The sequence below is a fragment of the Nocardioides sp. AX2bis genome, from assembly GCF_902506435.1.
In the GTDB taxonomy this organism is placed as follows: Bacteria; Actinomycetota; Actinomycetes; order Propionibacteriales; family Nocardioidaceae; genus Nocardioides.
In genome coordinates, this window is record NZ_LR733215.1 from 2,440,304 (window position 1) to 2,497,819 (window position 57,516).

Annotated in this window: 54 protein-coding genes and 1 riboswitch (1 of these 55 running past the window's edge); of the genes, 18 read left to right on the forward strand and 36 right to left on the reverse strand. The window is 72.6% G+C overall.

Annotation, left to right across the window (positions count from 1 at the left end; translation table 11 throughout):
- The 19 genes from GV155_RS20735 to mraZ all read right to left on the reverse strand — a co-directional run.
- Positions 1-252, reverse strand: a 252-nt coding sequence (locus GV155_RS20735; RefSeq protein WP_236554277.1) for a DivIVA domain-containing protein, incomplete at its 3' end; no start/stop codon positions are given.
- Between the two features lie 129 nt (positions 253-381).
- The gene (locus GV155_RS11670) at positions 382-675 is read right to left on the reverse strand and encodes a YggT family protein (protein ID WP_160008111.1); all 294 of its coding nucleotides are present in this window, start codon (positions 673-675) and stop codon (positions 382-384) included.
- Positions 676-684: 9 nt separating this feature from the next.
- Entirely contained in the window at positions 685-1,206 is a 522-nt protein-coding gene (locus tag GV155_RS11675) for a cell division protein SepF (RefSeq protein WP_160008113.1), read from the reverse strand.
- Between the two features lie 61 nt (positions 1,207-1,267).
- A complete protein-coding gene (locus tag GV155_RS11680) occupies positions 1,268-1,969 on the reverse strand; it encodes a YggS family pyridoxal phosphate-dependent enzyme (RefSeq protein ID WP_160008115.1) in 702 nt (233 codons plus the stop codon).
- Positions 1,966-2,661, reverse strand: a complete 696-nt coding sequence (pgeF, locus tag GV155_RS11685) for a peptidoglycan editing factor PgeF (RefSeq protein WP_160008117.1) — start codon at positions 2,659-2,661, stop codon at positions 1,966-1,968. The genes GV155_RS11680 and pgeF overlap by 4 nt, the downstream gene beginning before the upstream one ends.
- Positions 2,662-2,664: 3 nt before the next feature.
- A complete protein-coding gene (gene ftsZ, locus GV155_RS11690; protein WP_160008119.1) occupies positions 2,665-3,894 on the reverse strand; it encodes a cell division protein FtsZ in 1,230 nt (409 codons plus the stop codon).
- Between the two features lie 232 nt (positions 3,895-4,126).
- Positions 4,127-4,921, reverse strand: a complete 795-nt coding sequence (locus GV155_RS11695; RefSeq protein WP_160008121.1) for a cell division protein FtsQ/DivIB — start codon at positions 4,919-4,921, stop codon at positions 4,127-4,129.
- Complete coding sequence (gene murC / locus GV155_RS11700) at positions 4,918-6,336, reverse strand: UDP-N-acetylmuramate--L-alanine ligase (protein ID WP_160008123.1); 1,419 nt, start codon at positions 6,334-6,336, stop codon at positions 4,918-4,920. The genes GV155_RS11695 and murC overlap by 4 nt, the downstream gene beginning before the upstream one ends.
- Positions 6,333-7,457 carry an undecaprenyldiphospho-muramoylpentapeptide beta-N-acetylglucosaminyltransferase gene (gene murG / locus GV155_RS11705; protein ID WP_160011241.1) on the reverse strand — a complete coding sequence of 375 codons (1,125 nt, stop codon included), beginning with the start codon at positions 7,455-7,457 and terminating at the stop codon, positions 6,333-6,335. Before murG ends, murC begins: the two co-directional genes overlap by 4 nt.
- A gap of 5 nt (positions 7,458-7,462) precedes the next feature.
- Entirely contained in the window at positions 7,463-8,737 is a 1,275-nt protein-coding gene (gene ftsW / locus GV155_RS11710) for a putative lipid II flippase FtsW (RefSeq protein WP_160008125.1), read from the reverse strand.
- A gap of 40 nt (positions 8,738-8,777) precedes the next feature.
- Positions 8,778-10,283: a UDP-N-acetylmuramoyl-L-alanine--D-glutamate ligase gene (murD, locus tag GV155_RS11715; protein ID WP_442938841.1), complete on the reverse strand. Its 1,506-nt coding sequence runs from the start codon at positions 10,281-10,283 to the stop codon at positions 8,778-8,780.
- A complete protein-coding gene (gene mraY / locus GV155_RS11720; RefSeq protein WP_160008127.1) occupies positions 10,265-11,335 on the reverse strand; it encodes a phospho-N-acetylmuramoyl-pentapeptide-transferase in 1,071 nt (356 codons plus the stop codon). The genes murD and mraY overlap by 19 nt, the downstream gene beginning before the upstream one ends.
- Positions 11,332-12,753: a UDP-N-acetylmuramoyl-tripeptide--D-alanyl-D-alanine ligase gene (locus tag GV155_RS11725; RefSeq protein ID WP_160008129.1), complete on the reverse strand. Its 1,422-nt coding sequence runs from the start codon at positions 12,751-12,753 to the stop codon at positions 11,332-11,334. Before GV155_RS11725 ends, mraY begins: the two co-directional genes overlap by 4 nt.
- Complete coding sequence (locus GV155_RS11730; protein WP_328820825.1) at positions 12,750-14,255, reverse strand: UDP-N-acetylmuramoyl-L-alanyl-D-glutamate--2,6-diaminopimelate ligase; 1,506 nt, start codon at positions 14,253-14,255, stop codon at positions 12,750-12,752. The genes GV155_RS11725 and GV155_RS11730 overlap by 4 nt, the downstream gene beginning before the upstream one ends.
- 95 nt (positions 14,256-14,350) lie before the next feature.
- On the reverse strand, positions 14,351-16,183 hold the full coding sequence (locus GV155_RS11735; protein ID WP_236554279.1) for a peptidoglycan D,D-transpeptidase FtsI family protein: 1,833 nt from the start codon (positions 16,181-16,183) through the stop codon (positions 14,351-14,353).
- Between the two features lie 23 nt (positions 16,184-16,206).
- Positions 16,207-16,830 (reverse strand): hypothetical protein, encoded by a 624-nt coding sequence (locus GV155_RS11740; RefSeq protein WP_160008131.1) that lies wholly within the window; start codon positions 16,828-16,830, stop codon positions 16,207-16,209.
- On the reverse strand, positions 16,827-17,843 hold the full coding sequence (gene rsmH, locus GV155_RS11745) for a 16S rRNA (cytosine(1402)-N(4))-methyltransferase RsmH (protein WP_160008133.1): 1,017 nt from the start codon (positions 17,841-17,843) through the stop codon (positions 16,827-16,829). The genes GV155_RS11740 and rsmH overlap by 4 nt, the downstream gene beginning before the upstream one ends.
- Positions 17,844-17,851: 8 nt before the next feature.
- Complete coding sequence (locus tag GV155_RS11750; RefSeq protein WP_160008135.1) at positions 17,852-18,022, reverse strand: hypothetical protein; 171 nt, start codon at positions 18,020-18,022, stop codon at positions 17,852-17,854.
- Between the two features lie 295 nt (positions 18,023-18,317).
- Positions 18,318-18,740, reverse strand: a complete 423-nt coding sequence (gene mraZ / locus GV155_RS11755) for a division/cell wall cluster transcriptional repressor MraZ (RefSeq protein ID WP_160008137.1) — start codon at positions 18,738-18,740, stop codon at positions 18,318-18,320.
- A 120-nt stretch (positions 18,741-18,860) separates the two neighbouring features.
- Between mraZ and GV155_RS11760 the strand changes: the two genes are divergently transcribed.
- Genes GV155_RS11760 through GV155_RS11785 form a run of 6 tightly spaced genes read left to right on the forward strand, consistent with a single transcriptional unit; the run spans position 18,861 to position 26,681 of the window.
- Positions 18,861-20,069, forward strand: a complete 1,209-nt coding sequence (locus tag GV155_RS11760; protein ID WP_160008139.1) for an AAA family ATPase — start codon at positions 18,861-18,863, stop codon at positions 20,067-20,069.
- A gap of 4 nt (positions 20,070-20,073) precedes the next feature.
- Entirely contained in the window at positions 20,074-21,582 is a 1,509-nt protein-coding gene (locus GV155_RS11765) for a CpaF family protein (protein ID WP_236554280.1), read from the forward strand.
- A 1-nt stretch (position 21,583) separates the two neighbouring features.
- Positions 21,584-23,521, forward strand: coding sequence for a type II secretion system F family protein (locus GV155_RS11770; protein ID WP_160008141.1), 1,938 nt, complete (start codon positions 21,584-21,586; stop codon positions 23,519-23,521).
- Position 23,522: 1 nt separating this feature from the next.
- Positions 23,523-24,440, forward strand: coding sequence for a type II secretion system F family protein (locus GV155_RS11775; RefSeq protein ID WP_160008143.1), 918 nt, complete (start codon positions 23,523-23,525; stop codon positions 24,438-24,440).
- A 16-nt stretch (positions 24,441-24,456) separates the two neighbouring features.
- Positions 24,457-26,034 (forward strand): sensor histidine kinase, encoded by a 1,578-nt coding sequence (locus GV155_RS11780; protein WP_160008145.1) that lies wholly within the window; start codon positions 24,457-24,459, stop codon positions 26,032-26,034.
- The gene (locus GV155_RS11785; protein WP_160008147.1) at positions 26,031-26,681 is read left to right on the forward strand and encodes a response regulator transcription factor; all 651 of its coding nucleotides are present in this window, start codon (positions 26,031-26,033) and stop codon (positions 26,679-26,681) included. Before GV155_RS11780 ends, GV155_RS11785 begins: the two co-directional genes overlap by 4 nt.
- Before the next feature lie 227 nt (positions 26,682-26,908).
- Here GV155_RS11785 and GV155_RS11790 read toward each other — a convergent pair whose 3' ends face one another.
- A complete protein-coding gene (locus tag GV155_RS11790) occupies positions 26,909-30,364 on the reverse strand; it encodes an Ig-like domain-containing protein (protein WP_160008149.1) in 3,456 nt (1,151 codons plus the stop codon).
- 800 nt (positions 30,365-31,164) lie between these two features.
- Here GV155_RS11790 and GV155_RS11795 point away from each other — a divergent pair.
- The gene (locus tag GV155_RS11795; protein WP_160008151.1) at positions 31,165-31,374 is read left to right on the forward strand and encodes a Flp family type IVb pilin; all 210 of its coding nucleotides are present in this window, start codon (positions 31,165-31,167) and stop codon (positions 31,372-31,374) included.
- Positions 31,375-31,437: 63 nt separating this feature from the next.
- Here GV155_RS11795 and GV155_RS11800 read toward each other — a convergent pair whose 3' ends face one another.
- The 3 genes from GV155_RS11800 to GV155_RS11810 form a co-directional block, all read right to left on the reverse strand.
- Positions 31,438-32,661 (reverse strand): hypothetical protein, encoded by a 1,224-nt coding sequence (locus GV155_RS11800; RefSeq protein WP_160008153.1) that lies wholly within the window; start codon positions 32,659-32,661, stop codon positions 31,438-31,440.
- Between the two features lie 67 nt (positions 32,662-32,728).
- Positions 32,729-33,712, reverse strand: a complete 984-nt coding sequence (locus GV155_RS11805; protein WP_236554281.1) for a C40 family peptidase — start codon at positions 33,710-33,712, stop codon at positions 32,729-32,731.
- Positions 33,713-33,809: 97 nt separating this feature from the next.
- Positions 33,810-33,947: riboswitch (cyclic di-AMP (ydaO/yuaA leader) on the reverse strand.
- Between the two features lie 117 nt (positions 33,948-34,064).
- On the reverse strand, positions 34,065-34,271 hold the full coding sequence (locus GV155_RS11810; protein WP_160008157.1) for a hypothetical protein: 207 nt from the start codon (positions 34,269-34,271) through the stop codon (positions 34,065-34,067).
- 134 nt (positions 34,272-34,405) lie between these two features.
- Here GV155_RS11810 and GV155_RS11815 point away from each other — a divergent pair, with 134 nt between their 5' ends.
- Both GV155_RS11815 and GV155_RS11820 read left to right on the forward strand, forming a co-directional pair.
- Positions 34,406-36,175, forward strand: a complete 1,770-nt coding sequence (locus tag GV155_RS11815; RefSeq protein WP_160008159.1) for a DEDD exonuclease domain-containing protein — start codon at positions 34,406-34,408, stop codon at positions 36,173-36,175.
- Positions 36,176-36,184: 9 nt separating this feature from the next.
- Entirely contained in the window at positions 36,185-36,463 is a 279-nt protein-coding gene (locus tag GV155_RS11820) for an Lrp/AsnC family transcriptional regulator (protein ID WP_160008161.1), read from the forward strand.
- A gap of 24 nt (positions 36,464-36,487) precedes the next feature.
- On the opposite strand, the gene trpD is transcribed toward GV155_RS11820, so the two are convergent.
- Genes trpD through GV155_RS11835 form a run of 3 tightly spaced genes read right to left on the reverse strand, consistent with a single transcriptional unit; the run spans position 36,488 to position 38,940 of the window.
- Positions 36,488-37,519, reverse strand: a complete 1,032-nt coding sequence (gene trpD, locus GV155_RS11825; protein WP_160008163.1) for an anthranilate phosphoribosyltransferase — start codon at positions 37,517-37,519, stop codon at positions 36,488-36,490.
- 7 nt (positions 37,520-37,526) lie between these two features.
- The gene (locus GV155_RS11830) at positions 37,527-37,937 is read right to left on the reverse strand and encodes an Rv3143 family two-component system response regulator (protein WP_160008165.1); all 411 of its coding nucleotides are present in this window, start codon (positions 37,935-37,937) and stop codon (positions 37,527-37,529) included.
- 10 nt (positions 37,938-37,947) lie between these two features.
- Positions 37,948-38,940, reverse strand: coding sequence for a cytochrome c oxidase assembly protein (locus GV155_RS11835; RefSeq protein WP_236554282.1), 993 nt, complete (start codon positions 38,938-38,940; stop codon positions 37,948-37,950).
- An 85-nt stretch (positions 38,941-39,025) separates the two neighbouring features.
- On the opposite strand from GV155_RS11835, the gene ctaE reads away from it, so the two are divergent.
- The 4 genes from ctaE (at position 39,026) to qcrB (ending at position 43,517) form a co-directional block, all read left to right on the forward strand.
- Positions 39,026-39,664, forward strand: coding sequence for an aa3-type cytochrome oxidase subunit III (ctaE, locus tag GV155_RS11840; protein WP_160008167.1), 639 nt, complete (start codon positions 39,026-39,028; stop codon positions 39,662-39,664).
- 81 nt (positions 39,665-39,745) lie between these two features.
- Entirely contained in the window at positions 39,746-40,618 is an 873-nt protein-coding gene (qcrC, locus tag GV155_RS11845) for a cytochrome bc1 complex diheme cytochrome c subunit (protein ID WP_160008169.1), read from the forward strand.
- Positions 40,619-40,701: 83 nt separating this feature from the next.
- A complete protein-coding gene (qcrA, locus tag GV155_RS11850; RefSeq protein WP_160011253.1) occupies positions 40,702-41,772 on the forward strand; it encodes a cytochrome bc1 complex Rieske iron-sulfur subunit in 1,071 nt (356 codons plus the stop codon).
- A gap of 2 nt (positions 41,773-41,774) precedes the next feature.
- Entirely contained in the window at positions 41,775-43,517 is a 1,743-nt protein-coding gene (gene qcrB / locus GV155_RS11855; RefSeq protein WP_160008171.1) for a cytochrome bc1 complex cytochrome b subunit, read from the forward strand.
- A gap of 450 nt (positions 43,518-43,967) precedes the next feature.
- On the opposite strand, the gene GV155_RS11860 is transcribed toward qcrB, so the two are convergent.
- From GV155_RS11860 to ctaC, 4 genes are all read right to left on the reverse strand, one after another.
- Positions 43,968-45,209 carry a L,D-transpeptidase gene (locus GV155_RS11860; protein ID WP_160008173.1) on the reverse strand — a complete coding sequence of 414 codons (1,242 nt, stop codon included), beginning with the start codon at positions 45,207-45,209 and terminating at the stop codon, positions 43,968-43,970.
- Positions 45,210-45,338: 129 nt separating this feature from the next.
- Positions 45,339-45,755 (reverse strand): cytochrome c oxidase subunit 4, encoded by a 417-nt coding sequence (locus GV155_RS11865; protein WP_160008175.1) that lies wholly within the window; start codon positions 45,753-45,755, stop codon positions 45,339-45,341.
- Positions 45,752-47,524, reverse strand: a complete 1,773-nt coding sequence (ctaD, locus tag GV155_RS11870; protein WP_442938842.1) for a cytochrome c oxidase subunit I — start codon at positions 47,522-47,524, stop codon at positions 45,752-45,754. Before ctaD ends, GV155_RS11865 begins: the two co-directional genes overlap by 4 nt.
- On the reverse strand, positions 47,521-48,399 hold the full coding sequence (gene ctaC / locus GV155_RS11875) for an aa3-type cytochrome oxidase subunit II (RefSeq protein WP_236554283.1): 879 nt from the start codon (positions 48,397-48,399) through the stop codon (positions 47,521-47,523). Before ctaC ends, ctaD begins: the two co-directional genes overlap by 4 nt.
- A 95-nt stretch (positions 48,400-48,494) precedes the next feature.
- On the opposite strand from ctaC, the gene GV155_RS11880 reads away from it, so the two are divergent.
- The gene (locus GV155_RS11880; RefSeq protein ID WP_160008177.1) at positions 48,495-49,607 is read left to right on the forward strand and encodes a cysteine desulfurase family protein; all 1,113 of its coding nucleotides are present in this window, start codon (positions 48,495-48,497) and stop codon (positions 49,605-49,607) included.
- Complete coding sequence (locus GV155_RS11885; RefSeq protein ID WP_160008179.1) at positions 49,604-49,849, forward strand: sulfurtransferase TusA family protein; 246 nt, start codon at positions 49,604-49,606, stop codon at positions 49,847-49,849. The genes GV155_RS11880 and GV155_RS11885 overlap by 4 nt, the downstream gene beginning before the upstream one ends.
- Before the next feature lie 20 nt (positions 49,850-49,869).
- Here the strand turns inward: GV155_RS11885 and GV155_RS11890 are convergent, their stop codons facing one another.
- Entirely contained in the window at positions 49,870-50,802 is a 933-nt protein-coding gene (locus GV155_RS11890) for a carbohydrate kinase family protein (protein ID WP_160011259.1), read from the reverse strand.
- A 147-nt stretch (positions 50,803-50,949) separates the two neighbouring features.
- Between GV155_RS11890 and GV155_RS11895 the strand changes: the two genes are divergently transcribed.
- Entirely contained in the window at positions 50,950-51,129 is a 180-nt protein-coding gene (locus tag GV155_RS11895) for a hypothetical protein (RefSeq protein WP_160008181.1), read from the forward strand.
- 183 nt (positions 51,130-51,312) lie between these two features.
- On the opposite strand, the gene erpA is transcribed toward GV155_RS11895, so the two are convergent.
- On the reverse strand, positions 51,313-51,675 hold the full coding sequence (gene erpA / locus GV155_RS11900; RefSeq protein WP_160008183.1) for an iron-sulfur cluster insertion protein ErpA: 363 nt from the start codon (positions 51,673-51,675) through the stop codon (positions 51,313-51,315).
- A gap of 90 nt (positions 51,676-51,765) precedes the next feature.
- Complete coding sequence (locus tag GV155_RS11905; protein ID WP_160008185.1) at positions 51,766-52,851, reverse strand: glycerate kinase family protein; 1,086 nt, start codon at positions 52,849-52,851, stop codon at positions 51,766-51,768.
- A gap of 49 nt (positions 52,852-52,900) precedes the next feature.
- On the opposite strand from GV155_RS11905, the gene GV155_RS11910 reads away from it, so the two are divergent.
- Together GV155_RS11910 and nadA are read left to right on the forward strand one after the other, a co-directional pair.
- Positions 52,901-53,800 (forward strand): GNAT family N-acetyltransferase, encoded by a 900-nt coding sequence (locus GV155_RS11910; RefSeq protein WP_236554284.1) that lies wholly within the window; start codon positions 52,901-52,903, stop codon positions 53,798-53,800.
- A 35-nt stretch (positions 53,801-53,835) separates the two neighbouring features.
- Entirely contained in the window at positions 53,836-55,032 is a 1,197-nt protein-coding gene (nadA, locus tag GV155_RS11915) for a quinolinate synthase NadA (protein WP_160008190.1), read from the forward strand.
- A gap of 31 nt (positions 55,033-55,063) precedes the next feature.
- On the opposite strand, the gene GV155_RS11920 is transcribed toward nadA, so the two are convergent.
- From GV155_RS11920 to htpX, 3 genes are all read right to left on the reverse strand, one after another.
- Positions 55,064-56,296, reverse strand: a complete 1,233-nt coding sequence (locus tag GV155_RS11920) for a sensor histidine kinase (protein WP_160008192.1) — start codon at positions 56,294-56,296, stop codon at positions 55,064-55,066.
- Positions 56,297-56,412: 116 nt separating this feature from the next.
- Positions 56,413-57,006 (reverse strand): PspA-associated protein PspAB, encoded by a 594-nt coding sequence (gene pspAB / locus GV155_RS11925; RefSeq protein ID WP_160008194.1) that lies wholly within the window; start codon positions 57,004-57,006, stop codon positions 56,413-56,415.
- Positions 57,007-57,016: 10 nt separating this feature from the next.
- Positions 57,017-57,516 carry the 3' portion of a zinc metalloprotease HtpX gene (htpX, locus tag GV155_RS11930; protein ID WP_160008196.1) on the reverse strand. 427 nt of this gene lie beyond the right edge of the window, so the window shows 500 of its 927 coding nt (coding positions 428-927); its start codon lies off the right edge, out of view; its stop codon occupies positions 57,017-57,019.

The window sequence follows — 57,516 nt, forward strand, 5'->3', positions numbered from 1 at the left end:
CGGCTCCGGGGTCGGCTTCGACACGGGGGCTGCAGCCGCAGGCGTGGCCTTCGTCGGCGACTCGTCGGACCCGGAGTCGGCGCCCTGCGCGGAGGCGAGCTTGGCGCGGAGGTCGTCGTTCTCCTTGGTGAGGCGGGCCAGCTCGGCCTCCACCTCGTCCAGGAACTGGTCGACCTCTCCCATGTCGTAGCCCTCACGGAGCCGGACAGGCGTAAAGCGCTTGTTGCTCACGTCCTCAGGCGTCAGCGGCATGACCTCACCCAATTCGTTCTCGAAGCTCACGTTGTCGGGGCCGGTGGCCCTCGGTCGGCGCCGTCCGCAGGTCGCGGCGGACGCCTCGGCAGACAATAGCGCCTGCGTGGGGCCGGTGTGACCAGGGAGTCAGGAGAGCAGCAGCGAGCGGTTCAGCGACTGCAGGATCAGCGCACTGATCAGCACGATGATGAACGACAGGTCCAGGGCCACGCTGCCCAGCCGCAGCGGCGGCACCACCTTGCGCAGGGCCTTGATCGGGGGGTCGGTGACGGAGTAGACGACCTCCAGCGCCACCAGCAGCGGACCGCTGGGCGACCACGAACGCGCGAACACCTGGACCCAGTCCACGACGAACCGGATCCACATGCACGCGATGAACAGCCAGAGGACGGCCTCGATGACCTGTCCGACGATCTGCAAGGAACAGCCTCAGCTCTGGTTGAAGAACCCGCCCTCGGCGATCCGCTGCTTGTCCTCAGCGGCGACCGAGACGTTGGGCGGGGAGAGCAGGAACACCTTGTTGGTGATGCGCTCGATGCTGCCACGCGTGGCAAAGACCAGCCCGGCGGCGAAGTCGACGAGACGCTTGGCGTCCGCGTCGTCCATCTCCGAGAGGTTCATGATCACCGGCGTGCCGTCGCGGAAGTTCTCCCCCACGGTGCGGGCCTCGTTGTAGGTGCTGGGGTGCAGCGTGGTGATCACCGACAGCTCCGCGACGGTGCCGATCGGGGCGCCCGCGGGACCGGGCGTCGCGACGGGGCCACGGCCCCGGCGCTCGGACAGGTCGGCGACGGCGGCCGGACGCGGCTCGCGGGTGCGGGTCTGACGACCGGCACCGACGGCGGCGGGCTGCTGGTCGGTGTGGCTGTCCTCGAGGTCGTGCTCGTCGTACCGACCGGTGTCCTCGAGCAGGCCGAGGTACTCGCCGATCTTGCGCATTCCGCCGCTCATGAGATGAACCTTCCGCTACGTCGGTCGCGCCAGACGGCGGCGCTCCCAGGTGGTGTGGACACTACGCGACCGACGGCCGCGATCCGAGGATGGCGGAACCCACGCGTACGCGTGTCGCTCCGGCCATCACGGCGACCTCGAGGTCGCCGCTCATCCCGGCCGAGAGCTCCTCGGCGCGGGGGTGCTGCTCACGCAGCCGGGCGTGCAGCCCGGCCAGCAGGTCGAAGGCGCGGGCGGGGTCGCCGTCGTTCGGCGCCACCGCCATCAGGCCGCGCAGGTGCAGGCCCTCCGCGGCCTCGACCGCGTCGGCGAGGGCAGGCAGGTCGTCGGGGTCGGCACCGGCGCGCTGGTCGGCGCCGGGCGGGTCCAGGGAGACCTGGACCAGCACGTCGACCTCACGGCCCTCCCGCTCGGCACCCCGGGCCAGCGGGGCCACGAGCTTGACGCGGTCCACGGACTGCACCACGTCGGCCCAGGCCACCAGGGCGGCGGCCTTGTTGCTCTGCAGGCCGCCGACGAAGTGCCAGCGGAGACCGAGGTCGGCCAGCTCCTCGCGCTTGGCCAGGGCCTCCTGGTGCCGGTTCTCGGCCACCTCGGTCACGCCGAGGTCGGCCAGGAGGCGGACGTCGGAAGCGGGGAAGAACTTGGTGACCACGGTCAGCGCGACGTCGCCGGGGTCACGGCCGGCGTCGCGGCAGGCCCCGGCCAGGCGCTCGCGCACCCGGTCCAGGCCTGCGGCCAGCTCGTCGGCACGGGTGCTCACGAGAACCACACCAGGCCGGCCAGGCGTCCGGAGTCCGCGCCGTCGCGCCGGTAGGACGGCAGGGCCGGCTCCTCCCGGGTGCAGCCGCCGACGTCCACGACCTCGACGCCGGCCCGGTCGAGCTGGGTCCGGACACCACGGCCGACGTCGACCGACGGCGTGCCCCAGCTCGTCTCGGCCCAGGCCTCGGGGACGACGGCACAGACCTCGTCGCGCATCGCGGCCGGGACCTCGTAGCAGGAGCCGCAGACGTGCGGCCCCACCCAGGCGTGCAGGTCACCGCGGGTCGCCCCCCGGGCCTCCATGGCCTCGACCGCTCGGGTGGTCACGTCCAGCACCATCCCGCCGCGACCGGCGTGGACGGCCCCGACCACCCCGGCGACCGGGTCGGCGAGGACGACCGGGACGCAGTCCGCGGCACGGACCATCAGCCCGACGCCCGGGGTCGTGGTGACCAGGGCGTCCGCTGTCGGAATGCCGTGGTGGGGCGGAGCGGGAGCGGGCCGGTCGACGACGACCACCTCCTCGCCGTGCACCTGGCTGAGGCAGGCGAAGGCGACCCCGCACTCCTCCTGCAGCCGGCCGAGGTCGTCGGCGAACCCCGGCCGGCGGCCGGCGAGGTCGAGGCTGGCGTCGGTGAAGGCGACGTCCACGCGCACCCCGCCCTCCACCGACCCCCGGAACCAGAACACCGACTACTTCAGGAAGTCCGGGACGTCGAGCTCGTCGTCGTCGAACTGCACCGGCCGCGGGGCCGGGCGCTCGGGCTGACGCTCGGGCTGACGCTCGGGCTGGCGGTCCTGCTGGGCGGGAGCCGGCGGTGCGGTGCGCTGCTGGGCCACGCCGACCGGCTGTGCCTGACGAGGCTGCTCGGTGCGCTGCGGGGCCTGCGTGCGCGCCGGCGCGGGCGCGCGCACCTCGGCCGGCTGCGCCTTCGGCTCGCGACGCAGCACGGTGCCCTCGTCACGACGCTTGGGCTGTCCCCCGTCGAAGCCGGCGGCGATCACCGTCACCCGCACCTCGTCGCCCAGGGCGTCGTCGATGGTCGCGCCGAAGATGATGTTGGCGTCGACGTGGGCGGCCTCGGCGACCAGGGCGGCGGCCTCGTTGATCTCGAAGAGGCCGAGGTCGGAGCCGCCGGCGATGGAGAGGAGCACGCCGTAGGCGCCGTCGATGGAGGCCTCGAGCAGCGGGCTGCTCACGGCCATCTCGGCCGCGGCGACCGAGCGGTCCTCGCCACGCGCCGATCCGATGCCCATCAGGGCGGAGCCGGCGTTGGCCATGACCGACTTGACGTCGGCGAAGTCGAGGTTGATCAGCCCGGGGGTGGTGATCAGGTCGGTGATGCCCGAGACGCCCTGGAGCAGGACCTGGTCGGCCTGCTTGAAGGCGTCGAGCACCGAGACGTTGCGGTCGCTGATCGAGAGCAGCCGGTCGTTGGGGATCACGATGAGGGTGTCGACCTCCTCGCGGAGCCCGGCGATGCCCTCCTCGGCCGAGTTGGCCCGACGACGCCCCTCGAAGGCGAACGGGCGGGTCACGACGCCGATGGTCAGCGCGCCCAGCGAGCGGGCGATGCGCGCCACGACCGGCGCGCCGCCGGTGCCGGTGCCGCCGCCCTCGCCGGCGGTGACGAAGACCATGTCGGCGCCCTTGAGCACCTCCTCGATCTCGTCGGCGTGGTCCTCGGCAGCCTGTCCCCCGACCTCGGGGTTGGCGCCGGCGCCGAGGCCGCGGGTGAGCTCGCGGCCGATGTCGAGCTTGACGTCGGCGTCGCTCATGAGCAGGGCCTGGGCGTCGGTGTTGATCGCGATGAACTCGACGCCCTTGAGCCCGATCTCGATCATGCGGTTGACGGCGTTGACCCCGCCACCGCCGATGCCCACGACCTTGATGATGGCCAGGTAGTTCTGTGCAGCTGCCACGGCGGCTCCACCTCTCGTGGTTGCTTGGTTCCGGGTGCGGACGATGGGGACTGTGCCGACGAGGACCGGGGAAGCCTGCAGCTGACAACTGTGACCCTCTGGTGGAGGGTTATAGTTATGTCAACCTCGTCGTGGTGAAGAACCTAGGCAGCGCGCCGCCGCACCCCGCGCAGACACGCCGCCGTGTCGACATATTTCTTCGCGGCACGCCGGACGGACGCTGCGGCAGGGATCAGCCGCGGGTCGTGGGCAGGCCGGGGACGCTGACGTCGTACTCCGCGGCCCCGCCCTCGCGCAGCAGCGCGGCGAGCACGGCGGCCTTCTGCTCGGACTGGGCGGCGCTCCCCCACCGCACCAGGGCCCCGGCGCGCAGCTCCAGGGTGATCTGGTCGACCGTCTCCACCTCGAGGTGGTCGACGGCCGCGGCGAGGTCGTCGGGCATCGCCCCGACCACGCCGGCGGCCTCGGCCAGCGCCTCCGGCCCGACCTCGCGCGACGTCTCGACCCGCGGCAGCCCGGAGTCCGGGCCGACCGGTGTCAGCACGGTGCCCTCCTCGTCAAGGCCCCGCAGCTCCTGCCCGACCGCGACGGCCGCGACCGGCTCGCGCTCGACGACGTCGATCACGACCGTGCCGGGCCACGACCGGGTCACCTCGACCTCGCGGACCAGGGCCAGGCTGCCCACGCGCAGGCGTACGGACTCGAGGTCGGCGGTCGCCAGCGGGCCTCCCGTCGGCACGGCCGCGGCCTCGGTGACCTGGGCCGCCGACAGGGTCTGCTCACCGCGGACCTCGACCTCGGAGACCGCGAGCCAGCTGGAGAAGTAGACGGCGTGGACCGCACCCGCGACCAGGGCGGTGACCACCAGGAACGCCAGCACCAGCCGCCACACGCGCCAGCGGCGACGCCACTGGCGGCGGGCGAAGCGGCGGCGGCTGCGCTCGACCTGCCGGGCCCGGCGCGCCTGCTCCGGGGAGGGGGTGACGGCCCGGCCGCTGGTCTGCGTCCGGTCGGTGAGGTCGGTCATCGCTCGTCCTCCCCCAGCCGGGCGAGCACGCGCGGCCCGAGCCGGGTCACGTCACCGGCGCCGAGGGTCAGCACCAGGTCGCCCGGGCGGGCGCTGGCCGCGACGGCGTCCACCGCGGCGTCGTGGTCGGGCTCGAAGTGCACGTGGACGGACGGCAGCGGGACGGCGTCGGCCACCAGCGCACCGGTGACGGCGGGGTCGGCGTCCTCGCGGGCGAGGTAGACGTCGAGGACGACCACCTCGTCGGCCGCGCCCAGCGCGTGGCCCATCGCGGCGCCGAGCAGGCGGGTGCGCGAGACCAGGTGGGGCTGGAACACCACGAGCAGCCGACCGGTGCCGGCGACGGCGCGGGCGGCCTCGAGGTCGGCGGCGATCTCGACGGGGTGGTGGGCGTAGGAGTCGTAGACCCGGACGCCGCCGGCCTCCCCCTTGGGCTCCATCCGGCGCTGCGTGCCGGTGAACGAGGCCAGGCCGCGGGCCAGCGCCTCGAACGGGTGGCCCAGGCGCAGGCCCACCGTGAGCGCGGCCAGCGCGTCGACGACGTAGTGCCGCCCGGGGATGGCCAGCACGACCCGGCCCAGCTCGACCCCGCGGTCGACGACGGTGAACGCCGAGGTCGTGCCCTCCAGGACGAGGTCGGTGGCGCGCACCTCCGCGTCGGGGTGCTCGCCGACGGCGACCACGGTGCGGCCCTGGGCGCGCTGGCGCTCGGCGAGCCGGGCGGCCCCGGCGTTGTCGACGCAGGCGACCAGGAAGCCGTCGGGGTCGACGCGGTCGGCGAACTCGTCGAACGCCGCGGCGTACGCCTCCTCGGTCCCCCACTGGTCGAGGTGGTCGGACTCGACGTTGGTGACCAGCGCGGCGTACGGGTGGTAGACGAGGAACGCGCCGTCGCTCTCGTCGGCCTCGGCGACGAAGTCCCCGCCGGAGCCGTGGTCGGCGTTGCGGCCGGTCGCCGAGAGCACGCCGCCGACGGTGTAGGACGGGTCGGCCCCGGCCTCGAGCATCGCGACGGTGAGCAGCGAGGTGGTCGTGGTCTTGCCGTGCGTGCCGGCCACGGCCAGCAGCCTCCGGCCGCGCAGGACGGACTCGAGGCCGGCCGAGCGCGGCAGCAGCAGCAGGCCGCGCCGGCGCGCCTCGAGCACCTCGGGGTTGTCCTCGCGGGCGGCCGTGGTCACGACGACGGTGTCGGCGTCGCCGAGGTGGTCGGCGGCGTAGCCGTGGTGCAGCCCGACGCCGACCTCGCGCAGGGCCGGCAGGAAGGGCGTGTCCTGGTCGTCGCTGCCGGTCACCGGGAGGCCGCGCTGGGCCATCACGCGCGCGATCGCCGACAGCCCGGCACCGCCGGCCCCGACGAAGTGGACCCGGCCGAGCTCCTCGGCGGCGGGCACCTGCTCCGGCACGGGCAGCCTCATGCGCCGCCCCCGCCGCGCCCGCCGCCGGCGGCGACCTCGAGCACGATCCGGGCCAGCCGCTCGTCGGCGTCCGCGGGCACCAGCGTGGACGCGGCCCGGCCCATCACGGCCAGCTTGTCGGGGTCGGCCAGCAGGCCCGGTACGGTCGCGCTGACCCAGCCGGGGTCGAGGTCGGCGTCGTCGACCAGGAGGGCTCCCCCGGCGCTGACGACCGGCTCGGCGTTGCGGCGCTGCTCGCCGTTGCCGATCGGCAGGGGCACGAACACCGCGGGCAGGCCGACCGCGGCCGCCTCGGCCACGCTGTTGGCGCCGGCACGGCAGATCATCAGGTCCCCGGCGGCCAGCAGCAGGTCCATCCGCTCGACGAACCGCTCCACGACGTACGCCGGGCCGTCGCCGCCGTCGCGGCGGGAGGGGCGCGCGACGTCGTCGGGCACCTCGCCCTTGGCGCCGATGACGTGCAGGACCTGCACGCCCGAGAGCCCGAGCAGCTCGGCCGCGCCGGACACGGCCTGGTTGATCCGCCGGGCGCCCTGCGAGCCGCCGGTGACGACCAGGGTCGGCACGTCGGGGTCGAGGCCGAAGAAGGCCCGGGCCTCCTCGCGGACCGCGTCGCGGTCGAGCCCGGAGATCATCCGGCGCAGCGGCAGCCCGACCACCTCGGCGTGGCGGAGGTCGGTGCCGGGGAAGCTGACCGCGACCCGCCGGGCGACGCGCGCACCCACCTTGTTGCCGAGGCCGGGCAGCGCGTTCTGCTCGTGGACCACGACCGGCAGCCGCCGGCGCCGCGCGGCGAGGTAGGCCGGCACCGAGACGTAGCCGCCGTAGCCGACGACGACGTCGGGACGCACCCGGTCGAGCACCTCGCCGGCCGCCTTCGCCGCGGCGCGGACGCGCCCGGGCACCTTGAGCAGGTCGAGGGACAGCGAGCGGGGCAGCGGCACCGGCGGGACGAGCTCGAGGGGGTAGCCGGCGGCCGGGACGACCTGGTTCTCCAGGCCCCGCGGGGTGCCCAGGCAGGTGATCTCGACGGTCGGGTCGAGCCGGGTCAGGGCGTCGGCGGTGGCCAGCAGCGGCGAGGTGTGGCCGGCGGTGCCGCCACCGGCGAGCAGGACGCGCACCACGCTCACCGCCTCGCCATCAGGCCGGAGGAGGCACGGCGGCGGCGTGCGGCCAGCGCCGCGGCGGCCTCGGGCTCGCGCCGGGCGAAGCCGACGAGCAGGCCGAGCGCCGCCAGGGTCGGCACCAGGCCGGAGCCGCCGTAGGAGACCAGGGGCAGCGGGATCCCGATCACGGGGAGCAGAGCGAGCACCATCCCGACGTTGACGATCATCTGGCCGATCAGCCAGACCACGATGCCGAAGGTCGCGTAGCGCACGAACGGGTCCGTCGTGCGGCGCGCGATCCCGAGCGCGGCCCAGGCCAGGGCCAGGAAGAGACCGATCACGAGCAGGGTGCCGACCAGGCCGAGCTCCTCGCCGAGGACCGCGAAGATGAAGTCGGTGTGGGCCGCGGTCAGGGTGCCCCACTTCTGCTGGCTCGCCCCGATCCCCTCGCCGAACCAGCCGCCGCTGGACATCGCGTACAGCCCGTGGGCGGGCTGCCAGCCGGCGTCGTAGTAGTCCTGGAAGGGGTCCAGGAAGTTGGTCAGCCGCTTGAGCCGCTCGGCGTTGGTGGCCGCGAGCACGCCCGCCACCACGCTGACCAGGCTGAGCGAGAGCACGAAGAGGCGGGCCGGCGCCCCGACCACCCAGAGCATGCCGAGCAGGATCGCGAAGAAGACCATGGCGGTGCCGAGGTCGCGGCCGAGCACCACCAGGCCGGTGGCCAGGACCATGCCCGGGACGACCGGCACCAGGACCTCGTGCAGGCTGCCGAGGCGGCGCTCCTTGTTGGCGTAGATGTGCGCGGCCCACAGCACCAGGGAGAACTTCGCGATCTCCGAGGGCTGGATCAGCAGCGGCCCGACGGCCAGCCAGTTGGTGTTGCCGTTGACCTCGACGCCCAGGAAGGCCGTCATCAGCAGGAGCACCAGTGAGAAGGAGAAGGCGGGGTAGGCCAGGTTGCGGACCAGGCGGTGCGGCAGGCGGCTGGCCAGGAACGCGACCGGCAGCCCGACCGCGGCCCACATCAGCTGGCGCCGCACGATCGAGTACGAGTCCCCGGTGTCGGCGAAGGCCTGCACGCTGGAGGCCGAGAGCACCATGATCAGCCCGATCGTCAGCAGCAGCGACGCCGAGCCGATCAGCACGTAGTAGGTCGTCAGCGGGCGGTCGAGGGCGTCGCGCAGGGACCGCACCCACGGCACCCACGGCGCGCGGCGCAGCGGGGCCCGGACCCGGTCGGCCGGGCCGTCCGCGGGGGCGGCGACCGACGGACGCTCCGGCTGCACGGTGGTCATCGTGTGCCTCCTCGTCCTCGGTCGTCTCAGGCTGGTCTGGTCAGCGGTCCTCGGCGGTCCGGGCCCGCACCGCGGCGGCGAACGCGTCGCCCCGCGCGGCGTAGGAGGTGAACTGGTCCATCGAGGCGCATCCCGGTGCCAGCAGCACCGTGTCCCCGGCGACGGCCAGGTCGGCCGCCGCGGCGACGACCCGTCCCATCAGGTCCGCTCCACCGTCGTCTCGCGTGGACCCATCCTCGCGGGCCTCCACCTGTCGGACCGGCACATCGGGAGCGTGTCGCGAAAGCGCCTCGGCGATCAGGGCGCGGTCGCGGCCGATCAGCACGACGCCGCGCAGGCGTCCGCGGACGGCCTGGACGAGGTCGTCGAAGCGGGCGCCCTTGGCCAGACCGCCGGCCACCCAGACCACCGGCTCGTAGGCCATCAGCGAGGACGCCGCGGCGTGCGGGTTCGTGGCCTTCGAGTCGTCGACCCAGACGACGTCGCGGTGGCGGGCGACCTCGGTGATCCGGTGCCCGTCGGGCCGGAAGGCGCGCAGCCCGTCGCGGACCGCGACCTGGCTGACGCCGTGGGCCCGCGCCAGCGCGGCGGCGGCCAGCGCGTTCGAGACGTAGTGCGGGGCGTCGGAGGCGAGGTCGCCGACGGTGCACAGCTCGGCGGCGCTGGTGGCGCGCTCGGGGATGAAGGCCCGGTCGACCAGGATGTCCTCGACCAGGCCGAGCATGCCCACGGCGGGCATCTCGAGGCCGAAGCCGACCGCGCGGGCGCCCTCGACGACGTCGGCGTCGCGGACCAGCTGCTCGGTCAGGGGCTCGGCGGTGTTGTAGACGCAGGCGTCCTGCACGTGCTCGTAGACGCGGGCCTTGTCGGCGGCGTAGTCGGCCATCGAGGAGTACCAGTCCAGGTGGTCCTCGGCGATGTTGAGGACCACCGCGGCCTGCGGGCTCATCGACCGCGTGTAGTGCAGCTGGAAGCTGGAGAGCTCCACGGCGAGGACGTCGTACGGCTCGGGGTCCATCACGGCCTCGACCACCGGCAGCCCGACGTTGCCCACGGCCAGGCTGCGCAGGCCACCGGCGCGCAGGATCGTGTCGAGCATCTGGGTGGTGGTGGTCTTGCCGTTGGTGCCGGTGACGCAGAGCCACGGGGTGGTGTGCTCGGGGTGGCGCAGCCGCCAGGCCAGCTCGACCTCGCCCCAGACCGGGATGCCGCGGGCACGGGCCTGCGCCAGCAGCGGCGCGCTCGGACGCCAGCCCGGCGAGGTGACGACGAGGTCGACGTCGGGCGGCAGCTCGGCGGTCGAGCCGGCGCCGAGGCGGACCTCGGCGCCGAGGATCTCCAGCAGCTCGGCCTTCTCGGCGCGCTCCTGGTCGCCCTCGGACTCGTCGACGGCGAGCACGGAGGAGCCGAGGTGGGTCAGGTTGTCGGCGGCGGCGAAGCCGGAGACACCGAAGCCGGCGACGACGGTGCGCACGCCCTCCCAGGAGTCGAGGCGGCCGAGGGCGTCGGGGTCGCGGGACACGGCGCTCACAGGCGGGCCACCCACTCGGCGTAGAAGATCCCGAGGCCGGTGGCCACGAAGAGGCCGGTGATGATCCAGAACCGGACGACCACCGTCACCTGCTCCCAGCCGAGCATCTCGAAGTGGTGGTGCAGGGGTGCCATCCGGAAGACCCGCCGTCCCTTCGTCGCCTTGAAGAAGCCGACCTGGATCATCACCGACAGGGTCTCCAGCACGAAGATCCCGCCGAGGACGACCGCGAGCAGCTCGGTACGGGTCAGGATCGCCAGGCCGGCCAGCGCGCCGCCCAGCGCGAGCGAGCCGGTGTCGCCCATGAAGATCGCGGCCGGCGAGGTGTTCCACCACAGGAACCCGAAGCAGGCCCCGGTGATGGCCGCGGCGACCACGGCCAGGTCGAGGGGATCGCGGACGTCGTAGCAGAAGGAGCCGGGGTTGGACTCGCACAGCTGGTTGTTCTGCCAGATGTTCACCAGGGTGTAGGCGCCGAAGACCATCACGCTGGCACCGGTGGCCAGGCCGTCGAGGCCGTCGGTGAGGTTGACGGCGTTGGAGAAGCCGGTGCTGATCAGCCACATCAGCAGCAGCGCCAGGACCGTCGGCAGGACCAGCCACTCCAGGTCGCGCAGGAAGCTCACGCTGTGCGAGGCGGGCGTGCGGCCGTACTCGTCCTCGAGCCAGGGCGAGAGGGCGAGCAGCCCGAAGACCAGGGCGACCGAGGTCTGCCCGATCATCTTGGCCTTGCTGCGCAGGCCCAGGCTGCGCTGGCGGTAGATCTTGATGAAGTCGTCGAGGAAGCCCACCGCCCCCATCCCGACGAACAGGAAGAGCAGCAGCAGCGCCGAGGCCGACGGGGCCTCGAGGGTGATCAGCTTGGCCAGGCCGTAACCGACCACCGTGGCCAGGATGATGACCACGCCGCCCATCGTGGGGGTGCCGCGCTTGGTGTGGTGGGTGGTCGGTCCGTCGTCGCGGATCTCCTGCCCGTAGCCGCGGCGGGTGAACAGGGTGATCGCGACTCGGGTGCCGAGCAGCGAGATCAGCAGGGCGAAGCCACCACCGAGCAGGATCGCTCTCATCGGGCGCTCATCGGGCCAGGCCCCTCTCCGGTCGGGTCGTGGGTGCCGCCGGCCGCCGGGTCGGGCCCGACGAGCGCTGCGGCGACCTCCTCCAGCGCGGCGCCGCGGGAGGCCTTGACCAGGACGGCGTCCCGGGCACCGGCATTCTCCCTCACCCAGGCGGTCGCCTCGTCACGGCTCGCCACGACCACGACCTCGCCCTCCCAGCCGGCCACCTCGCGGGCGCCGTCGGCCAGGGCGGGGGCGTCGACGACGAGCAGCACGTCGGTCCCGCGCTCGGCGGCGGCGCGGCCGACGTCGCGGTGGGCCTGCGCGGCGCCGGGGCCGAGCTCGAGCATCTCCCCCAGCACCGCCACCGCGCGCCGACCCGTACGGCGTCGGATCGCGGCCAGGGCGTCGAGCGCGGCGAGCATGGAGGCGGGGTTGGCGTTGTAGGAGTCGTTGAGCACCACGAGCCCGTCGGCCCGCTCGGTCAGCTCCATCCGCCAGCGCGACGCGGCGCGCGCGGTGGCGAGCGAGGCGGCGACCGCGTCCAGCGGCACCCCGACGGCCAGGGCCATGGCCGCGGCGGCGGTGGCGTTGGCGACCTGGTGGGCGCCGACCTGGGCCAGCCGGACGGCGGCGCGGTCCGCGCCGTGGGCCAGCACGAAGGTGGGCCGACCGAGGTCGTCCAGCGCGACGTCGAGACCCGCCACGTCGGCCCCCGGACCGCCGAAGGTCAGCACGCGGGCCCGGGTGCGGGTCGCCATCGCAGCGACCAGCGGGTCGTCGGCGTTGAGCACCGCGGTGCCGCCGGGCGGCAGCGCCTCGACGATCTCGCCCTTGGCCTGCGCGATCGCCTCCGCGCTGCCGAACTCACCGATGTGGGCGGTGCCGACGTTGAGCACGGCGGCGACCATCGGCGGCGCGACCTCGCAGAGGTACGCGACGTGGCCGATGCCGCGCGCGCCCATCTCGACCACGAGGTGCTCGGTGCCGGCGTCGGCGCGCAGCGCGGTCAACGGCACCCCGAGCTCGTTGTTGAGGTTGCCCCTGGTGGCGACGGTCGGACCGTGGTCGGCGAGGACGTGCGCGAGGTAGTCCTTCGTGCCGGTCTTGCCCTGGGAGCCGGTGAGCGCCAGCGTCGGTACGCGGAGGTCGTCCAGGAGGTGGCGGGCCAGCCGGCCGAGCGCGACCACGGGGTCGTCGACGACCACCGTGGGGGCCGCGGTGGCCCGGCTGCCGAGCACCGCGTGGGCGCCGTCCGCATAGGCGTGGCCGTCGACGCGGTCACCGACCACGGCGACGTAGAGGCCGCCGGGCACCGGGTCGCGGCTGTCGAGGTAGGCCGGGGCGTCGACGACGACGTCGGCGTCGCGCGGGTCCGCGACCGAGCCGCCGACCACGCGGGCCAGCGCGTCGAGGCGCGACGGGGTCATCGGGCGTCCTCCTGCTCCGCCTCGGGGTCGGCGAGGAGCTCGCGGACGACGGCGCGGTCGTCGAAGGGGTGCATCGTCCCGGCGACCTCCTGGCCGGTCTCGTGACCCTTGCCGGCGACCAGCACCACGTCGCCGGGGCCGGTGCGGCCCAGGGCCAGGGCGATCGCCGCGCGTCGCCCGGCCACCTCCACGACCTCGGCGCGTGCGTCGGCGGCCCCGGCGAGCAGCGCGGCCCGGATCGTGGCCGGGTCCTCGGAGCGGGGGTTGTCGTCGGTGACCACGACCAGGTCGGCCAGGCGGCCCGCGGTCTCCCCCATCAGCGGGCGCTTGCCCGCATCCCGGTCGCCCCCGGCCCCCACCACGACCACGAGGCGACCGCGGGTCAGCGGGCGCAGGGTGCCCAGGGCGGCCTCGAGGGCGTCGGGCTTGTGGGCGTAGTCGACCAGCACGGTCCGCCGGTCGGCCCCGCCCTCCCCCACCTGCTCGAAGCGGCCCGGGACGCCGTCGGTGGACCCGAGCGCGGCGGCCAGCGGGCGCGGGTCCAGGCCGGCCTCGCCGGCCGCGGCGAGGGCGGCGAGGGCGTTGGCCACGTTGAAGGCGCCCGGCAGCGGCACCGTCGCGGGGACGGCGAGGCCGTCGGGGCCGCGGAGCACGAAGGTGGACGAGGCCGGGTCCGCGCGGACGTCCTCGGCCCACCAGTCCGCCGGGGCACCGGTCGCGGAGAAGGTGGAGACCGCCAGGCCCCGCTCGCGGCACAGCTCGACCAGGCGGCGTCCGTGCTCGTCGTCGACGTTGACCAGGGCGTGGCGGGCGCGGTCGGGGGCGAACAGGGAGGCCTTGGCGGCGAAGTACTCCTCGACGTCGGCGTGGAAGTCGAGGTGGTCGCGGCCGAGGTTGAGGAACACCGCGACGTCGAAGACGACCCCGTCGACGCGGCCGAGCACCAGCGCGTGGCTGGAGACCTCCATGGCGCAGTCGGTCACCCCGCGCTCGCGCATCAGCGCGAAGAGGGCGTGCAGGTCGGGCGCCTCGGGCGTGGTGAGTGCGGTGGGCACGTCCACGCCGTCCACGCGGGTGCCGACGGTGCCGACCACGCCGGCGTGGCGCCCGGAGGCCTGCAGCGCCGCCTCGAGCAGGCGGGTGGTCGTGGTCTTGCCCTGGGTGCCGGTCACGCCGACCAGGCGCAGCGCCGCGGCGGGGTCGCCGTGCAGGCGGGCGGCGAGACGCCCGAGGAGCCGCCGCGGCTCGGCGGTCACCAGGACCGGGAGGTCGGTCGGCAGCGGTGCGCCCAGGTCCGCGGCCGCCTGCGCCCCGGCGGGGTCGGTGAGCACGGCCACGGCGCCGGCGGCCACCGCGTCCGGGGCGAAGATGATGCCGTGCGCACGGGCGCCGGGCAGCGCGGCGTACAGGTCGCCGGGGGCGGCGCGCAGGGAGCTGAGCGTCAGGCCGGTCACGGCGTGCGCCCCGGGCCCGTCGGCGGGCAGCCGTGTGGTCTCGTCCAGCGGGCCGGCGAGGTCGGCGACCCAGGCGGCGACCTCGGCGGGGGTGCGCGGCGTGACCCGCACGGGACGGGCCCCGGAGACGTCAGGAGGAGGGGTCACCGGGCGAGGTTATCGTCGCCCGGTCCCCACTCGATGGCCACCTTCTCCGGCTTCGCGCCGGTCGGCGGGATGCCGTAGTGGCGCAGGGCGACGCCCATGATCTTGGCGAAGGCGGGACCGGCGGTCGAGCCGCCGCCCGAGCCGGCGCGGGGGTCGTGGACCGCGACGTAGACGGTCAGCCGCGGGTCGTCGGCCGGGGCGAAGCCGCCGAAGGAGACGGTCGTCGAGCCGTCGTAGACGCCGTCCTCGTTGACCCGCTGGGCGGTACCGGTCTTGCCGGCCACCCGGTAGCCGGGCACGGCGGCGGCGGGGGCCGACCCCTCGTCGGGGTCGAGGACCTGCTCCATCATCAAGGAGGTCTGGCGGGCCGCCTCCTCGCTGACCACGCGACGGCTGGTGGCCTGCTCGGTGCCGACGGTCGTGCCGCCGTCGGTCACCGCCGAGCCCTCGATGACGCTGGGGTCGACCCGCACGCCGCCGTTGGCGATCGTGTTCACGGCGGCGGTCATCTGCAGCGCGGTGACCGACAGGGACTGACCGAAGGCGATGCGCGCCTCCGCCGAGTCGGTCCAGTCCACGGGCTTCGGCAGCAGGCCGGGCTGCTCGCCGGCCAGGCCGATGCCGGTCTTGCGGGTGACCCCGAAGTCCTCGAGGTAGGACCGCAGCTGGCCCTTGCCGAACTTCTCCGCCGCCAGCACCGTCCCGATGTTGGAGGACTTCGCCACGATGCCGGCCGTGGTGAGCCTCAGCAGAGGGTGCTCCCAGTAGTCGTGGACCACGGTGCCGTCGTCCGTGGGCAGCTCGCTGGGCACGGAGAACTCCGTGTCCATCGTGACCTTGCCGGCGTCGATGAGGGAGGCCATGGTCAGCACCTTCTCCACCGACCCGGGCTCGTAGACGTCGGTGACGGCGCGCGACTTGTAGAGCTCCTGGTCCGGGGTCGCCTCGGGGTCGCTGGCGTCGTAGGTCGGGTGGTCGGCCAGGGCGAGCACCTCGCCCGAGCTCGAGTCCATGACGATGGCGATGCCGGACTCGCCGCCGGCCTTGCGGACGGTGTCGCGCAGCGCGCGCTGGACGTACCACTGCAGGTTGGCGTCGAGCGTCGTGGTGAGGTCCTGGCCGTTCTCCGCCTCCTCCAGGGTGCTCTCGCCGAGCGGGAGGCGGTTGCCGTCGCCGACCTGGTAGCGGGCCTCGCCGTCGTGGCCGGCCAGCCAGTCGCCGAAGGTGGCCTCGAGGCCGGCCAGCGGACGGGCGCGGCCCGACTCGGAGGGGCGTCCGAGGAAGCCCAGCACGTTGGCGGCGACGTCACCGGCCGGGTAGGTGCGGATCGGGTCGTCGCGGGTGGTGAGCCCGACGAAGCCGGCCTCGGTCGCCTCGTCGACGACCCGCTGCGCCTGCGCCGCGGGCAGCTGGCGGGCGACGTACTGGAACTGGCTGTCCGGCACCCGCAGCCGCTCGAGGGTCTCGACGTAGTCGAGGTCGAGCCGGCGGGCCAGCAGGGTCGCCAGCGCCGGGGCCTGGGCTGCGGTCAGCTCGGGGTTGGCGATGACCATCAGGCCCGCGACCGAGTCCGCGAGGGGCTCGCCGTCGCGGTCCAGGATCTCGCCGCGGGTCGCGGGCAGCGTCACGACCGCGGTGCCCTCGGCGGCGGCCATCGCGGCGTACGAGTTGGGGTCCAGGCCCTGGAGCTGGACCAGGCGGCCGGCGAAGACCGACAGCACGACCGCGATGATGAGGAAGCCGATGCGCAGCCGGAACGGGCTCGAGCCCCGGGCCGTGCCCAGCCGGGGTCGGGCCGCCCGCGGGCTGCTGGTCCGGGTCCGTCGCACGCGTCCGCTCCTGTCCGGGCTGCTCACTGGCCGTCCTGCCCGTCCTGCTGGTCCCGCTGCGGGGACCGGTCCTCATTACTACCGTCGTCGCCACGCGACCCCGACGACGACGCGCCGTCGGCACGGGCCTCGTCGCCACCGGTCCGGTCGGGCGTCGGCTCCGGCGCGGCGGAGGGCAGGGTGCCGTACGGGTTGGGGGCCGGCGCCGGCTCGATCGAGAACCGGTCGGTCTCGACCGCGGCCACGCGCTCGCCGCGGACGTCGCCGTCGAGGGTCAGGAAGGTCGGGACGGTCGGGATGACCATGCCCATCTGCTGCGCGCGCTCGGCGATCCGCTGGGGGTCGCGCTGCTCGGCGATCTCCATCCGCAGCGCCTGCTCCCGGGCGCCGAGGGTGTCGGCCTCGGCCTCGAGGGCGGTGGTCGCGAAGGACGCCTGCTGCAGCGAGGTGTTGAAGAGGAGCAGCCCGACGACGCCGGTCAGCAGGATCAGGCTGACCAGGCCGATGAACGGCACCCGGGCCGGCGGCCGGGCCGTGCGCGGGACCACCCGGAGCCGGGCGCGCTCGACGGCGTCGCCGGCCAGGCGCGGCAGGCGCTGCCGACCGGTGGGCTGTCGGGAGGGACCGTGCGGGGCTGGGCTGCTCATCGGGGTGCTCCGTGGGTCGGGGGCGTACGTCGGGCATCGCGCGGGTGACCGGCGACGGGGGGCCGGTCGGGGTGGAGGCGCTCGGCGGCGCGCAGCCGGACCGAGGCGGCGCGGGGGTTGGTCGCCTGCTCCTCGTCGTCGGCCTTCTCGGCCCCGCGGGTCAGCAGCCGCAGCGGCGGGTCCTGGCCCTCGGGGACGAACGGCAGGTCGTCGGGGACGTCGAGGCGCGTGGCGGCGGTCAGGACCTGCTTGACGAGCCGGTCCTCCAGGGAGTGGTAGGCCTCCACGACGATCCGGCCGCCGACACCGAGGCTGGCGACCGCCGCGGGCATCGCGCGGCGCAGCACGCCGAGCTCGTCGTTGACCTCCATCCGCAGCGCCTGGAAGGTGCGCTTGGCGGGGTGCCCGCCGGTCCGGCGCGCCGGGGCGGGGATCTCGCGGTAGAGCAGCTCGACCAGGGCCTGCGAGGTGGTGAAGGGCGCCTGCTCGCGCTGCCGGACGATCGCGCCGGCGATCTTGCGGGCGAACTTCTCCTCGCCGTAGTCGCGCAGGACCCGGGTCAGCTCCCGCGCGTCGTAGCCGTTGAGCACGTCGGCGGCGGTCGGGCCGGTCGAGGCGTCCATCCGCATGTCGAGGGGGGCGTCGACGGCGTAGGCGAAGCCGCGCTCGGCGCGGTCGAGCTGCATCGAGGAGACCCCGAGGTCGAAGAGCACGCCGTCGGCGTGGTCGAGCCCGAGCTCGGCCAGGACGTCGGGGATCTCGTCGTAGACCGCGTGGACGCCGGTGAACCGGTCCCCGTGCACGGCGAGGCGCTCCCGGGCCAGGTCGAGCGCGCTGCGGTCGCGGTCGACGCCGATCACGCGCGCCTGCGGGCACCGCTCCAGCACGGCCTCGGTGTGCCCGCCGGCGCCGAGGGTCGCGTCGACCAGGACCGCACCCGGGCGGTCGAGGGCGGGCGCGAGCAGGGCGACGACCCGGTCGAGCAGGACCGGGGCGTGGGCGGGGGCGGCCATCGTCGCGGTCAGCTGCCCGGGGTCAGCAGGACGGAGACGAGCAGGAGGGCCAGCGCCAGCGCCAGCGAGGTGCCCAGCGAGAACACCATCAGGGCCAGCGCGTCACGCGCCTGGTGCCGCACGCGGCGCACCTCCGGCGCGGCCGGACCGGCCACGGGGGTGAGGCGTGTGCTGCTCATGATCTCGACCCTGCTGCTCGGTGACGGGGGTGCTGGTCGTGCTGGGCGTGCGGGTGGTGCCGGTCGTACGGGTGCTGCTGGTGGAGCCGCAGGGCCAGGTCTCCTGTCCGCCTCGGCGGGGAAGAGGCAGCGCGCCTGGAGCCGGGGAAGGTGCCCCAGGAGGTGCTGCCGGGACCGGGGCGGACCAGAGACCTGGCCCTGCGGTTCGGGGTGTGGAGTTGTCGACGGTGCTGGGGTGAGGTGCTGGGTGGTGCGTGGGTGGGGCGCCGGTGGGGACCTCAGCGCTGGGAGCGGGTCACTCGTCGTCCTCGTCGAGGTCGACGTACTCCGGCAGCGCCTGCTGCTCGTACTCGCGCCAGCGCTCGGGGTTCCAGATCTCGAGGCGGTCGCGGGCACCGATGACCACGACGTCGCGGTCCAGCCCGGCGAAGTCGCGCAGCGTGGTGGGGATGGAGATGCGTCCCTGCTTGTCCAGGGCACCCTCGGCGCCGCTGGAGAAGAGCATGCGGGTGTAGGCGCGGGCGGACTTGCTGGTCAGCGGACGGGAGGAGACCCGGTCGGCCTCGGCGTCGAAGACGTCCTGGGGCCACACCACCAGGCACTGCTCCTGTCCCTGCGTCACCACGAGCCCCTCCGCGAGCCGGTTCCTGAACTTGGCCGGGAGGAAGAGCCGGCCCTTCTCGTCGAGCTTCGGGGTGTAGGTGCCCATGAAGTGCATGAGCAGTCCTTCCCGGTCGCCCCACGAACGTGGCCTCTTCCTCCACTTCGCTCCACAGTACTCCACTTTGCCCCACCGTCAACCACTCTTCCCCACCACTCCCCCCAGGACCGTGACCTGATGCCCGTGCTGGTCGAACCCGACGCCACCCGCGTCGCCGAGCTGCTCAAGCTGCTGCCCGCGGGCACGCAGGCCGTCGAGGACGTCGAGCGGATGCACGCCTGGCTCGTGCGCCACCCCGACGAGTACGTCGCGCTCCTCGGCCCCGGCGTGCCCCTGGCCCTGGTCACGGACCTCTGCGAGCGGCTGCGGGTGGACCGCCCGACCGTCAGCGTCGTGCTGGTGCGCGAGGTCATCGACGCGCCGCTGCTCAGCCAGGCCATGCGGGCCGGTGTCCGCGACGTCGTCGAGACCCACGACGACCAGGCCGTGGGCGAGGCCGTTCGCCGCGCCCACCAGCTGCACACCGCCCTGCGCGGCCCGGGCGGGGCCACCCGGACCGGCACGGTCACGACGGTCTTCTCCCCCAAGGGCGGGGTCGGCAAGACCACCCTGGCGGTCAACCTGGCCCTCGCGCTGGCCGACCGGGGCGCCCGCCGCGTCTGCCTGGTCGACCTCGACCTCGGCTTCGGCGACGTCGCGATCACCATGCAGCTCTTCCCGACCCACACCATCGAGCAGGCCATCGGCGCGGAGTCCGTCCTCGACGCCGCCCAGCTCGACGGGCTGCTCACCCGGCACGCCGACTCCCTGATGGTGCTCGCCGCGCCGGCCCACCCCGACGTGAAGGAGCGGATCACCCCGGCCCTGGTCTCGAGGATCCTGCGCACGCTGCGCGAGAGCTTCGACCACGTCGTCGTCGACACCGCCCCGGCCTTCGACGACGCCACCCTGACCGCGCTCGACGAGACCGACGAGTGCGTCCTGGTGACCACCCTCGACGTGCCGACGCTGAAGAACGTCAAGGTCGCGCTCGAGACCATCGACCTGCTCGACGTCGCCCCCGGCCACCGCCACCTGCTGCTGAACCGGGCCGACGACGCCGTCGGCATCGACGTCGAGAAGGTGGAGGCGATCCTGGGCATGCCTGTCGAGGCCCGGATCGCGACCTCGGTCGACGTCGCAGCGAGCACCAACACCGGGATCCCGATCGTCGCCGCCAGGCCCGACCACCCGACCAGCCAGGCCGTCCGCGACCTCGCCCGCACCCTGCTCGGTGGGGAGGCCCCGGTCCCGGGCTCCTCCGAGGGCGCCGGGGTCCCCGCCGGGGACGCGGGCCCCGACCATCCCGGCCACGCCGGCCAGCGCCGGTTCCGGCGACGGAAGTGAGCCAGTGAGCACCCTCGCCGACCGCCTCGCCGCCGCGCGCCAGGCCACCGAGACCGACCCCGGTCGTACGCCCGCGCCCGCCGACCGGCCCGCCGACGGGACCGCCGAGGCTGTCCTGCGCTCCGTCGCCGAGCCGCTGCCCGCCGCCCCGGCCGCCCACGCGAGCTCCACCACAGCCGCCGCCACCGCCGCGACCGCCGGGGGCGGGCTGCAGCAGCGCCGCGCCCAGGCCGGCCAGAGCGACCCGGTCGAGGAGCTGAAGTCGCGGGTCCACGCCGAGCTGCTCCAGCAGCTGGGGCCGCACCTCTACGACGCCGACCTCGAGGAGTCCGAGCTCGCGCGTCGGGTGCGCAGCGTGCTGTCGGACCTGCTCTCGACCCAGGACCGGCCGATCAGCGCCTCGGACCGCCAGCGGGTCACCCAGGACATCACCGACGACATCCTCGGCTACGGCCCGATCGAGCCGTACCTGCGCGACCCCGACGTCTCCGAGGTGATGGTCAACGGACCGGACTCGATCTGGCTGGAGAAGTCCGGACGGCTTGTCGCCGCCGACGCCGTCTTCGACGACGAAGACCACCTGCGGCGCACGATCGACAAGATCGTCTCCCGGATCGGGCGACGCGTCGACGAGTCCAGCCCGATGGTCGACGCGCGCCTGCCCGACGGCAGCCGCGTCAACGCGGTGGTCCCCCCGCTGTCGATCGACGGCTCGGCGCTGACGATCCGCAAGTTCGCCGCCGACCCGCTCACGGTCGAGGACCTGATCCGCTTCGGCTCGCTGACCCCGCAGACCGCGGACTTCCTGGACGCCTGCGTGCGCGGCCGGCTCAACATCATCGTCTCCGGCAGCACCGGCGCCGGGAAGACCACCACGCTCAACGTGCTGTCGACCTTCATCCCGCACGACGAGCGGATCGTGACGATCGAGGACGCGGCCGAGCTGCAGCTCAAGCAGGACCACGTCGTACGCCTGGAGTCCCGGCCCTCCAACATCGAGGGCAAGGGCGCGGTGACCATCCGCGACCTGGTCCGCAACAGCCTGCGGATGCGACCCGACCGGATCATCGTCGGCGAGGTCCGCGACTCCTCCGCCCTCGACATGCTCCAGGCGATGAACACCGGCCACGACGGCTCCATCTGCAGCCTGCACTCCAACGGCCCGCGCGACACCCTCTCCCGGATGGAGACGATGGTGCTGATGGCCGGGATGGACCTGCCGATCCGCGCCATCCGCGAGCAGGTCGCCTCCGCGGTCGACCTGGTGGTGCACCAGACGCGGTTCAAGGACGGCACCCGCCGGATCACCCACCTGACCGAGGTCGAGCGGATGGAGGGTGACGTCATCACGCTCCAGGACATCTTCCTCTTCGACACCTCCGCGGGCTTCGACATGGGCGGGCGCACGCTCGGCACGCTCCGGGCGACCGGGCTGCGGCCGTCCTTCCTGGAGAAGATGTCCCACGCCAACGTGACGGTCGACCCGATGCTCTTCCACAGCGACCGGATCTGACGTGCGTACGCCCTCCCGTCTCCTGCCGACCGTGCTTCTCGGGGCCGTGGTCGCGCTCGTGGCAACGCCCGCGACGGCCACCGACCTGGGTGCGCCCGTCCAGGGCGCGATCAGCTACGTCGAGCCCGGCGCCGACGCGCTGTCGGTGCTGGTGTCGCTGCCGGCCGGGGCCGACGTCGACCTGGCCGGGGCGGAGGCCACCGTCGACGGTGTCGCCGCGGAGGCGGAGGCCTCCCCCGCCGACGAGGCCGGCGGCGACGAGGGCGTACGCCGCACCAGCGTGCTCGCGATCGACGTGAGCGACTCGATGTCCGGGGACCGGTTCGCCGCGGCCCAGGACGCGGCCAGGACCTACCTCGACAGCGTCCCGGTCGACGTCGAGGTCGGGGTCGTCACCTTCGCCGGCGCGGTCGACGTCGCGCTGGACCCGACCACCGACCGGGACGCCGCCCGCGACGTCGTGGACGCGCTGACCCTCTCGCGCGGCACCCTGCTGAACGAGGGCGTGCGCACCGCCGTCGAGCTGGCCGGGGCCGAGGGCCAGCGCTCGTCGATCGTGCTCTCCGACGGCGCGGACACCAGCGGTACGCCGCTGGAGGACGTCGTCGCCGCGGTCGAGGACTCCGGGGTGCACGTCGACGTGGTCTCGCTGGAGCGCGACGACGCCGGCGCCGAGGCGCTCCAGGAGGTCGCGACGGCCGGGCGCGGCTCGGTGGTCGAGGCCACCAGCGAGGCCCTGGCCGCGACCTTCGACGAGCAGGCCGCGGTCCTCGAGCGCCAGGTGCTGGTCGAGGTCGTCGTGCCGGCGGAGGTGACCGCCGAGCGGGCCACCCTCGCGGTGTCCTTCCCCTCCCCCACGGGCGACGTCGTCACCTCCTCCTTCGTGCCGGTGCGCGGCGCCGTGACGGCACCCGCCGTGACGGTGGCCGAGCCCGTCGTCGAGAGCTCGCTGCTGCCGCAGGTGCCGGCCGGCGTGCTGCTGCCGGCGGTCGTCCTCCTGGGCCTGGGTCTGCTCGGCGTGGCCTTCGCGCTCGTCCCGGCCGCGGCCGGCGCCCCCAGCGCCGGCGACCGCCTCGACCGCTGGGTCGTGACCACGCGTCGCGGTGGTGGGCCGGCCGTCGAGGAGAAGCCCGCCCGGGAGCCGATGCGCCAGCAGGCCGGGGCCGCGGCCGCGAAGCTGTTGAGCAGCACCGGGTCGCTGGAGGGCCGGATCGCCCACAAGCTCGAGCGCGCCGGCAGCGGGCTGAAGGCCCAGGAGTGGCTGGTCGTGCACGCCGGCATCGCGCTGGTGTCCGCGGTCGTCGGGGTCGTGCTCGGTGGCCCGTTGCTCCTCCTGGTCGGGCTCCTGCTCGGGGTGCTGCTGCCGTGGGTCTTCCTCGGGTTCAAGGCCGGCCGTCGTCGCAAGGCGTTCGACCGGGCCCTGCCCGAGACGCTCCAGCTCATCTCCGGCTCGCTCTCCGCCGGGCTGTCCCTCGCGCAGTCGATCGACACCGTGGTCCGTGACGGTGTCGAGGTGATCGCCACCGAGTTCAAGCGGGTGCTGGTCGAGACCCGGCTCGGCGTGCCGCTGGAGGACGCGCTCGACGGCGTCGCCAAGCGGTACGAGTCCAAGGACTTCGCCTGGGTCGTCATGGCCATCCGGATCCAGCGGCAGGTCGGCGGCAACCTGGCCGAGCTGCTCGACACCGTCGCCGCGACGATGCGGGAGCGGGAGTACATCCGCAGGCAGGTCTCGGCACTCGCGGCCGAGGGCAAGCTGTCGGCGGTCGTCCTGGCGGTGCTGCCCCCGGGCTTCATGCTCTACCTGCTGGTGGCCAACCGGGAGTACGTGATGGTGCTCTTCACCGACCCGCGGGGGCTGGTGATCTTGATCGGCGCCGCAGTGTGGCTCTCGCTCGGGATCTTCTGGATGAGCAAGCTCGTGAAGGTGGAGGTCTGAGGTGCTGCTCCTGCTGCTGGGCTGCCTGCTCGTCGTCGGCGCCCTCGTCCTGGTCGCTGCGGCCGTCGGCGGTCCCCGTCCCCTGGTCGGGGTCGACCGGTCCGTGGCCTACCTCGAGGCGCTGAACGCCGCGCCTGAGGAGATCCGCGGGGACGCCGATCCGCCGTTCGCCGAGCGGGTCCTCACGCCGATGCGCGGCCGTGCCCTCGCGCTCGGCCGACGGCTGTCCGGCGCCGACTCCGCCACCCGGATCCGCCGCAAGCTCGACCTGGCCGGCAACCCGCGCGAGTGGTCGGTCGACGCGGTCGTCTCGGGGAAGGTGATGGGGGCCATCGTGCTGTCCGTTGTCGCCCTCGCCGTCGCCCTGGTCGTCGGCACGTCCTGGCCGGTCACCCTGCTCGTCGTCGCCGGCGGCACGATCGCCGGGTTCTTCCTGCCCGAGCTCTTCCTCTACCAGCGTGCCTACGACCGGGCCGATCGGATGCAGCGCGAGCTGCCCGACGCCATCGACCTGCTCCGGATCAGCGTCGAGTCCGGCCTCGGCTTCGACGCCGCCGTCCAGCAGGTGGCGCGCAACCTCGAGGGGCCGTTGTCCGAGGAGTTCGCCCGGGTGCTGAAGGAGATGCAGCTGGGCCAGGGCCGGGCCGCGGCGCTGCGGGGCCTCGGGGAGCGGACCGACGTCGAGGACATCAAGGGTTTCGTCTCCGCCATGGTCCAGGCCGACTCCTTCGGCATCCCGGTCGCCCAGGTGCTGGAGGTGCAGTCCACCGAGATGCGGGTCAAGCGTCGCCAGCGTGCCGAGGAGAAGGCCCAGCAGGTACCGGTCAAGATCACCGTGCCCCTGATCTTCTTCGTGCTGCCCACCCTGTTCGTGGCAGTAATGGGTCCGGCCGCCCTCAGCATGATGGACAATCTCTGAGGACAGGGGGTCCCTCGTGCGCTCGCGTCAGCTGTTCTGGGTCACGGCCGCCACTCGGGTGGTGGTGCTGATCGGCGTCCTCGCACCCGTCCTGTGGCGTCGGGACAGCGACGCGGTCGTCGCCGTGGCCGCGCTGGCCGCGGTCTGGGCCGTGGCGCAGGTCGGTACGGGTCGACCGACCGTGGCCGCGCTGCCCGCCGTGGCCGGCGAGGCCGTGGCTACCGGCATCGTCGCGGCCGTCGGCCTCCAGACCGAGCCGGCCGTGCTCGGGGCACTGCTCGTCGCGCCGTTCGTCGGCGGCCTCTACCGCGGTGTCGTGGGCGTGGGGGTCGCCCTGCTCTCCGAGTTCGCCGCCCTCTCCGTCATCACCCTGGCCCTCTTCGCGCTGCCCACGTCGGAGGAGCTGGTCTTCGTCGCGGTCTGGCTGCTCGGCGGGCTCGGGCTCGGCTTCATCGCCACCTTCGTCCGCTCCGCCGTGCTGCAGATCCCCACCGAGCTGGCGCCCTACCTCTACGCCCAAGAGCTGCTGCGCGAGCTGATCGACCTCTCGGGGGGCCTGCGCTCGGGCCTCGACGTCAACGCGCTCGGCGGCTCCATCCTGGCTGCGGTGCAGGACAGGGTGCCGACGGCAGCCGTGGCGCTCTACGCGCCCCGCGGTGACGAGCTGAGCCCGCTGATGGCCGAGGCCACCGACCGTGACGCCGACCTCCCTGCCTGCGACGCCGCGGCCCGGACCGCGTGGTCCCGCGGCGACATGGTCGTGGAGGACCGGATGTTCGCCTGGCCGCTGGGCAAGTCCGCCGTGGTCGCCGGGCTGCTGCCCCCGGGCGCCGACGTCGACGCCATCGGCGTCGAGCGGTCCGTGGCGCGGCTCGAGCGGGAGCTCCGCCCGGCCGCGGTGCACCTCGACACCGCCCTGCTGTTCGCGGCCTTCCGCGACAGCGCCACCGCGGACGAGCGGCAACGCCTCGCTCGCGAGATGCACGACGGCGTCGCCCAGGACATCGCCTCCCTTGGCTACCTGATCGACGCGCTGGCTGCTGGCCAGACGTCGAGCGACCAGGCCGAGCAGCTGCGCGTCCTGCGGGAGCGGGTCACCGCGGTCGTGGCCGAGGTCCGTCAGGCGGTCCTGACCCTGCGCAGCAGCGTCGGCCGCTCGCCCAGCCTCGGCGCCGCCCTGGCCACCGTTGCCCGCCACCTCTCCGAGGCGTCCGGCGTGGCGATCCAGGTCACCGCCGACGAGCACCCGACCCGGTTGCAGCCCGAGGTCGAGGCCGAGCTCTTCCGGATCGGCCAGGAGGCGATGAACAACGCGGTTAGGCACGCCCACGCCCGCAGCGTCGAGGTGCTCTGCCAGGTCCATGCCCCCGACGCACGGATCGTCGTCACCGACGACGGCGTCGGAATGCAGCAGCCGCGGCCGGACTCCCACGGCCTGGCCATCATGCGGGAGCGCGCCGCCCTGGTCGGCGCCGAGCTCGCGATCGAGGAGGGCGAGGACGGCGGGGTCCGGGTCGCCGTCGGTGTCGGCCGCCCGGCCGATGCCTGGCCCTCCCCCCGCGCCGGCCGCCACTCAGTCGCGGTGGACGCGTGAACGCCCCGACGACCGTGCTGGTCGTCGACGACCACGCCCTGGTCCGCGAAGGCCTCTCAACCGTGCTGGACCTGCAGCCCGACCTGTCGGTCGTGGGCACCGCCGCCACGGTGGCCGAGGCCCGGACCGCCCACGACCAGTACTCCCCGGACGTCGTGGTCACCGACCTGCAGCTGCCCGACGGCACCGGCCTGGACATCGTCCGCACTCTTCGCGCCCGCCGACCCGAGATCGGGCTTGTCGTCGTGACGATGCACGCCGGGGACGAGCAGATCCTCGCGGCGATGCAGGCCGGCGCATCAGGCTTTGTAGGCAAGGACGCCCCCTCCTCCGAGGTGGTCGCGGCGGCCCGCCGCTCCGCGGCCGCGCCCGGGGCTTTCGTGTGTGCCGGCCTGGTGCAGGCGGTCGTGCGTCAGCGGGACTCCCGCGCGCGTGCACTCACCGAGCGGGAGCACTCCGTGCTGCTACTCCTCGCGGAGGGGCTCGGTTCGGCAGGGATCGGTGACCGGTTGTTCCTTGCCGAGTCGACGGCCAAGTCCGACATCGCACGGATCTACCACAAACTCGGCGCCGCCAACCGGGCCCAGGCCTTGGTCACTGCGATGCGCTCGGGCCTGTTGTCCTCGGTGAACCCGACGTCCCGATGACGTCGGGCCCAAGCCCGTCCTGGGGCGTCACCGTCGCCTCCTGATCGCGGTGACGACCACCTTGGCAGTTGACCCGCTACACGGGTAACAGCTCGGGCTCCACCGACGTAAGACGTTGTCTCGATCCTGCTGTTCGAGTACCGCCGTCCCCGGGATCAGCCCCGCCAGCAACGTCCGTCCAGGAGGATCACCCTGACCAACCCGGTGCTCCACGCCGGCTGCTTACGTCACCTCGCGGTGGCCTTCCAGGAAGTTGCGGCCAGTTCATTGCCCGCCAGATCCGTGATGCCCGACCGCAGCTTCAGCACATAGACCTGTCCCACCCGCAGGTTGCGCTTCGGGTTCAACGAAGCTACCCACTTCGAGGTCGACAACGTCACCTTCCCCGCGACCGGGGTGCTCGTGCCCTTGCGGTAGAGCTGCATGGTCGCCGTTCGCACACCTGCGACCGGCTCACTGAAAGTCGCGACGAAGTTGGCCGCCCTCGCCGCAGACCTCACTGGTGTCTTGTCTATGACTGTCGGCCTGATCGTGTCTGGTTGCACCGTCGTGGTCGTGAAGGTGCGCCACTCGGTCGACCCCATCGTCTGTCGGTTCACGTCCAGGGCGGTGACCCGCCACTCCCAGGAGCCGTCAGTGATCGTCTTAAGCGGCGCCCACATCAAGTTGCTGGTCAGCGGCAAGGTTTCAGTCACGCTGGAGGCTCCCACGGCACGACGTTCGAACTTGTAGGACGTGGCACCGTTGACGGCGGTCCAGGTGAACATCCCCTCGCGGCCATTCACGCTGGCTCCCGGACCCGGGCTGAGGAGCTGCGGCAGGCCACCGGTGACGGTGAAGTAACGCCACTCCGACCAAGCACCCTTTCTTCCGTCGACATCGACCCGGCGGACATGCCAGGCGTACGGCTGACTCGAGACCGGGAGGGCCTTGGGTGAGGTGTACGCCACCTGCTTGCTGTTGACGGAAAACACCCTGTTAAGGGAAGACCCGGTGACGTCCGCATTGCTGTAGACCTCGAGGTCGTAGCTGGCCGCGAACTCGAGGGGCTTCCAGCTGAACGGCTGGGTGGAGGCGGCAGCAGAACCGTCCGCCGGACCGTCCAGGCTCACAGCGGGCGACTTCTTGGTGAACTTCCGGGCGTCGCTCCAGGTGAGCGAGTTTCCCGCTCCGTCCACGGGCTGAATCCGCCAGTAGAGATCCCCCTCGGGATAGGTCTTATTGAACGCGGTGTACGTCCGCTGATCCACCGTGACGTCGTCGATGACAGTGGTGAAGGCGGGGCTGGTGCCTACTTGCAGGCGGTAACCCCGGGCGGCCTGACTGGATTGTTCTGTGGTCGTGCCGTCCTGGAAAGCAGGATCCTGGTTAGTCAGTAAGTAGTCCCTCCAGGTGAAGGTGATGTCGTTCGCCTGGGTCGAGTTGTCGGCGGGGAGCAGCTGCTCCACCTTATTGGACTGCTTGTCGAAGCCGTGCGTGGCCAACGTGGGGTCGGCAGCGCAGACTCCTAACGCCTTGCATGGCCGAATGAACCAGAAGTAGGCCTGGCCGGCTTGGCTGTCCGGCAAGGCGGCCAGGGGGTTCCATCGGGTGTTCTGGGTAGTGGGGATCTGGGACGGCGTGCCCTTGGACCCGTAAACCATGTTCGTGAACTCACGGTCTCGAGAGACGTAGATCATGTAGTAGCCGGCGTCCGGTACCGGTTCCCAGTCCAGCACCGGCGTTCCCCGCATGCCCTCGCACCTCGACGTGGTGTCCGAGGGACCGGAGAACGCGACCTTGCAAGGGGATCCTTGACCGTCCAGTCCGGATCCGTCCAGGGCGATCCTCTGACCTGAGACCGCGTCGAGCGCTCCCACGGTGAAGGCCGAGATACTTCCGCGTCCGAGGACCGCGCCCCTGCTGTCGAGCGCCACCACGAACCAGTCGTAGACGCCCGCATTGAGATAGGTCTTGGCGGTGTCGCTAGCGGCGGGGTAGGCAAAGCTGTCTGGGAGCTGCGTGAAGGAGCCGCTGCCGGCGGTTCCCACATGAACCTGGTAGTAGGCCGCTGTGGGGAGAGGCTCCCAGGAGAGGGTGGGGAAGCGAGTGCTCGAGGAGTCATCGATCCCCGGCGACAGCGGGGTGAGCGGCACGGCCTCCGTCGTCGTGACCTCGCCACTAAGGAAGAACTTCTCACCCACGATCGGCACCTGCGAGGCGACGCCGTTGCGGTCGACGGCGGCAACGGTCCACTCGAACGGACCCTTGGCCGGATCCAGTGGGTTGCGCCCGGAGAACGTCCAGGAAGTAGAAGCCGTGGTGATTGACCTCGAACCGCCAGACCAGGTCAGCTTCACGTCGTACTCGATCGCGTCCCGAGCGGGGCTCCACCGAAGGGTAGGAATGTCAACGGTCTCACCATCGACCGGAGACGTCTGGGTCACCGTTCCGGGGTCGTAACGGAACTGGTGGATGCTGGAATAGATCCCGTTGACCTCCGGCCTCCGCGGCCCGTCAAGCGCCTGCACTCTCCAAAAATACGTGCGACCCGGTACCACCATGCAGTCGTCGCCATAGAAGCCGGCGTTGTATGTGGTCTCCGTGGTGAAGCAGGACTCGTAGGTAGTAGGCGAGAAATTCGGGTCTCGTCCCACCTCAAGCCGATACCTCGAGGCGTGAGGCACGGGCGACCACTGGTAGTAGAAGTCATCACCGACCACCGCCGAGTCCTCCGGGTACACCTGAGTGGGGGCATCCGGCCAGGCGCGGCGGAACTGACGCACCTGTACGCCGTCCTGTCCGGCAGGCTGCCCGCCGAGTACCCACTCCTCGGCCTTGCCGAAGATGTTGCGAGCACGCACTCTCCACCAGTACTGGTCGTTGTCGTAGGTGACCGGGTTGGAGTAGCTGGTGCCTTTGACCACGACTGTGTCGATCGGTGCGCTGAAGGAATCGTCGTCGTCTACCTGAAGGTCGTAGCTGATCGCCCCGGCGACCGGGGCCCAGTCGAACACCACGTCGTCGACCGTGGTGTCGGGATCGTTGACGGGGGATACGGACGTGTCCCTGACGACGGGCAGTGGCCCGATCTTGTAGTCCCGCTCCTCCGACCACAGTGTGTTCACCCCGGGGCCCAGGACGGCACGCACCCGCCACCAGTAGTTCCCGTTCTCCTGGGGATCAGGGACCACCAAGGACGTCGTCTGCGTGTCGTAGGTGGTCGTGCCGATCCAGTCGTTCTCGCCCCCGTCGATCTCGACTTGATATCCGGTTGCTTGGGGGAGCGGCTGCCACGTGAGCAGGGGCGGGTCGGCGGGCTGGCTGAGAATTGTGCCCGGGAGGGGAGTGACTGGGGCCGGACCGGCCTTGGAGGAGTTGGTGAAGGATGCCACCGACCAGTCACTGACCCCCGTTGAGTCGCTGCTCCGCACCCGCCACCACGCCTCCCCGGTCTTGAGCGCGACAGTCGGCGTGGCCTGGAAGTTGGTCGTGGTGGCCTTGTAGACGGTGGTGTCGAAAGTCTCCGACACCGAGATCTCGATGTCGTAGCTGGTCGCACCAGCGACAGGCGTCCAGCGGAAAACCGGACTGTCCGAGACAGTGCCGCCGTTTGGGCTGAGTCCACTCGGTACTGCAGGCGCCGCAACCGCCGGAGGTCCGCCGAGCAGCAACAAACCCAGCACCATCGTCAGACACACCATGACGCCGCGTCGCAGGGATGTCCTTGTTGTGCAGCTCACTAGCCCGCCTTCGGTCGGTGGCGACGTGCCACGGAACGGAGGGTATGGCGGACTCGAGGCGCTCACCGAAGAACGATCATTTCCGATGCACTGACGCGTGACCACACTCAAACACGTAGGCGTGCCGCGACTCGCAAACCGGCTCAGTCAGTTCTCGGTCTAGACCAAGAGGAGCATTGCGGCGGACAATCCTAGCGGGAGAACGCTGACTGCACTGCCGTCAACTGCACGCCGGGCACTTTCCAGGAACGGTCTCCGATGCTCGCGAACTCCCCAGCCCTGCGACATTGCCGACATCGACGGGCTAGGCGTCAGTACGTGCGTCAGCACCACCGTTCACGGGCGGCTCACCAATTTCGAACTGCGCCACTGCCGGCGGGCGCGACGAGAGGCGCGCATCCACAACACCAAGCCACCGGCCAGCGTCGCCTGCGACTACTCGACTTCTTCGCCCAGAACCAGACCTCATGCGCCGGCATCGCCCTAGACGCCACGGGTGAACGCTTGGAACGACTGGGGGTTGCGGCCTGGAGCCCATTCGCACATGTTCATAGGTCGGCGGCAAGGCACCAGGCCCGTTAGCGCGAGCCCCCTGGCGGATGTGCCATCGTCCGCCCTTCGTCCCGACCACGACGATCTAGTCAGAAAGGACTAGCTCGGCGTGTCCGATCGACGCTCAAGCCGGCATCGAACCGGGCCGAGACCTCTTCTGCGAGGTCACCCGCCCCGCATCCGACCTCCCCTCACCCGAAGGAACGACCATGATCGACAAGCTGATCGCCCTCCTCGCCCACACCCGCCGCACGTCCGGTGAGCGCGGCGCCTCCGCCGTGGAGTACGGCCTGCTCGTGGCCGGCATCGCCGCCCTCGTGGTGGTCGCCGTGTTCGCTCTCGGCCCCCTCATCAACGAGGCCTTCACCGACACCTGCGACGAGATCGAGGGTTCCGGCACGATCGCGGCAACCTGCTGATTTCTTCTGGACTCGACGGCCCCCGCTCCCACGGAGCGGGGGCCGTCGGCGTACCCGGGTCTCTCAGCCCGCCAGCGAGTCCAACCGGTCGCGCCACGCATCGGTGAGGTCGGCCTCGTCCCACCCGAAGTCCGCCCGCAGCGCCTTCGTCACCGACTCACCGCGGTCGACGGCGTCGTACAGGTCCACCAGGGCCTCCTCGCCGCCGCGTTCGGCCAGCACCAGGCAGGCCACCCAGGCCGCCTCGTAGGTCGCCCCCAGGTGCGTCGCCCCGGTCGCGAACTCCGCCTGGCCGGGCAGCGCCCTCGGCAGTCCGTCCTCGCGGACCTGCTCGACGACCTGGGCCGCGGTCGTCGACAGCGGGAGGTCGACGTCGCGCAGGGCGACGTAGTCGGCGAACCCCTCCAGCAGCCATAGCGGCAGCGCCCCGCTGCTGGGCGCGCGGGTGGCGACGTGCACGGCCTCGTGGCTCATCACGACCTGGGCGCCCTGCGCCTGCAGCTGCCCGTAGACGTCGGGGTTGAGGAACACGTGCACCGGTGAGCCGGCTGGTGCGCCGTCGACGGCGGCGGTGACGGCCGCGATCGCGCCGTACGTCCCGGGCTCGACACCCAGGGCGGCGTCCAGACCGGTCTCCCCGGCCGGCACCTCGATCACGAGCCGGCCGTCCCAGCCGGCCAGCACCCGCTCGACCACCGCGACCGCGCGCGCCGCCCGGGCGTCGTACGCCTCCGCGTCGGGCCCGTCGGACGTGTCGGCGGCCTGGACCACCAGCGTGGTCGGTGACGAGGCGACCTCGACGGGTCCGGTGAGCCACACCGGGCTGCGCCCGGCCCCGGGGCCGGAGCCGTCCACCGGGGCGAGCGCGACCACCCGGGTGCCGTCCTCGTCGGTGACCAGGTCGACCGATGTCTCGGTGGAGGCGACGTCGCGGTCGTACCCGGCGAAGCGCCAGGTCACCTCCACCCCCGCGCGCCAGCGGCCGTCGGCGTCGACCGGCGACGTCTCCTCGACGTAGCGCAGGTCGACGTCGGCGACGTCGAGCGCACGGGCGTTGGCGACGACGGCGTCCAGCCGCTCCTGGGCGGCCGGGTCGGCGCCGAGCCCGGCCACGGGCCCGGTGTCCCGGCGCTGGACCGCGCGCTCGACCTGCTCGACCGCCCGGGCCGCGGCAGCGCCGTCGGCCACGACCGGCGCCCCGCGCTCAGCCCCAGGAGGGACGGAGGAGCCGGCGACGTACCGGTCGGGGACCAGTGCGGCCCACGCCACGCCCCCGACGACCAGCACTAGGCACAGCACAAGGCCGGCCCTCCACCATCGTGGACGACCGGCCTCGCGCCGAGGCGTGGCTGGCTCAGCCGGGGCGGACCGCACCGGAGAACGGCATCGAGAAGACCGGGGCGACGGCGACGCCGGTGCCCGGGTTGGCCGCGTGCACGATCTGGCCGTTGCCGATGTACATGCCGACGTGGCTGACCGGGCTGTAGTAGAACACCAGGTCACCGGGCTGCAGGGCGGACGACGACACCGACGGGCCGGAGCTCATCTGGGCGCTGGAGGAGTGCGGCAGGCCGACGCCCGCGGCGCCCCACGCCATCATCGTCAGGCCCGAGCAGTCGAAGGCGTCGGGGCCAGCAGCGCCGTAGACGTAGGCGTCACCGACCTGCGACATGGCGTAGCTGACCGCGGCGGCGGCACCGCCGGAGGCGGGCACGCTCGCGGTGGGCGCCGCCTCCTCCTCCACCTCGGGCTCCGGGGTGATGGAACGCGAGACGGTGGCCTGCGCGCGGGCGGCCTCGGCGGCCTGCTCGGCGGCGAGCCGCTCGCGCTCCTCGGCCTCGAGGTCGGCCAGCAGCGCCTCGGCCTGCTCGACCTTGCCGTCGATGGTGTCCTTCTCGGCCTTCAGCCGCTGCTCGACGGCCTCGACCTCGGTGGCGCGGGTCTCGGTGGCGCCGGCGCGCAGGTCGAGGGCCTTCAGCTCGGTGGCGTAGTCGGAGAACATGCCTTGCTGGAGCTGGTTGAACGCCGACATGGTGCTCATCTGCGAGACGAACGCCTGCGGGTCGTCGCTGACGACGACCTGGCCCATGGCCGAGAGGTTGTCGCCCTGCATCTGCTGCAGGACGGTGTCGCGGACCTGCTCGCGCACGGCCTCCAGACGACGGTCCTGGCGCTGCTGGTCGGACTCGAGGGAGTCGAGGTCGTCGGTGAGCTCGTCGAGCTCCAGACGGGCGTCGTTGTAGCGCTCGGAGGCGATCTCGGCCTCGTGGTAGAGGGTGTCGACGCGGGACTTCACCTCCTCGAGCGTCGGCTCCGCCGCGGCTGGCGAGGAGGACACCAGGCTGACGCCGGTGACGAGGGTGAGTCCGGTGAGGACACTGGCGAAACGTTTGCGACCGTGCTGCACGAGCGGGCGGTCTCCCTTGGGAGTCGTGACGTCTACCAGGTGAGCTGACGGATTCGGGCACGACTTGGCCCTACCCCCGCCCGGCCGCACGCGGCCACGAGGGGGATTCACCCCAGGTGCTTGGTTCCCCGGCTCGCTCCCCGACGGATCGGTTCGCGACTCGACGCGGCGCCCGCCGCAGACCCTGGTGGTCGACGTCCTCGGGCACCTGAGCGGCCACCCTAACCTCGGGCCCGCGACCCACCAAACGCGTGTCCACCGGCGGGACGTTGGTCCTGCGGAGTCAGGCCGACTCGACCTCGGGACCGTCGACGGGCTGCACGAGCCGCAGCGGCGGCACCAGCCCGCCGGCGGCCAGCAGGTCGAGGGCGCGCCGCTCCTCGTCGTCGAAGGTCAGCTCGGGCGGCGGCCCGAGGAGCACCGTCACCACGCAGTCGTGGCAGGCCAGTCCGCGGACCACGCAGGAGTCGCAGTCGATTCTCGTCGTCATGCGTCGAACGTCGCACCCGCCGCCGACAGCCCTCGCGCACCGACGCCGCATCGACCCCGCATCGACCCCGCGCGCCGACCGCCCACCGCGCGTCCTCCGCACCCCTGTCGGCGCCCCGTCCTAGCGTCTCGACCGTGACCACCGCTCCCCCGACCCCGTCCCCGCGCTGGGAGGTCCAGCGCAGCCTCGACGAGCTCGGGACGCCCCTGCGCGACGTGACCTTCTGCGTGGTCGACCTCGAGACCACCGGCGCCTCGGTCCGCGACGGGTGCGCGATCACCGAGATCGGCGCGGTCAAGGTCCGCGGCGGCGAGGTGGTCGGGGAGTTCCAGACCCTGGTCGACCCGGAGGGCTCGATCCCGGCGTTCATCTCGGTGTTGACCGGGATCACCAACGGGATGGTCGTCGGCGCGCCGCGCATCGAGGCGGCGCTGCCGGCGTTCCTGGAGTTCGCCGCCGGCTGCGTCCTGGTCGCCCACAACGCGCCGTTCGACGTCGGCTTCCTGCGCCATTTCGCCACCGCCCAGGGCCGCGCCTGGCCGGACTTCGAGGTCGTCGACACCGCACGGCTGGCCCGGCGCGTGATCACCCGCGACGACGCCCCGAACTGCAAGCTGTCCTCCCTGGCCCGCGCGTTCGGCTCCCCCACCACGCCCGACCACCGCGCGCTCTCCGACGCCCGCGCCACCGTCCACGTCCTCCACGCGCTGATGGAGCGCCTCGGCGGCGTCGGCGTGCACACCCTTGAGGAGCTGCAGACCTACACCTCGCGGGTCAGCGCCGCGACCCGCCGCAAGCGGCACCTCGCCGACGGTCTCCCCCACGCGCCCGGGGTCTACCTGTTCGAGGACGAGGGCGGCCGCGTCCTCTACGTCGGCACCTCCCGGGACCTGCGCACCCGCGTACGGACCTACTTCACCGCCTCGGAGAAACGCAGCCGGATGGGCGAGATGGTCGCCCTCGCCGCCCGGGTGCGCGGCATCGAGTGCGCCACGCCCCTCGAGGCCGAGGTCCGCGAGCTCCGCCTGATCGCCCACCACAAGCCCGGTTACAACCGGCGCTCGAAGTTCCCCGAGAAGACCACCTTCGTCAAGCTCACCCGGGAGCCGTGGCCCCGGCTGTCCCTGGTCAAGGCGGTCCTCGACGACGACGCCGACTACCTCGGGCCGTTCGCCTCGCGGCGCGCCGCCGAGCAGTGCCTCGACGCGCTGCACCAGACCTTCCCGGTCCGTCAGTGCAGCGGCCGGATGCCGGCGCTGCCGACCCGTACCCCGTGCGCGCTGGCCGAGCTCGGCCGCTGCCTGTCGCCCTGCGACGGCTCCGTCGACCAGCTCACCTACGGCGCGGTCGTCCGCCGCCTGCGTGACACGCTGCTGCACCGGCCCGACGACGTGGTCGAGACGATCAACCACAAGATGGCGGTGCTGGCCGCCGACGAGCGCTTCGAGGAGGCCGGCGCCCACCGGGACCGGCTGGCCTCCTTCGTCCGCGCCGCCTCCCGCACCCAGCGGCTCGGCTCCCTGGCCGCCTGCCCCGAGGTGGTCGCCGCCCGGCGCGAGGACGACGGGCGCTGGGCGGTCCACGTCGTGCGCCACGGCCGGCTCTCCGCCGCGGGCGTCATCCCGGCCGGCGCCGACGCGCACGCCTGGGTCGACACCCTGCGGGCCGGCGCCGAGACCGTCGCCGAGACCGTGGCCGCCCGGCCCGGTCCCGTGCCCGCGGCGACCGCGGCGGAGTCCGAGCGGGTGCTGCGCTGGCTGGAGCAGCCCGGCGTACGCCTGGTGGAGGTCGAGGGCGAGTGGACCTGCCCGGTCCGCGGCGCGACGCCGCACCTCACCCGCCTCGCCCCCGGCCCGCGCGACCCGGCCACCGTGGGCCTGCCGTCCCCGGTCGCAGTCTCCTAGGCTGCGGGGATGATCACCGCCATCGTGTTCGTCAAGGCCGACGTCGCCCGGATCCCCGAGGTCGCGGAGTCCATCGCCGAGATCGACGGCGTCTCGGAGGTCTACTCCGTCACCGGCACCATCGACCTGATCGCCCTGGTCCGGGTGCGCCACCACGACGACGTGGCCCACGTCGTCGCCGACCGGCTCAACAAGGTGCCCGGGGTGACCGAGACCGAGACCCACATCGCGTTCCGGGCCTACTCCCGCCACGACCTCGAGGCCACCTTCTCCCTCGGCCTCGACTGAGGAATCCGGTCCGGGCGTCTGCCCTCAGGCGCCGGCGGCCGCCACCCAGGCCGCCAGGGTGCGCGCGGCGGCGCCGGAGTCGATGGCCTGCGCGGCCTTCTCCACCCCGGCGGCGAGCGCGTCGGTGAGGTCGGCCGCCGGGTCGTCGTAGACCGCCAGCGCCGCGCCGGCGTTCAGCACGACCGCGTCGCGGACCGGACCGGTCTCCCCGTCCAGCAGCCGGCGGGCGACCCCGGCGTTGTAGGCCGCGTCGTGCCCGCGCAGGTCCTCGGGCGTGGCCGGCGGCAGCCCGAGGGCGGCCGGGTCGACCGACGTCCGGGCGACCTCGCCGTCGTGGACCACCCAGACCGTCGACGTGGTGCTGGTGGTGAGCTCGTCGAGACCGTCGTCACCGCGGAAGACCCAGGCGTCGGCGCCGCGGCGGGCCAGCACGCCGGCCATCACCGGGGCGGCCCGGAGGTCGGCGCAGCCCACGGCCATCGCCTGGGGACGCACGGGGTTGGCCAGCGGGCCGAGCATGTTGAAGGTGGTGCCGATGCCGAGCTCGCGCCGGGGCCCGGCGGCGTGTCGCATCGCGGGGTTGAAGGCGGCGGCGAAGCAGAACGTGATGCCGGCCTCGACGGCGACCTCGGCCACCCGCGACGCCGGCAGGTCCAGGCGGATGCCGAGCGCCTCGAGCACGTCGGCCGACCCGCTCTGCGACGACGCGGACCGGCCGCCGTGCTTGACCACCCGCGCCCCGGCGCCCGCGGCGACGATGGCCGACATCGTGGAGATGTTGACCGACATCGACCGGTCTCCCCCGGTGCCCACGACGTCGAGCAGCCGGCCCGGCACCTCCAGGGGCGTCCGGGCCTCCCACATGGCATCGACGAGGCCGCCGACCTCCTCGATCGTCTCGCCCTTGGCGCGCAGCGCGACCGCGAAGCCCGCGACCTGGGCCGGGGTGGCCGCCCCGGCGAGGATCTCGCCCATCGCCCACGTCGTCTGGTCGGCCTCGAGGTCCTGCCCGGCGACGAGCGCGCCGAGGACGTCGGGCCAGGTCGTGGCGCTCACGGCCGGCTCAGGCCGGGACGCGCGAGCGCAGCAGCGTGACCACGGTCTGCGCCAGCTCGATCGGGTCGAGCGGGTGCGCGACCGCGCCGTCGGCACGCGACCAGGTCGCCAGCCAGGCGTCCTGGGGACGGCCGGTGAGCACGAGGACCGGCGGGCAGCGGTAGATCTCGTCCTTGAGCTGCTTGGCGATGCCCATCCCGCCCGCGGGCGCGGCCTCGCCGTCGAGGATGGCCAGCGCGACACCGCCGGCGTCCATGACCTTGATCGCCACCGGCTCGGTGGCCACCTCGACGTACTCGACCTCGGGCAGGTCGGGGTGCGGGCGGCGCCCCAGGGCCAGGATCACCTGCTGCCGCGTGTTGACGTCGTCGCTGTAGACGAGCACCTTCAAGGGGGCCGGGGAGGTCGCGTCGCTCACACGGCGGACACTACCGCCCGGTCTGCTCGGCCGCCGCCCGCGACTCCCGGGCCTCCCGGGCCTCCAGCAGGTCCAGGCGCCGGTCCTCGCGGCGCGCCTCCTGGCGCGAGGACCGCACCCACTGCACGAAGAGCACGATGAAGAACCCGATCCCCACGAGGTCACCGGAGCCCCACAGGATGCCGCCGGCCAGCTCCTGGTCGGCCGCGGCGTCGGGCAGCCAGGAGCCCATCGGCCCCTCGGCCAGCCGTGGGTACCAGTCCCCCCCGATCAGGGTCGACTGACCCATGATCGTCACGCCGAGGAAGGCGTGGAAGGGCAGCGTCAGCACCACCATCGCCACCCGGAACGGGTAGCCGACGCGGCCCGGCACGGGGTCGATGCCCATCAGCGGCCAGAAGAACAGCGCGCCGACGGTCACCAGGTGCAGGTGCATCATCTCGTGCACGAAGGCCGAGGTGAGCGAGGCGTCGTACCAGGGCGAGAAGTAGAGCGCCCACGGCGAGAGCACGTAGAGCGCGAAGGTCAGCGGCGGGAACGACAGCACCCGCGCCACCCGCGAGTGCAGCAGCGCCAGCAGCAGCCGCCGTGGCGCGCCGGGCAGCGTCCGCAGCGCGAGGGTCACCGGCGCCCCCAGCGCCAGGGCCAGCGGGACCACCATCGAGAGCACCATGTGCTGGACCATGTGCACGCTGAGCAGGGTGCTGTCGTAGGCCGCGAAGCCTGACGACGTGGCGAGGTAGAAGGCGCCCATCCCGACGACCACGAACGAGAACGTCCGTGCCCACGGCCAGGCGTCCCCGCGCCGGCGCAGGGTGGAGACCCCCAGCAGGTAGAGGCCGATCCCCCAGACGGTCACCACCAGCGGGATCGGGGCCAGTCCCCACTGCGAGAGGACCGTGTCCAGGCCGAACGGAGGGAGCACCGGGGCGTCCTCGGGCGCGGCCGTGCCGAGCACCGCCGGGAGCGTCGCCGGGAGCGCCGTCAGAAGGGACGTGAGCACTCTTCGAACCTAGCCCCCGGGCGGGTGCGGCGACGCGCTGCGGGGTGGGGGTGGCTGGGCCTGGTGGCCGGGGCATAATGAACGCGTGGCGACCACAGCGACGATCCCGGCCTCCCGCCTCCACGGGCACCACGACCGACCCAGCATGGTCGCCGTCGGCACCATCATCTGGCTCTCGAGCGAGCTGATGTTCTTCGCGGCGCTGTTCGCGGCGTACTTCACGATCCGCTCCGTGAGCCCCGACCTCTGGTCGCAGAACACCGAGATGCTCAACGTGCCGTTCGCGCTGGCGAACACCACGATCCTGGTGCTCTCCTCCCTGACCTGCCAGCTCGGCGTCTTCGCCGCCGAGCGCGGCCAGGTCGGGCGCAGCGGCAAGCTCCTGCAGTTCCGCAAGTGGGGCCTGCGCGAGTGGTTCATCCTCACCTACCTGATGGGCGCGGTCTTCGTCGCCGGTCAGGCCGTCGAGTACGTCGAGCTGGTCGCCGAGGGCGTCACCATGTCGGCGTCGGCCTACGGCTCGGTCTTCTACCTCTCGACCGGGTTCCACGGCATCCACGTGGCAGGCGGGCTGCTGGCCTTCCTGCTCGTCCTCGGGCGCACCTACCTGGCCCGCAAGTTCACCCACGAGCAGGCGGTCAGCGCGATCGTGGTCTCGTACTACTGGCACTTCGTCGACGTCGTGTGGATCGGTCTGTTCGCGACGATCTACCTGATCCAGTAGGTCCCTCCGATCACGCACCACCGCAGTCCTGCCGCAAGAACCTCTGCCGCCGAACCCCGCCCCCGATCCCGAGGACCCATCGTGCGTCTGCTCAACAGAACCGCCGGCCGCCTGTCGCGGCACCGTCGGCGCCCCGTCGCCGGGCTCCTGGTGCTGCTGCTCGGCCTGTTCGCCACCGGCACCTTCTACGCCGCCTTCGCCCCGGCCCAGGCCGAGACGACCGCCAGCGACGCCGCGCAGGTCGAGGAGGGCCGTGAGCTCTTCCTCATCGGCTGCGCCTTCTGCCACGGCACCAACGGCGAGGGCGTGCTGACCGAGAGCGGCACCCAGTACGGCCCGGCGCTCGCCGGCGTCGGCGCCGCTGCGGTCGACTTCCAGGTCGGCACCGGCCGGATGCCGCTGGTGCAGCCCGGCCAGCAGGCCCCCCGCAAGCCCGTCATCTACTCCCAGGACGAGATCGACGCGCTCGGCGCGTTCGTCGCCTCCCTGGGCCCCGGCCCGGCCGTCCCCGAGGAGTCCGAGTACTCCGTCGAGGGACTCTCGGCCGAGGAGCAGGAGGAGGCCGTCGTCCGCGGCGGCGAGATCTTCCGCACCAACTGCACCGCCTGCCACAACTTCGACGGCGCCGGCGGCGCCATGCCTCGCGGCGGGTACGCCCCCAGCCTGAAGGGCGTCGAGCCCAAGTACATCTACGAGGCGCTGCTCACCGGCCCTCAGTCGATGCCGACCTTCTCCAACGGCAACCTGACGCCCGAGGACAAGGCCGACGTCATCGCCTACCTGCAGGAGTCCGAGGAGCAGCCGACGTACGGCGGCTTCGGTCTCGGCAGCATGGGCCCCGTCGCGGAGGGCCTGTTCGCCTGGGTCGTCGGCATCGGCGGCCTGGTCGGCTTCGCGATCTGGATCGCGGCCCACAGCACACGCTCGCTCAAGCAGAAGGGCACCACGGAGTGACTCCCGACGACCCGAAGGACCCGGCCGGTCAGCACGAGACCGTCCCCGGCACCAGCCCCGGCGCCTCGCCCCAGGGCGGCGTCGTGCCCGACAGCCGTGGCGAGTTCACGCCGGTCCGCACCGACACCCCGGTCGCGGACCCCGGCCTGCCCGCCCACCAGTGGCGTCCCACCGACGTCGACCCGAAGCTCGAGAAGCGCGCCGAGCGCCAGGTCGCCGGCATGTTCGTGGCCGCCCAGGTCTTCGTCGTGCTCTTCGTCGTGAGCTACTTCGTCTTCGACATCGGTGGCGACGGCGACGCGATCCTCGGCCTCGGGGCCTCGACGGTGACCCTGGGCCTGTGCCTGGGCATCGCGCTGCTCCTCATCGGCGTCGGGATCATCCAGTGGGCCCGCAAGCTCATGGGTGACCACGAGATCTCCGAGATGCGCCACCCGGCCCGGTCCTCGGACGAGGACCGGACGGCCACCCTCGAGGCGCTGCGCGTCGGCACCGAGGAGTCCGGGATCGCCCGGCGTCCGCTGATCCGCAACACCCTGCTCGGCTCGGTCGGCCTCCTGGGCGTCCCCGCCGTGGTGCTGCTCCGCGACCTCGGCCCCACCCCCGGCGAGGTCGCCACCGAGCAGCCGTACGAGGGCGCCGGCCTGGCCAACACGGTCTGGGCCGACGGCATGCGCGTCGTGCGCGACGTGATCGGGACCCCGATCCGCGCCGCGGACCTCGAGATCGGCGACCTGGTGAACGCCACCGCCGCCGCGCTCTACGAGACCAACGAGGAGGGCGAGCTGGTCCTCGAGGGGACCGAGCGCCTGATCGCTAACTCCAAGGCGCCGGTCATCGTGGTCCGGATGGAGCCCGACGAGATCGAGGACGTCGACGGCCGGGAGAACTGGACCGTCGACGGGATCATCGCCTACTCGAAGATCTGCACCCACGTGGGCTGCCCGATTTCGCTGTACGAGCGCACCACCCACCACGTGCTGTGCCCCTGCCACCAGTCGACCTTCGACCTGGCGGACGGCGCCAACGTGGTCTTCGGACCGGCCGCCCGGGCGCTGCCCCAGCTCGCCCTTGCGGTTGATGACGAGGGGTATCTTGTAGCACAGAGCGACTTCGACGAGCCCGTCGGACCAAGTTTTTGGGAGCGTGGCTGAAGATGACGATCGACACCAGCAAGGTGGCGACAACGACAACAGGCACCGCTGCCACGGCGCCCACCCGTACCGGAGCCGTAGCCAACTGGGCGGATGAACGCCTCGGCCTCGGCACGGTCATGAAGAAGAACCTGCGCAAGGTCTTCCCGGACCACTGGTCGTTCATGCTGGGCGAGATCGCCCTGTGGAGCTTCGTGGTCCTGCTGCTCACCGGCGTCTTCCTGACGCTCTGGTACGACCCGAGCATGGCGGAGACCGAGTACACCGGCTCCTACGCCCCGCTGCGCGGCATCGAGATGTCGCAGGGCATGGCGTCCACGCTGCACATCTCCTTCGACGTGCGCGGCGGCCTGCTGATGCGCCAGATGCACCACTGGGCGGCGATGCTCTTCATCGCCGCGATGATGGTGCACCTGCTCCGCGTGTACTTCACCGGCGCGTTCCGCAAGCCCCGTGAGCTGAACTGGGTGATCGGCTCGCTGCTGCTGCTCCTCGGCACACTCGAGGGCTTCACCGGCTACTCCCTGCCCGACGACCTGCTCTCGGGTACCGGGATCCGCGCCGCGGACGGCTTCGTGAAGTCGATCCCCGTGGTCGGCACCTATGTGTCGTTCTTCCTCTTCGGCGGCGAGTTCCCCGGCGACAGCATCATCCCGCGCCTCTACATCATCCACGTGCTGCTGATCCCGGGCATCCTGCTCGGCCTGATCGCCGCCCACATGCTGCTGCTCGTCTACCACAAGCACACGCAGTGGCCTGGCCCCGGCCGCACCGAGGAGAACGTCGTCGGGTTCCCGATGCTCCCGGTGTACGCCGCCAAGGCCGGCGGGTTCTTCTTCGTCGTCTTCGGTGTCACCGCGATCATGGGTGGGCTGCTGACGATCAACCCGATCTGGCGGTACGGACCGTACGACCCGACCAAGGTGACCGCCGGCTCCCAGCCGGACTGGTACATGGGCTGGCCGGACGGTGCGCTGCGGATCATGCCGGGCATCGAGACCGAGCTCTTCGGCTACACGCTGTCGTGGAACGTCCTGATCCCGATCATCATCCTGCCCGGGCTGATGTTCACGATCCTGCTGATGCTGCCGTTCATCGAGAACTGGATCACCGGCGACAAGCGGGACCACCACCTGCTCGAGCGTCCCCGTGACGCGCCGACGCGGACGGCCCTGATGGTCGCGCTGATGACCTTCTACGGCCTGATGTGGGCCGCGGGCGGCAACGACATCATCGCGATCCGCTTCGACCTGTCGATCAACCAGATCACGTACTTCATGCGGGCGGCGGTGTTCATCGGACCGGTGATCGCCTTCATCATCGCCCGGCGCTGGTGCATCTCGCTGCAGCGCAAGGACCGTGAGGACGTGCTCCACGGCTACGAGACCGGCATCATCATGCGCTCGCCCGAGGGCGGCTTCTCCGAGCGGCACGCGCCGCTCCCCCAGGAGTCCGTCTACACCCTCACCTCCCGTGAGGACACCAAGGCGTACGCAGCGCTGCCGGCCACCGACGCCAACGGTGTCGACGCCCCGAATGGACGCATCGACCGGGTGCGGGCCAAGCTGTCGCAGGCCTGGTTCGCCCACGACGTGGCACCGGCCACCCGCGAGGAGCTCGACGAGGCGCACCACCACGCCGAGCACGCGCACGAGCTGCAGGGGGCGCTGGACGGCCGCTCGGCCGACGGCCACCAGTACGACGGCAAGCACGCCGTCGAGGGTGACCACCTCCGCAACGACTGACGCAGCGCCTGCACCACCCGTACGACCAGGACGGCCCGTCGCAGCTCATGCGGCGGGCCGTTCTGCACGCCGAGATGACGCTCGCGGACAGCCGAGATGACCGTTGCGGCGCACCGAGATGACGATTGCGGACACCCCGGCGCCCGCTGCCGCCGTGACGGCGCAGTCGGACGCGCGCCGCAAACGTCACCTCGAGGCGCCGCAAGCGTCGCCTCGGCGAGTGGCTCCGACCAGGGGCCGTCCCTACGACCAGGACGGCCCCTCGCAGCTCATCCGGCGGGCCGTTCTGCACGCCGAGATGACGCTCGCGGACAGCCGAGATGACCGTTGCGGCGCACCGAGATGACGGCTACGGACACCCAGCGACCGGTGCCGCCGAGACGCATCGACCGGAGGGTGCGCCGCAAACGTCACCTCGAGGCGCCGCAAGCGTCACCTCGGCGGGGTGGGTCAGCCGAGGGCGGAGGCCTGCCGGTAGTCGGCGTACGAGGCGTTCCAGTCGCCGTAGCCGTTGTCCAGCGTCATCGGCCGGTCGGTGCCGACGTACTCGACGACGTCCCCGCGCAGGGTCATGTCGAAGAGCCAGGCGGCGTTCTCGGTGCTCATGCCGGTGCAGCCGTGCGAGACGTTGGCCGAGCCCTGCGAGGACACCGACCAGGGTGCTGCGTGGATGAACTCCCCGGAGTACGTCAGGCGCATCGCGTACTGCACGTCGGCGATGTCGTAGGCCTCGGAGCTGCCGGCTGCGATCCCGACCGTCTCGGAGTTCATCCGACGGCTCTCGAACTTCTCCATGATCACCTTCGTGCCGGAGCGGGTGGTGAACCCCTCCTTGCCGGTGGTGATCGGGATCGTGCGCAGCAGGTCGCCGTTGGAGAAGACCTGCATCTGGTGGGTCTGGGCGTTCACCTCGTAGACGTGGGAGTCGCCCACGGTGAACCCGACCTCCCGGTCCTCCTGGCCGTAGATCCCGTTGCCGGCGTCGACCCCGTTGACGTCGACGTCGACGTCGACGGTGGTGCCCGGCTCCCAGTACGTCTTGGGGCGCCAGTGCGCCTCGTTGTCGCTCATCCAGTGCCAGGTGCCCGGCTGGGCGGGGCTTGAGGTCACGGTCATCTGCTTCTCGAAGGCCGCGCGGTCGGTGACCGGGACGTCGAAGCTGACCACGACCGGCATGCCCACGCCGACGGTCTCGCCGTCCAGCGGGGCGACGGAGGCGAAGGTCTGCTCGTCCAGCGTGAGCGGCGCGGTGGTGAACGAGCTCGTCTCGGTGACGTCGCGACCGTCGGTCCCGGTGACGACCGAGCTGATGTCGTACGTCGTGCCCGGCTCGAGGCGCTCAGCAGCCGCCCAGGCGGCGCCGTCGTCGCTCAGCGTCCCGGGCAGGCGACCTGCGGGCGAGGAGACCGTGACGCGGCTCAGCTCGCCGCCGTCGGCGCTCACCTGCACCGTCGTGTCCACGGGGACGCCCTGGGCGCCCCGGGCCACGTTCGTGGTCACCGTGGGGCGGGCGGCGGCGTCGGACGCGGCCTGCGTCCCCCCGGCGCCGCGCGCCCCCCCGCCGCTCGCGTCACCCTTGGTCTCCGGTGCGCTGGGACCGGTCGAGCAGGCAGCCAGGCTGCCGGCGAGGACGGCGGCAGAGGCCAGGGCGACGAGCCGACGGGGCTGGGAGGAACGGGACGGAAGGGACATGCACGAGCTCCCGGAGCGGTGAGAAGACAGCTGAGCGGGGTCGGAGAGATCCTCCGACCCCGCTCAGCGTAACAAGCAGGTGCACACGCCCCCGGCTCCCGCACCAGCGCGCGGGAGCCCGTACCAGGCTCAGTGGGCGTGCAGGCCCCGGTAGTACTCGAAGACTAGACCCATCAGGGCGATCGCGCCGAGCACGGCACCGATGATCAGCAGCCACCAGGCAGCCATCGCGGTGGCGAACACGATCGCGCCGATCGCGGAGGCACACCACAGCGGCCACCAGGAGTACGGCGGGAAGAACCCGAGCTCGCCGGCGCCGTCGGCGATCTCGCCGTCCTGACGGTCCTCGGGACGCGGGTCCATCCGCTTGGCGTGGAAGCCGAGGTAGAAGGTCACCATCGCCGCGAGCAACGTCGTCATGACCAGCGCCGAGGTGCCGGTCCAGTCGCCGCCGGTGTCACCGGCCGCGGTGATCAGCCAGTAGGCGGGCGTCACCAGCACCAGGAAGATGCTGGTGACCCCGAAGATCCAGGCCTCGGACTTCATCGGTCACCGTCCTTGCGCTCGTTGCGGCGACGACCCGTGCGGTCGTTGATGACCTCTTCACGGCCGGCCATGTCGGGGGCGTCGGCCGCGCCACCGTCGCGGGCGGCCGGGTTGTCGTCCAGCTCCACGGCCACGACCTCGGGGTGGTGCAGGTCGAAGGCCGGGGACTCCGAGCGGATCCGCGGCAGGGTGACGAAGTTGTGGCGCGGCGGCGGGCAGGACGTCGCCCACTCCAGCGAGCGGCCCCAGCCCCAGGGGTCGTCGACCTCGACGAGCGGGGCGTTGCGGGAGATGTAGACGTTGTAGAGGAACGGCAACGTCGAGGCGGCCAGCACGAAGGCACCGATCGTCGAGACCTGGTTGAGCCCGGTGAACCCGTCGATCGACAGGTAGTCGGCGTACCGGCGCGGCATGCCCTCGACGCCGAGCCAGTGCTGGACCAGGAACGTGGTGTGGAAGCCGACGAACAGCAGCCAGAAGTGCAGCTTGCCCAGGCGCTCGTTGAGCATCCGGCCGGTCATCTTGGGCCACCAGAAGTAGAAGCCCGCGAACATCGCGAACACCACGGTGCCGAAGACGACGTAGTGGAAGTGCGCGACCACGAAGTAGGAGTCGGACACGTGGAAGTCCAGCGGCGGGCTGGCCAGGATGATGCCGGTCAGGCCACCGAACAGGAACGTGGTCAGGAACCCGACCGACCAGAGCATCGGGTTGTCGAAGGACAACGACCCGCCCCACATCGTGCCGATCCAGTTGAAGAACTTCACTCCTGTCGGCACCGCGATCAGGAACGTCATCCCCGAGAAGAAGGGCAGGTTCACCGAACCGGTCACGAACATGTGGTGCGCCCACACCGCGACCGAGAGGATCGCGATGCCCATCGTGGCGCCGACCAGGCCGACGTAGCCGAAGATCGGCTTGCGGCTGAAGACCGGGAGGATCTCGGTCACGATGCCGAAGAACGGCAGCGCGATGATGTAGACCTCCGGGTGGCCGAAGAACCAGAACAGGTGCTGCCACAGGATCGCGCCGCCGTGCGAGGTGGCGAAGATCTGGGCGCCGAACTGGCGGTCCGCCTCGAGCATGAGCAGGGCGCCGGCGAGCACCGGGAAGGCGATGAGCACCAGCAGGCTGGTGACCAGGGTGTTCCAGACGAACATCGGCATCCGGAACATCGTCATGCCGGGAGCGCGCATGCAGATGATCGTGGTGATGAAGTTGACCGCACCGAGGATCGTGCCGAGGCCGGCCATCCACAGGCCCATGATCCACAGGTCACCACCGACGCCCGGGGACCGTACGGCGTCCGAGAGCGGCGTGTAGGCGAACCAGCCGAAGTCGGCGGCACCGGTGGGGGTCAGGAACCCGGAGGCGGCGATCAGCCCGCCGTAGAGGAACAGCCAGTAGCTGAACATGTTCAGGCGCGGAAACGCGACGTCCGGCGCGCCGATCTGCAGCGGCATGATCACGTTGGCGAAGCCGAAGAACAGCGGTGTCGCGAACAGCAGCAGCATGATCGTGCCGTGCATCGTGAACAGCTGGTTGTAGAGCTCGTCGTTGACCACCTGCGAGCCCGGGAAGGCCAGCTCGGAGCGGATCAGCAGCGCCATGACGCCACCGACGAGGAACCAGACGAACGAGGTGACGAGGTAGAGCTTGCCGATCAGCTTGTGGTCGGTGGTGGTCATCAGCGTGACGAGCTGACGACCCAGCGTCTTGCGCGGCAGCGTCGCGTTGGTGGCGGTGGGCCTCTCGGCGGTGGCGGTCACTCGGATCCCTCCTCGGAAGCCTCGTCCTCGAGGCCGACCTGGGTGTTGGCGTACGCACCACCGAGAACGGGCTCGTCGGAGACGTTGCCCGCGGCGGCCTGCTGCTCGAGGTAGTCGTCGTACTCCGCACGGGAGACGACCTTGACGTTGAAGAGCATCCGGGAGTGCGAGACCCCGCAGAGCTCGTAGCACTTGCCGAGGTAGTCGCCCTCGGTCTGCGGCGTGACCTGGAAAGAGTTCACCTGGCCCGGGATGACGTCCATCTTCATCAGGAAGCCGGGGACGCCGAAGTCGTGGATCACGTCGGGCGAGTAGAGGTTGAACCGCGTGGTCTCGTCGACCGGCAGGTAGAGCGTCGGGATGTAGTTACCGGCGCCGACCTCGTAGACGTTCTCCTCCTGGCCGCCCTCCTCGAGGGGGTGGTTGAAGGTCCACTGCCACTGCTGACCGACGATGGTCAGCTCGTTGTCCGGCGGGGAGTCGTCCAGCAGGACGTTCTGCACGCGCACGGTGTGGGAGAAGAAGACGATCACCATGATCACCGGGAAGATCGTGTAGAAGATCTCCAGCGGCAGGTTGTAGCGCGTCTGCACCGGGATCTCGTCGTCGGAGCGACGACGGAACCGGACCACGGCGTAGAAGATCAGGCCCCACACCACGACGCCGGTGGCCAGCGCGGCGATCCAGGCGCCCTGCCACAGCTCGAGGTTGGACTCACCCTCGACCGTGACCGGCGCGGGCATGCCGAGCCGTCCGGCCTCGGTGTCGGAGGAGCAGCCGGCGAGCATCAGGGCGCCGATGACGAGCATCAACGAGGCCGTCACGCGCTGACGGCGCGACGCCGCGTTCCGGCGCCCGGGGAGTTGCAGACCCACGGACAGGCCTTCCTCTCGAAGGGAGAATCTCTCTTGCAGAGGGTACTTCACCCGTGGTCCCCCGACCCCTCGCCCCCACCGGCTAGGTTGCCGCCGTGAGCGGCTACCTGGACGCGGCCTCCTCCGAGCCGCTGCACCCGGTCGCACGCGAGACCCTGCGGTCCGCGATCGAGGCCGGGTACGCCGATCCGCGCCGCCTCCACCGCGCTGCCCGCCAGGCCCGGATGCAGCTCGACCGCGCCCGCGAGACGACCGCGGAGGCCCTGGGGGTACGGCCCGACGAGGTCTCCTTCACCGGCTCCGGCACCGAGGCCGTGCACCGGGGCCTGCTCGGGCTCCGGACGGCCCGGCGGCGCGCCGGGGACCGTGTCGTCCACGCCGCCGTCGAGCACTCGGGGGTGCTCCACGCGGCGCGGTGGGCCGGCCCGGTCGAGGACGTCGGCGGCGACGGCTCCGGCCGCGTCGACGTGGAGGGGCTGCTGCACGCCGCCGGCCGGCCCGGGGTCGCGGTGGTCGCGCTGCAGAGCGCCAACCACGAGGTCGGCACCCGGCAGCCCGTGGCCGAGGTCGCCGCCCGGCTGACAGGGGTGCCGCTCTTCACCGACGCCCGGGCCTCGATGGGGCGCGAGCCGCTGCCCGACGGGTGGTCGGCCGCGGCGGGGTCCTCCCACCACTGGGGAGGCCCGGCCGGCGTCGGGGTCCTGCTCGTGCGCAAGGGCGTCCGGTGGACCTCGCCGTTCCCGCCGGACGACCGGGTCGACGAGCGCACGACCGGCCACGAGGACGTCCCTGCCGTGCTCGCGGCGGCCGCGGCGCTGCAGGCCGTCGTGGCCGAGCGGGACGAGGTGGCCGCCCGGCAACGACGGCTGGTCGACCGGGTCCGCGCCGCGGCGGCGGCCCTTCCCGACACCGAGGTCGTCGGTGATCCCGTCGACCGCCTGCCCCACCTGGTGACCTTCTCGTGCCTCTACGTCGACGGCGAGGCCCTGGTCCACGCCCTCGACGCCCGCGGCTTCGCGGTGGCCAGCGGGTCCGCGTGCACCAGCTCCACCCTCGAACCGAGCCACGTGCTGGCCGCGATGGGCGCGCTGACCCACGGCAACGTGCGCGTGGGTGTCGCCCGCGACACCACCGCCGACGAGGTCGAGCGCTTCGTCGCGGTCCTGCCGGAGGTCGTCGCCGGGCTGCGCGCCGAGGTCGGGCTGTGAGCGCGGGCGGGGCACCGGACCTGGAGCTGGACTGCCGGGGCCTGCGCTGCCCGCTGCCGGTGGTCGAGCTGGCCCGTGCCCTGCCCCGGGTGGCCGTCGGCGAGGTCCTCGCCGTGGTCGCCACCGACCCCGCGGCCCGTCACGACGTGCCGGCGTGGTGCCGGATGCGGGGCCAGGAGTACGTCGGCGAGGACGTCGCCGCTGACGGCTGCCCCCGCTTCGCGGTGCGGCGTACGACCTAGGTGCCCCGGGGCGGCGCGGCTCAGGTCAGGTGCGGCGCGACCTCGGCGGCCACGTCGGCGCCGTAGGAGGCCTCGAGGCGGCCGGCGAAGTCGGCGGCGGTGAAGGAGTACTCCTGGGTGCCGACCGTCTCCACGACGTAGGCCGCGAGCACGCAGCCGACCTGGGCGGCGCGCTCGAGGCCGAGACCCCAGCTCAGCGCGGCCAGGAACCCGGCCCGGAAGGCGTCGCCCACCCCGGTGGGCTCGACCGCGGTGACGTCGGCTGCGGCGGGGACGACCACGTCCTGCTCGCCGCGGCGGCTGATCCGTACGCCCTCCGCGCCGAGGGTCGTGACGAGCATGCCGACCCGGTCCAGGATCTCCGCGGCCGACCAGCCGGTCTTCTGCTCGATCATGTGCGACTCGTACTCGTTGGAGAACGAGATCGTCGCGCCGTCGACGAGGTCGCGGATCAGGTCGCCGTCACCGAAGGCCAGCTGCTGGGAGCAGTCGGCGATGAAGGCGTAGCCGCGGGTGCGGCACTCGTGGGTGTGGCGGCGCATCGCCTCGGGGTCGTCGGCGCCGATCAGGACGTAGGCCGGCGCGCCCACCCGGGCGACGATCGGCGCCAGCTCGATCAGGCGCGCCTCGGCCATCGCACCGGGGTAGAACGAGGCGAACTGCGCCATCGAGGAGTCGGTGGTGCACACGAACCGCGCGGTGTGGGCGGAGGTGGAGATGTGCACCGAGTCGCAGTCGACGCCGTGCCGCTCGAGCCACGACCGATAGTCGGTGAAGTCCTCGCCGGCCGCGCCGACCAGCACCGGGCGTACGCCGAGGCGCCCCAGCCCGAAGCACATGTTCGGGGCGACTCCCCCGCGACGGATCTCCAGGTCCTCCACCAGGAAGGACAGCGAGATCTTGTCCAGCTGCTCGACCACGAGCGAGTCGGCGAACCGGCCACCGAAGGTCATGAGGTGGTCGGTGGCGATCGAGCCCGCGATCAGCAGCGGTCCGTTCGGCGCGGAGGACAGGGGGGCGGCGGTGTCGGCTGGCACGTCGCGTGACACTACCGCCGCGTAGGCCTGGGTCTACTTCTCGGTAGCCCCTAGCGTCGCGGTGTGAGAACCACCACGCCCCGCCTGGCCTACGAGGACGCCGACGCCACCGAGGCGATGCGGCGCGACGCGCAGGCGGTGGGTGCCCGGCTCGGGGTCGGTCGCGAGGCGTGGCTCGACCGCGGCGCGGCGTCGTACGACAGACGGGTGCCCGCTCCGCCGACCTCGATGCCGCACGGCTGAGGTCGGGGCGCCGGAAACGTCACCTCGGCGCGCCGCAAGCGTCATCTCGGGGCGCCGCAAGCGTCATCTCGGGGCGCCGCAAGCGTCATCTCGGCGCACAGGACCCCCGCCGGCCAGGGGCCGACGGGGGTCCGGGTGCTGCTGGGTGCTGCGGTGTCTCAGGTCGCGCGGTGCGTCAGTGGCTCAGTGGAACGAGTCGCCGCAGGCGCAGGAGCCGGTCGCGTTCGGGTTGTCGATCGTGAAGCCCTGCTTCTCGATCGAGTCGACGAAGTCGATCATCGCGCCGTTGAGGTAGGGCACGCTCATCCGGTCGACCACGACGGACACGCCGTCGAAGTCGGTGACGACGTCGCCGTCGAGGGTGCGCTCGTCGAAGAACAGCTGGTAGCGCAGCCCGCTGCAGCCGCCGGGCTGCACGGAGATGCGCAGCTGGAGGTCGTCGCGGCCTTCCTGCTCGAGGAGGCTCGTCACCTTGCCCGCGGCGACCGGGCTGAGGTTGATCTGGTCGGTACGACGATCGGTGGTGGTCTCGACCTGCTCGGTCATGTGCGTTCTCCCAGGGGTGCGGGGATCAATCATGGTCTGTGCAGCTCAATCCTCGCACAGGCCGGGTTATTCCTCGCCGGCTCGCGGTCCTCAGCGCGACCAGGTGCGCGCGACCCGCTCGGCGAGGTCGGCCAGGGAGCCGGCGGGGTCGGCGAAGGCGCGCTCCTCCCCCACCAGGTCGACCAGGGAGTAGGCCGACTCCATCCCGAGCGCCCGCATCTCCCGCGCACCGACCAGCACCGCGCCGGCCAGCGCCACGCACGGGCGTACGGCCTGCTCGGCCACGGCCGCGACACCGGCCGGGACCTTGCCGGCCCGGCTGGAGAAGTCGAAGGCGCCCTCGCCGGTGACGACGAGGTCGGCGGCCCGGGCCCGGGCGGGCAGGCCGACGGCATCGGTGACCAGACCGATCCCGGGCGTCCGCGTACCGCCGAGGAGGAGCAGCGCGAACCCCAGGCCGCCGGCCGCGCCGGCGCCGGGCTCGAGGGCGGTACGCCTCCCGGCGACCTCGGCGAACCGCTCCAACCAGGCGTCCACGACGACCAGGCGCTCCTCGGTCAGCCCCTTCTGGGGCCCGAAGACCTTGGCCGCGCCGAAGAGACCGCTCAGCGGGTTGTCCACGTCGCTGGCGACCACGACCTCCACCCCGGCGACGCGCTCCCGCGCCGCCGCGAGGTCGATCGTGCCGATGCCGTCCAGGCCGGCCGGACCCTCGTCGAGCGGGACGTCGGCGGTGGCGCCCAGGCCGGCGAGCAGGCCCGCCCCGCCGTCGCTGGTGCCGCTGCCGCCCAGCCCGACGACCACGCGTCGTACGCCGGTGCCGATCGCCGCGGCGAGGAGCTCACCCACGCCGCGCGTGGTGGCCTGCTCGCCGCCCTGCGCCCCGGTGAGGTGCAGCCCGCAGGCCTGGGCGCTCTCGACGTAGGCGGTGTCGTCGACCACCAGCAGCGTCGCCGGGGTGGGTGCCCCCGTCGGGCCGGTCACGGTGACCGCGAGGAGCTCACCACCGAGGGTGGCATGCAGGACGTCGACGAAACCGGGCCCACCGTCGGACATCGGCGCCAGGTCGATCTCGTCGTCGGGCGCGTGCCGGTGCCACCCGGCGGCGACGGCCTCGGCGGCCTCCACCGCGGTCAGGGTGCCGGCGAACTTGTCGGGGGCCACGAGAACTCGCATGTGCCCATCATCACGCACCCGGCGCTCGCGCCCTCCTAGGCTCGGGCCGGTGAGCGCACCCGACCAGCCCGTCGTCCGCCCGATGCGGCCCGAGGACGTCCTCGCCGCGGAGCGCCTCAAGGCCGAGACCTTCCACCAGGTCGACGCCCGGATGCTGCCGCGCTCGGTGCCGCTGCCCGAGCGGCGCAGCCCCGAGCGCGGCCGGGCCTGGGTCGAGCGCACCCACCACCTGCTGCGCACGGACCCCGGCGGCTGCTGGGTGGCCGAGGACGAGGACGGGCTCGCCGGGTTCGCCACCTCGCTGACGCGTGAGCTGATGTGGATCCTCGCGACGTACGCCGTGCGCCCCGACCTCCAGGGCCGTGGGACAGGCCGGGTGCTGCTCGAGGCCGCGCTGCACCACGGCCGCGGGTGCCTGCGCGGCATGCTGTGCTCCTCGGACGACCCTCGCGCGTTCCGCCGCTACCGCCTCGCGGGCTTCACGATGCACCCGTTCCTCTCCCTGCGGGGCACGGTGGACCGCTCCGCGATCCCGGTCCTGCGCCGGGTCCGCGAGGCCACGGCCGCCGACACCGACCTGATGGACTCGGTCGACCGTCGCACCCGCGGCGCCGCGCACGGCCCGGACCACGCGCTGATGCAGCGCACCTGGCGCCCGGTGGTCTGCGACTCGGGCACCGGGTCGGGCTATGCCTACCTCGGGCCGGACGGGAGCGTGGCCCTGCTCGCGGCGACCGACCGTCGTACGGCCACCGAGCTGCTCTGGACCGCCCTGGCCGACGCCTCCGCCGACGGCTCGGTCCAGCAGGTGCACCACGTGACCGCGGCCAACGAGTGGGCCGTCGACGTCGCCATGGCGGCCCGGATGGAGGCGACCACCTCGGGGTACCTCGCGGTGCGCGGGATGCGGCCGCCGGCGCCGTACCTGCCCAACGGCGCGCTGCTGTGAGCCGGGGCCGCCCTCGCCCGGCCTAGGATGGCGCTATGACGACCGTCGACCTCCCGCTGCTGCCGCTGGGGCGCGGCGTCGACCTCTCCGCCGAGCGTGGCGTCGAGTGCCCCGGCGACCTCCCGCCGGCCTCGGACCCCGACCTGGTCGAGCGCGCCCGCGCCGCCAAGGCCACGCTGGGCGACCGGGTCTTCGTGCTCGGCCACCACTACCAGCGCGACGAGGTCATCGAGTTCGCCGACGTCACCGGCGACTCCTTCAAGCTGGCCAAGGACGCAGCGGCCCGCCCGGAGGCCGAGTTCATCGTCTTCTGCGGCGTGCACTTCATGGCCGAGTCCGCCGACATCCTCACCGGGCCCGAGCAGCAGGTGGTCCTGCCCGACCTGGCCGCCGGCTGCTCGATGGCCGACATGGCGCGGCTGACCCAGGTCGAGGACGCCTGGGACGCGCTGGCCGACGCCGGCGTCGGCGACCAGGTCGTCCCGGTGACCTACATGAACTCCTCGGCCGACATCAAGGCCTTCTGCGGGCGCCACGGCGGGGTCGTCTGCACCTCCTCCAACGCCGAGACCGCCCTGGAGTGGGCGTTCGCCCAGAAGCCTCCTGCCGGCCCCGACGGCACGGGCGGCGGCAAGGTGCTGTTCTTCCCCGACCAGCACCTCGGCCGCAACACCGCGGTGCTGAAGCTGGGGATGTCGCTGGACGACTGCGTGGTCTGGGACCCCCGGCTGCCCCAGGGCGGGCTGAGCACCGAGCAGCTGCGCGACGCCCGGATGATCCTGTGGAAGGGCCACTGCTCGGTCCACGGCCGCTTCAGCGCCGAGGTGGTCGACAGCCTGCGCGCGACCGTGCCGGACGTGAAGATCCTGGTGCACCCCGAGTGCACGCACGATGTCGTGCTGAAGGCCGACCTGGTCGGCTCGACGGAGTTCATCATCGACACCGTCCGGGCGGCCCCGCCCGGGTCGAGCTGGGCCATCGGCACCGAGCTGAACCTGGTCAAGCGGCTCGCGCGGGAGCACCCCGAGCAGAAGATCGCCTTCCTCGACAAGACCGTCTGCTACTGCTCGACGATGAACCGGATCGACCTGCCCCACCTCGTGTGGGCGCTCGAGTCGCTGGTGGCCGGGACGGTCGTCAACCGGATCGACGTCGACGACGCCACCGAGCGCGACGCCCTGGTCGCGCTCCGCCGGATGCTCGACCTGCCGGGGCGCACCGCCAAGGACTGACGCCCGAGGACCGGCCTCGTCCCGGTCCGGTTCAGGCCGGGCGGTCGGCGGCGCTGCGGCCGGTCGGCAGCTCCACCCGCGCCACGGCGCCGTTCCCGGCGCGCGGGTGCAGCGCGATCCGGCCGCCGTGGGCCTCGACGATCCGCCGGCACGTCGCGAGCCCGATGCCGCTGCCCGGGACGTCGTGGGCGCCGCGCTGCAGCGGCACGAAGACGCGCTCGACGTCCTCGAGGGCGATGCCGCGTCCGTTGTCCCGCACCTCCAGCAGCCACCGGTGGTCGACCAGGCCCCCGTCGATCTCGACATGCAGGGGCCGGTCCGGGGACCGGTAGGCCAGCGAGTTCGTGAGGAGGTTCTGCAGCAGGGACCGCAGCTGGGTGCGGTCGCCGCACACGACCGGCAGGGGCCCGACGACGACCTCGGCACCGTCGAGGCGGACGCGGACGTCCTCGAGGACCTCGTCGAGGACCTCCGCCAGGTCGACGTCCTGGTGCAGCTCGGACCCGCCGACCTGCGCGAAGGCCAGGACGTCGTCGACGAGGGCGCTCATCCGTCCCGCGGCGTCGCCGGCCTTGCCGGCCAGCCACTCCAGCTCTTCCTTGCTCCCCGCTCCCCCGGCCAGCTGCTCCCGGATCAGCTCGAGGGAGAGCGACACGCTGGACAGGGGCGTCTTGAGGTCGTGGCTGACCTGGCCCGCGAACGCGGCAAGCCGGTCGTGCGAGGTGAGCAGCTCGGCGCGCATCGCCTCGCCGTGCTCGAGGGCGTGGACCAGCTCGCGGTTGCGCAGCGCGAGCTCCAGCACGTCCATCACCCGGTCGGCGACGACGCCGAGCGAACCCACCTCGGAACCCTCGATCTCCTCGAGGGTGCGGGGTCGCTGGTCGAACACGCACAGCCGTCCGACCACCAGGCCGGACGCGGTCGTCAGCGGGTGGGAGGCGTAGAAGCGGATGAGACCGAGCCGCCCGGTGACGAAGGGGTTGTCGGCGAAGCGCGGGTCGAGCCGGGCGTCCGGGACCACGACCGTCTCCTGCTGGTGGCGCACCACGTGGCACATGGAGTCTTCCAGCGCGCAGGCGGCGGGGTCCATGCCGTGCGCGGCGACCTGACGCTGCTCGGTGCGGGTGAAGAAGTTGATCTGCGCGAGCGGGACCTGGCAGATCCGCGCGGTGAGGTCGACGACCGCCTGCAGCTGCTGGGTCGGGGGCGCGGCGAGGTCCCCGAGGTCGGTCACCATGTCGACCCACACCTGTTCTGCGGTCATCGGCACAGCTCCGTCCCAGGTGGGCCTGACGTGGCCCGTCCTACCGGCGAGATCCTAGTGGCCGCCGGTGCGCTGCCGGGTGAGAAGCCGGGTGGGCTGCCGAGCACGGTCGCGTCTCACAGGCCCGGGGCGCCCCAGACGGCCAACCAGCGCGAGCGCTCCTCCTCGAGCGGCAGGTCGTTCTCCACGGCGTCGCGGACCTGGATCTCCATCAGCGTGTCGCGCACCTGCGCGCCGCGCGCCGAGCCCGTCGTGGGCTGGGGCGCGAACGGGTAGAAGGTGCCCTGCTTGTAGAGGTAGACCAGGCCGACCCGGCGTCCGGTGACGTCGGCGAAGACCACCAGCGAGCACAGCAGCCCGGGGCCGAACCCGGCGTCGCCCAGCGTGCTGTTGACCGCGTGCAGGTCGGTGCAGAGACCGCTGGTGTCGCTCGGGTCGTGGGTGACGGTGAGCCAGGTGAAGCCGAAGTCGTCGACGGTGACCTCGACGTCGGGCGCCTCCGGCGCGGAGCCGAGGAGCGCCACGGCCTCCTGCTGGGTCTGCGCGAACCCGGCGCCCGAGGCGGCGCGGTAGCAGACCGAGCCGATGCCGGTCGGGACCAGGCCGAGCCCGGCCTCCAGGGTCAGCGCGGCGCTCGGCACCGCGAACAGCGAGTCCAGGCGCGGGGCCGCCGGCTGCGACCGCCCCATGATCGAGCTCCAGAACCCCATCAGGCGGCGCTCACAGAGTGGTCCGGCCGAGCTCGGTCTGGATGCGCGCGAGCTGCTCGAGGCGCTGCTCGAGGCTGGGGTGGGTCGAGGTCAGCGTCGACAGCGAGACGCCCTTGACGGCCGGGGCGATGAAGAACGCGTTCATGGCCTGGCTGGCACGCAGGTCCTTCTGGGGCACCGAGTCCATCCCGCTGCTGATCTTCTGCAGCGCCGAGGCCAGCGCCTGGGGCTTCATCGTGAGGTACGCCCCGGCGCGGTCGGCGGACAGCTCGCGGTAGCGGGAGAGGATCTTGAGCAGCAGGAAGCTGACCGCGTAGGTCACCAGGCTGACCACCAGCACGACCAGCCAGATCGGCAGCCCCGAGTTGTTGTCGCGGCTGCGCCCGCCGAACAGGGCGCCGTACTGCGCCCCCTGGGTCAGCATGCCGGCGACGATGCCGGCCGAGGACGCCACCGTCATCACCAGGACGTCGCGGTGCGCGACGTGGGCCAGCTCGTGGGCCAGCACGC

Bases quoted from the DNA above. Each gene is read 5' to 3' on its own strand.
- GV155_RS11860 (WP_160008173.1), bottom strand. From the start codon at position 45,209: ATGTCCCTTCCGTCCCGTTCCTCCCAGCCCCGTCGGCTCGTCGCCCTG.
- murC (WP_160008123.1), bottom strand. From the start codon at position 6,336: ATGAGGCTGCCCGTGCCGGAGCAGGTGCCCGCCGCCGAGGAGCTCGGC.
- erpA (WP_160008183.1), bottom strand. From the start codon at position 51,675: ATGACCGAGCAGGTCGAGACCACCACCGATCGTCGTACCGACCAGATC.
- GV155_RS11865 (WP_160008175.1), bottom strand. From the start codon at position 45,755: ATGAAGTCCGAGGCCTGGATCTTCGGGGTCACCAGCATCTTCCTGGTG.
- pspAB (WP_160008194.1), bottom strand. From the start codon at position 57,006: ATGGGGTTCTGGAGCTCGATCATGGGGCGGTCGCAGCCGGCGGCCCCG.
- GV155_RS11740 (WP_160008131.1), bottom strand. From the start codon at position 16,830: ATGAGCAGCCCAGCCCCGCACGGTCCCTCCCGACAGCCCACCGGTCGG.
- GV155_RS11695 (WP_160008121.1), bottom strand. From the start codon at position 4,921: ATGACCGACCTCACCGACCGGACGCAGACCAGCGGCCGGGCCGTCACC.
- qcrB (WP_160008171.1), top strand. From the start codon at position 41,775: ATGACGATCGACACCAGCAAGGTGGCGACAACGACAACAGGCACCGCT.
- GV155_RS11890 (WP_160011259.1), bottom strand. From the start codon at position 50,802: ATGACCTTCGGTGGCCGGTTCGCCGACTCGCTCGTGGTCGAGCAGCTG.
- GV155_RS11760 (WP_160008139.1), top strand. From the start codon at position 18,861: ATGCCCGTGCTGGTCGAACCCGACGCCACCCGCGTCGCCGAGCTGCTC.
- mraZ (WP_160008137.1), bottom strand. From the start codon at position 18,740: ATGCACTTCATGGGCACCTACACCCCGAAGCTCGACGAGAAGGGCCGG.
- GV155_RS11905 (WP_160008185.1), bottom strand. From the start codon at position 52,851: ATGCGAGTTCTCGTGGCCCCCGACAAGTTCGCCGGCACCCTGACCGCG.
- GV155_RS11920 (WP_160008192.1), bottom strand. From the start codon at position 56,296: ATGACCGCAGAACAGGTGTGGGTCGACATGGTGACCGACCTCGGGGAC.
- GV155_RS11790 (WP_160008149.1), bottom strand. From the start codon at position 30,364: ATGGTGTGTCTGACGATGGTGCTGGGTTTGTTGCTGCTCGGCGGACCT.
- GV155_RS11725 (WP_160008129.1), bottom strand. From the start codon at position 12,753: ATGACCCCGTCGCGCCTCGACGCGCTGGCCCGCGTGGTCGGCGGCTCG.
- GV155_RS11810 (WP_160008157.1), bottom strand. From the start codon at position 34,271: ATGACGACGAGAATCGACTGCGACTCCTGCGTGGTCCGCGGACTGGCC.
- nadA (WP_160008190.1), top strand. From the start codon at position 53,836: ATGACGACCGTCGACCTCCCGCTGCTGCCGCTGGGGCGCGGCGTCGAC.
- ftsW (WP_160008125.1), bottom strand. From the start codon at position 8,737: ATGACCACCGTGCAGCCGGAGCGTCCGTCGGTCGCCGCCCCCGCGGAC.
- GV155_RS11750 (WP_160008135.1), bottom strand. From the start codon at position 18,022: ATGAGCAGCACACGCCTCACCCCCGTGGCCGGTCCGGCCGCGCCGGAG.
- rsmH (WP_160008133.1), bottom strand. From the start codon at position 17,843: ATGGCCGCCCCCGCCCACGCCCCGGTCCTGCTCGACCGGGTCGTCGCC.
- GV155_RS11675 (WP_160008113.1), bottom strand. From the start codon at position 1,206: ATGAGCGGCGGAATGCGCAAGATCGGCGAGTACCTCGGCCTGCTCGAG.
- mraY (WP_160008127.1), bottom strand. From the start codon at position 11,335: ATGAGAGCGATCCTGCTCGGTGGTGGCTTCGCCCTGCTGATCTCGCTG.
- GV155_RS11820 (WP_160008161.1), top strand. From the start codon at position 36,185: ATGATCACCGCCATCGTGTTCGTCAAGGCCGACGTCGCCCGGATCCCC.
- GV155_RS11795 (WP_160008151.1), top strand. From the start codon at position 31,165: ATGATCGACAAGCTGATCGCCCTCCTCGCCCACACCCGCCGCACGTCC.